This window comes from Streptomyces sp. NPDC056161 (genome assembly GCF_042268025.1).
Taxonomy (GTDB): Bacteria; Actinomycetota; Actinomycetes; order Streptomycetales; family Streptomycetaceae; genus Streptomyces.
Map to the genome: position 1 here is coordinate 1 of NZ_JBHJUV010000027.1, position 57052 is coordinate 57052.

General features: G+C 72.1%; 48 protein-coding genes, 1 tRNA gene and 3 pseudogenes (1 of these 52 cut by a window edge). 32 read left to right on the forward strand and 20 right to left on the reverse strand.

Translation table 11 applies throughout. The annotated features are described in order from the left end of the window. Positions 1 to 63 precede the first annotated feature (63 nt). Positions 64 to 699, reverse strand: a complete 636-nt coding sequence (locus ACFC09_RS24465) for a 5-formyltetrahydrofolate cyclo-ligase (protein WP_376531934.1) — start codon at positions 697 to 699, stop codon at positions 64 to 66. 79 nt (positions 700 to 778) lie between these two features. Between ACFC09_RS24465 and galU the strand changes: the two genes are divergently transcribed. The 8 genes and pseudogenes from galU to ACFC09_RS24505 all read left to right on the forward strand — a co-directional run. Continuing rightward, complete coding sequence (gene galU / locus ACFC09_RS24470; RefSeq protein WP_376531936.1) at positions 779 to 1681, forward strand: UTP--glucose-1-phosphate uridylyltransferase GalU; 903 nt, start codon at positions 779 to 781, stop codon at positions 1679 to 1681. Between the two features lie 4 nt (positions 1682 to 1685). Next, entirely contained in the window at positions 1686 to 3008 is a 1323-nt protein-coding gene (gene glp, locus ACFC09_RS24475) for a gephyrin-like molybdotransferase Glp (RefSeq protein WP_376531938.1), read from the forward strand. 245 nt (positions 3009 to 3253) lie between these two features. Beyond that, the gene (moaC, locus tag ACFC09_RS24480) at positions 3254 to 3733 is read left to right on the forward strand and encodes a cyclic pyranopterin monophosphate synthase MoaC (RefSeq protein WP_376531940.1); all 480 of its coding nucleotides are present in this window, start codon (positions 3254 to 3256) and stop codon (positions 3731 to 3733) included. Further along, on the forward strand, positions 3730 to 4386 hold the full coding sequence (locus ACFC09_RS24485; protein ID WP_376531942.1) for a molybdenum cofactor biosynthesis protein B: 657 nt from the start codon (positions 3730 to 3732) through the stop codon (positions 4384 to 4386). Before moaC ends, ACFC09_RS24485 begins: the two co-directional genes overlap by 4 nt. Positions 4387 to 4406: 20 nt before the next feature. After that, complete coding sequence (locus tag ACFC09_RS24490; RefSeq protein WP_376531944.1) at positions 4407 to 5090, forward strand: GNAT family N-acetyltransferase; 684 nt, start codon at positions 4407 to 4409, stop codon at positions 5088 to 5090. A 204-nt stretch (positions 5091 to 5294) separates the two neighbouring features. Next, positions 5295 to 6716: a gephyrin-like molybdotransferase receptor GlpR gene (gene glpR / locus ACFC09_RS24495; protein WP_376531946.1), complete on the forward strand. Its 1422-nt coding sequence runs from the start codon at positions 5295 to 5297 to the stop codon at positions 6714 to 6716. A gap of 282 nt (positions 6717 to 6998) precedes the next feature. Further along, a tRNA-Ala gene (locus ACFC09_RS24500) sits at positions 6999 to 7072 on the forward strand. A gap of 217 nt (positions 7073 to 7289) precedes the next feature. Further along, a pseudogene (locus ACFC09_RS24505) lies at positions 7290 to 7507 on the forward strand (bifunctional 5,10-methylene-tetrahydrofolate dehydrogenase/5,10-methylene-tetrahydrofolate cyclohydrolase); the annotation flags it as partial. Positions 7508 to 7584: 77 nt separating this feature from the next. Here ACFC09_RS24505 and ACFC09_RS24510 read toward each other — a convergent pair. Next, positions 7585 to 7944, reverse strand: a complete 360-nt coding sequence (locus ACFC09_RS24510) for a hypothetical protein (RefSeq protein WP_376531948.1) — start codon at positions 7942 to 7944, stop codon at positions 7585 to 7587. Further along, complete coding sequence (locus ACFC09_RS24515) at positions 7941 to 8420, reverse strand: hypothetical protein (protein ID WP_376531950.1); 480 nt, start codon at positions 8418 to 8420, stop codon at positions 7941 to 7943. The genes ACFC09_RS24510 and ACFC09_RS24515 overlap by 4 nt, the downstream gene beginning before the upstream one ends. A 158-nt stretch (positions 8421 to 8578) precedes the next feature. Here ACFC09_RS24515 and ACFC09_RS24520 point away from each other — a divergent pair. After that, positions 8579 to 9622, forward strand: a pseudogene (locus ACFC09_RS24520) (FAD-dependent oxidoreductase); the annotation flags it as partial. A 79-nt stretch (positions 9623 to 9701) separates the two neighbouring features. Here the strand turns inward: ACFC09_RS24520 and ACFC09_RS24525 are convergent. Beyond that, positions 9702 to 10616: a LysR family transcriptional regulator gene (locus tag ACFC09_RS24525; protein WP_376531952.1), complete on the reverse strand. Its 915-nt coding sequence runs from the start codon at positions 10614 to 10616 to the stop codon at positions 9702 to 9704. A 140-nt stretch (positions 10617 to 10756) separates the two neighbouring features. On the opposite strand from ACFC09_RS24525, the pseudogene ACFC09_RS24530 reads away from it, so the two are divergent. Next, positions 10757 to 11107 (forward strand): annotated as a pseudogene (locus ACFC09_RS24530) (nuclear transport factor 2 family protein); the annotation flags it as partial. A gap of 27 nt (positions 11108 to 11134) precedes the next feature. Here the strand turns inward: ACFC09_RS24530 and ACFC09_RS24535 are convergent. After that, on the reverse strand, positions 11135 to 11611 hold the full coding sequence (locus tag ACFC09_RS24535) for a GNAT family N-acetyltransferase (protein WP_376531954.1): 477 nt from the start codon (positions 11609 to 11611) through the stop codon (positions 11135 to 11137). Between the two features lie 68 nt (positions 11612 to 11679). Here ACFC09_RS24535 and ACFC09_RS24540 point away from each other — a divergent pair, with 68 nt between their 5' ends. Then, complete coding sequence (locus tag ACFC09_RS24540) at positions 11680 to 12483, forward strand: exodeoxyribonuclease III (protein WP_376531956.1); 804 nt, start codon at positions 11680 to 11682, stop codon at positions 12481 to 12483. Positions 12484 to 12602: 119 nt separating this feature from the next. Here the strand turns inward: ACFC09_RS24540 and ACFC09_RS24545 are convergent, their stop codons facing one another. After that, positions 12603 to 13223, reverse strand: a complete 621-nt coding sequence (locus tag ACFC09_RS24545) for a MerR family transcriptional regulator (RefSeq protein ID WP_376532131.1) — start codon at positions 13221 to 13223, stop codon at positions 12603 to 12605. 201 nt (positions 13224 to 13424) lie between these two features. Here ACFC09_RS24545 and ACFC09_RS24550 point away from each other — a divergent pair, with 201 nt between their 5' ends. The 4 genes from ACFC09_RS24550 to ACFC09_RS24565 all read left to right on the forward strand — a co-directional run bounded on the left by ACFC09_RS24550 (position 13425) and on the right by ACFC09_RS24565 (position 17240). After that, complete coding sequence (locus tag ACFC09_RS24550) at positions 13425 to 14930, forward strand: flavin-containing monooxygenase (protein ID WP_376531958.1); 1506 nt, start codon at positions 13425 to 13427, stop codon at positions 14928 to 14930. Further along, positions 14927 to 16033: an alpha/beta fold hydrolase gene (locus ACFC09_RS24555; protein ID WP_376531960.1), complete on the forward strand. Its 1107-nt coding sequence runs from the start codon at positions 14927 to 14929 to the stop codon at positions 16031 to 16033. Before ACFC09_RS24550 ends, ACFC09_RS24555 begins: the two co-directional genes overlap by 4 nt. Further along, positions 16030 to 16914, forward strand: a complete 885-nt coding sequence (locus ACFC09_RS24560) for an SDR family oxidoreductase (protein ID WP_376531962.1) — start codon at positions 16030 to 16032, stop codon at positions 16912 to 16914. The genes ACFC09_RS24555 and ACFC09_RS24560 overlap by 4 nt, the downstream gene beginning before the upstream one ends. Positions 16915 to 17000: 86 nt before the next feature. Continuing rightward, on the forward strand, positions 17001 to 17240 hold the full coding sequence (locus ACFC09_RS24565) for a hypothetical protein (protein ID WP_376531964.1): 240 nt from the start codon (positions 17001 to 17003) through the stop codon (positions 17238 to 17240). 219 nt (positions 17241 to 17459) lie between these two features. On the opposite strand, the gene ACFC09_RS24570 is transcribed toward ACFC09_RS24565, so the two are convergent. After that, positions 17460 to 21080, reverse strand: coding sequence for a S41 family peptidase (locus ACFC09_RS24570; RefSeq protein WP_376531966.1), 3621 nt, complete (start codon positions 21078 to 21080; stop codon positions 17460 to 17462). 193 nt (positions 21081 to 21273) lie between these two features. Between ACFC09_RS24570 and ACFC09_RS24575 the strand changes: the two genes are divergently transcribed. From ACFC09_RS24575 to ACFC09_RS24585, 3 genes are all read left to right on the forward strand, one after another. After that, the gene (locus tag ACFC09_RS24575; protein ID WP_376531968.1) at positions 21274 to 21915 is read left to right on the forward strand and encodes a TetR/AcrR family transcriptional regulator; all 642 of its coding nucleotides are present in this window, start codon (positions 21274 to 21276) and stop codon (positions 21913 to 21915) included. A gap of 227 nt (positions 21916 to 22142) precedes the next feature. Continuing rightward, the gene (locus tag ACFC09_RS24580; RefSeq protein WP_376531970.1) at positions 22143 to 24365 is read left to right on the forward strand and encodes an MMPL family transporter; all 2223 of its coding nucleotides are present in this window, start codon (positions 22143 to 22145) and stop codon (positions 24363 to 24365) included. 315 nt (positions 24366 to 24680) lie between these two features. Continuing rightward, a complete protein-coding gene (locus ACFC09_RS24585; protein ID WP_376531972.1) occupies positions 24681 to 25559 on the forward strand; it encodes an NAD(P)-dependent oxidoreductase in 879 nt (292 codons plus the stop codon). A gap of 126 nt (positions 25560 to 25685) precedes the next feature. Here ACFC09_RS24585 and ACFC09_RS24590 read toward each other — a convergent pair whose 3' ends face one another. From ACFC09_RS24590 to ACFC09_RS24610, 5 genes are all read right to left on the reverse strand, one after another. Beyond that, positions 25686 to 25961 (reverse strand): DUF1876 domain-containing protein, encoded by a 276-nt coding sequence (locus ACFC09_RS24590; RefSeq protein WP_376531974.1) that lies wholly within the window; start codon positions 25959 to 25961, stop codon positions 25686 to 25688. 133 nt (positions 25962 to 26094) lie between these two features. Next, entirely contained in the window at positions 26095 to 27252 is a 1158-nt protein-coding gene (locus ACFC09_RS24595; protein ID WP_376532133.1) for a serine hydrolase domain-containing protein, read from the reverse strand. Between the two features lie 211 nt (positions 27253 to 27463). Further along, a complete protein-coding gene (locus ACFC09_RS24600; protein WP_376531976.1) occupies positions 27464 to 28246 on the reverse strand; it encodes an energy-coupling factor ABC transporter ATP-binding protein in 783 nt (260 codons plus the stop codon). Between the two features lie 2 nt (positions 28247 to 28248). Next, positions 28249 to 29010 (reverse strand): cobalt ECF transporter T component CbiQ, encoded by a 762-nt coding sequence (gene cbiQ, locus ACFC09_RS24605; RefSeq protein ID WP_376531978.1) that lies wholly within the window; start codon positions 29008 to 29010, stop codon positions 28249 to 28251. Position 29011: 1 nt separating this feature from the next. Continuing rightward, the gene (locus ACFC09_RS24610) at positions 29012 to 30055 is read right to left on the reverse strand and encodes an energy-coupling factor ABC transporter permease (protein ID WP_376531980.1); all 1044 of its coding nucleotides are present in this window, start codon (positions 30053 to 30055) and stop codon (positions 29012 to 29014) included. A 180-nt stretch (positions 30056 to 30235) separates the two neighbouring features. Here ACFC09_RS24610 and ACFC09_RS24615 point away from each other — a divergent pair, with 180 nt between their 5' ends. Continuing rightward, entirely contained in the window at positions 30236 to 30598 is a 363-nt protein-coding gene (locus tag ACFC09_RS24615; protein ID WP_376531982.1) for an SsgA family sporulation/cell division regulator, read from the forward strand. A gap of 95 nt (positions 30599 to 30693) precedes the next feature. Here the strand turns inward: ACFC09_RS24615 and ACFC09_RS24620 are convergent, their stop codons facing one another. The 4 genes from ACFC09_RS24620 to ACFC09_RS24635 all read right to left on the reverse strand — a co-directional run bounded on the left by ACFC09_RS24620 (position 30694) and on the right by ACFC09_RS24635 (position 36899). Next, the gene (locus ACFC09_RS24620) at positions 30694 to 32367 is read right to left on the reverse strand and encodes a penicillin-binding transpeptidase domain-containing protein (protein WP_376531984.1); all 1674 of its coding nucleotides are present in this window, start codon (positions 32365 to 32367) and stop codon (positions 30694 to 30696) included. Positions 32368 to 32481: 114 nt separating this feature from the next. Continuing rightward, on the reverse strand, positions 32482 to 34104 hold the full coding sequence (locus ACFC09_RS24625; RefSeq protein WP_376531986.1) for a penicillin-binding transpeptidase domain-containing protein: 1623 nt from the start codon (positions 34102 to 34104) through the stop codon (positions 32482 to 32484). Positions 34105 to 34263: 159 nt separating this feature from the next. Further along, complete coding sequence (locus ACFC09_RS24630) at positions 34264 to 34641, reverse strand: hypothetical protein (protein ID WP_376531988.1); 378 nt, start codon at positions 34639 to 34641, stop codon at positions 34264 to 34266. 500 nt (positions 34642 to 35141) lie between these two features. After that, positions 35142 to 36899 carry a dolichyl-phosphate-mannose--protein mannosyltransferase gene (locus tag ACFC09_RS24635; protein WP_376531990.1) on the reverse strand — a complete coding sequence of 586 codons (1758 nt, stop codon included), beginning with the start codon at positions 36897 to 36899 and terminating at the stop codon, positions 35142 to 35144. Positions 36900 to 36995: 96 nt separating this feature from the next. Here ACFC09_RS24635 and rsmI point away from each other — a divergent pair, with 96 nt between their 5' ends. The 6 genes from rsmI to ACFC09_RS24665 all read left to right on the forward strand — a co-directional run bounded on the left by rsmI (position 36996) and on the right by ACFC09_RS24665 (position 43463). Next, on the forward strand, positions 36996 to 37835 hold the full coding sequence (gene rsmI / locus ACFC09_RS24640; RefSeq protein ID WP_376531992.1) for a 16S rRNA (cytidine(1402)-2'-O)-methyltransferase: 840 nt from the start codon (positions 36996 to 36998) through the stop codon (positions 37833 to 37835). A 409-nt stretch (positions 37836 to 38244) separates the two neighbouring features. Further along, positions 38245 to 38670 carry a hypothetical protein gene (locus ACFC09_RS24645; protein WP_376531993.1) on the forward strand — a complete coding sequence of 142 codons (426 nt, stop codon included), beginning with the start codon at positions 38245 to 38247 and terminating at the stop codon, positions 38668 to 38670. 238 nt (positions 38671 to 38908) lie between these two features. Further along, the gene (locus tag ACFC09_RS24650) at positions 38909 to 39796 is read left to right on the forward strand and encodes a TatD family hydrolase (protein ID WP_376531995.1); all 888 of its coding nucleotides are present in this window, start codon (positions 38909 to 38911) and stop codon (positions 39794 to 39796) included. Positions 39797 to 39920: 124 nt separating this feature from the next. After that, positions 39921 to 41378: a ubiquitin-like domain-containing protein gene (locus ACFC09_RS24655; protein WP_376531998.1), complete on the forward strand. Its 1458-nt coding sequence runs from the start codon at positions 39921 to 39923 to the stop codon at positions 41376 to 41378. Between the two features lie 160 nt (positions 41379 to 41538). After that, entirely contained in the window at positions 41539 to 42555 is a 1017-nt protein-coding gene (rsmA, locus tag ACFC09_RS24660) for a 16S rRNA (adenine(1518)-N(6)/adenine(1519)-N(6))-dimethyltransferase RsmA (RefSeq protein ID WP_376532000.1), read from the forward strand. Next, entirely contained in the window at positions 42552 to 43463 is a 912-nt protein-coding gene (locus ACFC09_RS24665) for a 4-(cytidine 5'-diphospho)-2-C-methyl-D-erythritol kinase (RefSeq protein ID WP_376532002.1), read from the forward strand. The genes rsmA and ACFC09_RS24665 overlap by 4 nt, the downstream gene beginning before the upstream one ends. 38 nt (positions 43464 to 43501) lie before the next feature. On the opposite strand, the gene ACFC09_RS24670 is transcribed toward ACFC09_RS24665, so the two are convergent. Continuing rightward, entirely contained in the window at positions 43502 to 44110 is a 609-nt protein-coding gene (locus tag ACFC09_RS24670) for a Uma2 family endonuclease (RefSeq protein ID WP_376532004.1), read from the reverse strand. A gap of 145 nt (positions 44111 to 44255) precedes the next feature. Between ACFC09_RS24670 and ACFC09_RS24675 the strand changes: the two genes are divergently transcribed. From ACFC09_RS24675 to ACFC09_RS24690, 4 genes are all read left to right on the forward strand, one after another. Then, positions 44256 to 46064, forward strand: coding sequence for an ABC-F family ATP-binding cassette domain-containing protein (locus ACFC09_RS24675; protein WP_376532006.1), 1809 nt, complete (start codon positions 44256 to 44258; stop codon positions 46062 to 46064). A gap of 436 nt (positions 46065 to 46500) precedes the next feature. Next, positions 46501 to 48357, forward strand: coding sequence for a PQQ-binding-like beta-propeller repeat protein (locus tag ACFC09_RS24680; RefSeq protein WP_376532008.1), 1857 nt, complete (start codon positions 46501 to 46503; stop codon positions 48355 to 48357). 136 nt (positions 48358 to 48493) lie between these two features. Next, positions 48494 to 50353, forward strand: a complete 1860-nt coding sequence (locus ACFC09_RS24685; RefSeq protein WP_376532010.1) for a PQQ-binding-like beta-propeller repeat protein — start codon at positions 48494 to 48496, stop codon at positions 50351 to 50353. 206 nt (positions 50354 to 50559) lie between these two features. Then, a complete protein-coding gene (locus tag ACFC09_RS24690) occupies positions 50560 to 51315 on the forward strand; it encodes a LuxR C-terminal-related transcriptional regulator (protein WP_376532012.1) in 756 nt (251 codons plus the stop codon). Positions 51316 to 51426: 111 nt separating this feature from the next. Here ACFC09_RS24690 and ACFC09_RS24695 read toward each other — a convergent pair whose 3' ends face one another. Continuing rightward, complete coding sequence (locus ACFC09_RS24695) at positions 51427 to 51759, reverse strand: hypothetical protein (RefSeq protein ID WP_376532014.1); 333 nt, start codon at positions 51757 to 51759, stop codon at positions 51427 to 51429. A 26-nt stretch (positions 51760 to 51785) separates the two neighbouring features. Beyond that, entirely contained in the window at positions 51786 to 53477 is a 1692-nt protein-coding gene (locus ACFC09_RS24700; protein WP_376532016.1) for a sodium:solute symporter family protein, read from the reverse strand. 178 nt (positions 53478 to 53655) lie between these two features. On the opposite strand from ACFC09_RS24700, the gene ACFC09_RS24705 reads away from it, so the two are divergent. The 3 genes from ACFC09_RS24705 to galK are packed head-to-tail and all read left to right on the forward strand — an operon-like array spanning position 53656 to position 56909. Further along, positions 53656 to 54771, forward strand: coding sequence for a DUF4931 domain-containing protein (locus ACFC09_RS24705; RefSeq protein WP_376532018.1), 1116 nt, complete (start codon positions 53656 to 53658; stop codon positions 54769 to 54771). Then, entirely contained in the window at positions 54768 to 55733 is a 966-nt protein-coding gene (galE, locus tag ACFC09_RS24710; RefSeq protein ID WP_376532020.1) for a UDP-glucose 4-epimerase GalE, read from the forward strand. Before ACFC09_RS24705 ends, galE begins: the two co-directional genes overlap by 4 nt. A 12-nt stretch (positions 55734 to 55745) precedes the next feature. After that, positions 55746 to 56909: a galactokinase gene (gene galK / locus ACFC09_RS24715; protein ID WP_376532135.1), complete on the forward strand. Its 1164-nt coding sequence runs from the start codon at positions 55746 to 55748 to the stop codon at positions 56907 to 56909. Between the two features lie 104 nt (positions 56910 to 57013). Here galK and ACFC09_RS24720 read toward each other — a convergent pair whose 3' ends face one another. Then, positions 57014 to 57052, reverse strand: the final stretch of a protein-coding gene (locus tag ACFC09_RS24720; RefSeq protein ID WP_376532022.1) for a GNAT family N-acetyltransferase. The gene runs 423 nt beyond the window's last position; the window shows 39 of its 462 coding nt (coding positions 424-462); its start codon lies beyond the right edge, outside the window — the gene reads right to left on this strand; its stop codon occupies positions 57014 to 57016.

The window sequence follows — 57052 nt, forward strand, 5'->3', positions numbered from 1 at the left end:
CGCGTGAGCGGGGCCCTTCCCTTGTGCCGCGGCGATCCCGGCGAAGCCCGCGGGCCGCCGCCGTCAGCCGGTCCTGAAGCGGCGCACGCCGGACGGCGTCACGACGGCGTGCACGGGCCGGTCGTGCTCCTGGGCCGGAAGGCGTTCGACGACCTCCGAGTCGTACAGGAGCACCACCAGGGCGGGGTGCGCGTCCGCGCGCTCCAGACGGGCCAGCACCCGGTCGTACGAGCCTCCGCCGCGGCCCAGCCGCATCCCGTGCGCGTCGACCGCGAGGCCGGGCAGCAGGACGACGTCGGCACCCGTCACGGCCTGCGGGCCCAGCCGGTCCCCCGCGGGTTCGCGCAGCGTCATCCGCCCGGCGTGCCGGACCTGGGTGAGGGAGCCCTCCCCGGCGTACGCGCCCCAGTCCAGGTCCTGGTCCGGCAGCAGGGCGGGCAGCAGGACCCGCACACCGCGCGCGTGCAGCGCGTCCAGCAGCGCCCGCGTCGCGGGCTCGCTCCCGACGGAGACGTACGCTGCCACCGTGCGGGCCCGCGCCAGCTCCGGCAGCTTCAGTGCCCACCCGGCCAGCGCGGCACCGGCCTCCTCGATGTCATCCGCCGTCAACCTGTTCCTCACCGTGAGGAGCTGTAGTCGCAACGTCCGCTTGTCAGGGTCGGCCGGGCGTCCTTCGTGTTCCACGGATCGTTCTCGCATCCTTCTTAATGTGCTCATATGGGAGCGAATTAACCGGAGCCCCAGTTTCCTGGCAAAGGCACCGGATAAGGTTGCGCGCATGACTCAGTCGCACCCCAGGATCAGTAAGGCTGTCATTCCCGCAGCAGGTCTTGGCACCCGGTTCCTGCCGGCCACCAAGGCCACCCCCAAGGAGATGCTGCCGGTCGTGGACAAGCCGGCGATCCAGTACGTGGTCGAGGAGGCCGTGTCGGCTGGGCTCGATGACGTCCTCATGGTCACGGGACGCAACAAGCGCCCCCTGGAGGACCACTTCGACCGCAACTACGAGCTGGAATCGGCTCTTCAGAAGAAGGGCGACGCGGCGCGGCTCGCCAAGGTCCAGGAGTCCAGCGACCTCGCGACCATGCACTACGTGCGCCAGGGCGACCCCAAGGGGCTGGGTCACGCCGTCCTGTGCGCGGCCCCGCACGTCGGGCACGAGCCCTTCGCCGTCCTGCTCGGCGACGACCTGATCGACCCGCGCGACCCCCTGCTCAAGCGCATGATCGAGGTCCAGGAGCAGCACGGCGGCAGCGTGATCGCGCTCATGGAGGTCGCGCCCGAGCAGATCCACCTCTACGGGTGCGCGGCCGTCGAGACCACCGCCGACGCCGATGTCGTCAAGGTCACCGGCCTGGTCGAGAAGCCCGACCCGGCGGACGCGCCGTCGCACTACGCGGTCATCGGCCGCTACGTCCTCGACCCGCACGTCTTCGACATACTGCGGCAGACCGAGCCGGGCCGCGGCGGCGAGATCCAGCTCACCGACGCCCTCCAGCAGCTCGCCCAGGACGAGAAGACCGGCGGCCCCGTGCACGGCGTCGTCTTCGAGGGCCGCCGCTATGACACCGGCGATCGTGGCGACTACCTGCGTGCCATTGTCAGACTCGCATGCGAACGTGAAGACCTGGGCCCGGAGTTCCGGACCTGGCTTCGCAGTTACGTAGCCGAGGAGATGTAGCGATTTGACCAGTGCCGCGCCCCGCACCGCCGACCCGGACCGCCTGTGGTCGGTGGACGACCACCTGGAGGACATCCTCACCACCGTCCGCGCCCTGGAGCCCATCGAGCTGCAACTGCTCGACGCCCTCGGCTGCGTCCTCGTCGACGACGTCATGGTGCCGGTCTCACTGCCGCCGTTCGACAACAGCTCCATGGACGGGTATGCGGTGCGGGTGACGGACGTCGCGGGCGCGAGCGAGGAGTTTCCCGCCGTCCTGGAGGTCGTCGGGGACGTCGCGGCCGGCGCTGCGGACCTGGTCCGGGTGGGTCCCGGCCAGGCCGCCCGCATCATGACCGGCGCCCCGCTGCCGCCCGGAGCCGAGGCCGTCGTCCCCGTGGAGTGGACCGACGGGGGCCTCGGCGAGGGCCCGGCGACCGGGATGCGCGCCCGTAGCCTGGCCCCCGACGGCGCCGCCGGGCACGTGCGGGTGTACCGCTCCGCCGAGCCACGCGCGCACGTGCGCGCGAAGGGCAGCGACGTACGGGCCGGTGACCGCGCCCTGGAGGCCGGCACGGTCCTCGGCCCGCCGCAGATCGGCCTGCTCGCCGCCATCGGCCGCGGCACCGTACGCGTACGCCCGCGCCCGCGCGTGGTCGTCATGTCCACCGGCAGCGAACTGATCCAGCCGGACGAGCAGCTCGACAGCGGCCAGATCTACGACTCCAACAGCTTCGCCCTCACCGCCGCCGCCCGCGACGCCGGCGCCATCGCCTACCGGGTGGGCGCCGTCGCCGACGACGCCGAGACCCTGCGCGCCACGATCGAGGACCAGCTGATCCGCGCCGACCTGCTGGTCACCACGGGCGGCGTCAGCGTCGGCGCCTACGACGTCGTCAAGGAGGCGCTGTCGGACGTCGGCGACGCGGACGAGGCGGGCGGCGGCGTCGAGTTCCGCAAGCTCGCCATGCAGCCCGGCAAGCCTCAGGGCTTCGGCACCATCGGCCCCGACCACACCCCCCTGCTGGCCCTGCCCGGCAACCCCGTCTCGTCGTACGTCTCCTTCGAGTTGTTCGTCCGCCCCGCCATCCGCACCCTGATGGGACTGGAGGACGTCCACCGGCCCCGGGTCCGGGCGACCCTCACGGCTCACGCGCCGCTCCGCTCCCCCAAGGGCCGCAGACAGTTCCTGCGGGGCACCTACGCCGACGGCGCGGTGACGCCGGTGGGCGGCGCCGAATCCCACCTGGTCGCGGCCCTGGCGCACGCCGACACACTGATCGTCCTCCCCGAGGACGTTACGTCCGTCGAACCGGGCGCCGAGGTCGAGGTGATCCTGCTCCGCTGAGCGGGTACCCGGGGCGGGGCGAGCGAGGCCCGCCACGGCCCGGCAGCGGCCCGAGAGACGCGGGGAAACCGCGGGAGCGGTCACGATGCCGCCGTGGACGACGACAACGCCGTACGGCCCGGCCGGTCCGAGCGCTCGGGCCGCGGTCCCGCTCCGCTGCGCACCGCGAGTTGGCGGTACCGTGTCGCGCACGACACATCCGTGCGCCGCACCCCGACGGACCCGACCGGAAGCCGCCACACAGCATGAGTACGCAGGACCGACTGACCCACATCGACGAGGCGGGCGCGGCCCGCATGGTCGACGTATCCGGGAAGGACGTGACGGCGCGCACCGCCCGCGCCAGTGGACGCGTCCTGGTCTCGCCCCGGGTGATCGAGCTGCTGCGCGGTGCGGGCGTCCCCAAGGGCGACGCCCTGGCCACCGCGCGCATCGCGGGCATCATGGGCGCCAAACGCACCCCGGATCTGATCCCGCTGTGCCACCCGCTGTCGGTGTCCGGTGTGAAACTGGACCTGTCGGTCGCGGACGACGCCGTCGAGATCGTCGCCACCGTCAGGACGACGGACCGTACGGGCGTCGAGATGGAGGCCCTGACCGCGGTGTCGGTGGCCGCCCTCACCGTGATCGACATGGTCAAGGCGGTCGACAAGGGAGCGGTCATCACGGACGTACGGGTGGAGGAGAAGACGGGCGGCAAGTCGGGCGACTGGAGCCGGGCATGAGCGGCGGGCCGTTCCTCGGCGGCGCGCTGACCGCTCCGTACAGCGCGCTGGTCGTCACCGCGTCCAACCGCGCCGCCGCCGGTGTCTACGAGGACCGTGGCGGGCCCCTTGTCGTCGCGGGCCTGAAACGGTTCGGGTTCGCCGTGGACGGGCCGCAGGTGGTGCCGGACGGGGATCCCGTTCAGGCGGCGCTGCGGGCGGCGGTGGAGGCCGGGTACGACGTCGTCGTCACCACCGGCGGCACCGGCATCTCGCCCACCGACCGCACGCCGGAGGCGACCCGCGAGGTGATCGACCGCGAGGTGCCGGGCATCGCGGAGGCGATCCGGGCGTTCGGACGCGAGAAGGTGCCGACCGCGGCGCTCTCGCGGGGGCTTTCCGGAGTGGCGCGCGGGACACTGATCGTCAACCTGCCCGGGTCCGGTGGCGGGGTCAAGGACGGGCTGGCCGTCCTGGAGCCGCTGCTGGTCCACGCCGTGGACCAGATCCGCGGCGGTGACCACCCCCGGCCGGACGCGGGCTCCGCGCAGCCCGCCGCGTCGTCCGAGCAGGCGGGCGAGGAGAATTCCAGACCCTCCCCCGGTGCCCGAGGGGCCGGGGTGGGAATGCCCCCGGCGGCAGCCGGGGAAGTACCCCCAGGGGGTGTGAGCTGAACAGCCCGTCCTGGCCCGCGGTGCTGACGGACGGCGAGGTCGTCCTGAGACCGATAAGGCTGCGCGACCAGCGTGTCTGGCGCGAGGTGAACCGGCGCAACCGGGACTGGCTGCGCCCGTGGGAAGCGACCATTCCGCCGCCCACGCCCAGCGGCCCGATCACCCACCGCCCGACCTACCGCCAGATGGTCCGGCATCTGCGGTCCGAGGCGAACGCGGGCCGGATGCTGCCGTTCGTCATCGAGTACCAGGGGCGGCTGGTGGGGCAGTTGACGGTCGCCGGGATCACCTGGGGATCGATGTGCTCGGCGCACATCGGTTACTGGGTGGACCAGGCGGTGGCCGGCCGGGGAGTGATGCCGACGGCCGTCGCGCTCGCGGTGGACCACTGTTTCCGCACCGTGGGTCTGCACCGCATCGAGGTCTGCATCCGCCCCGAGAACCGGCCCAGCCGCCGGGTCGTGGAGAAACTCGGCTTCCGTGAGGAGGGGCTGCGGCCGCGCTATCTCCACATCGACGGGGCCTGGCGCGACCACCTCGTCTTCGCGCTCACCGCGGAGGAGGTCCCGGAGGGGTTGCGCGGGCGCTGGGAGCGGGCGCGGTCCCGGCCGGCGACGGATACCGGGAGTGTGTCGAACGCCCAGAGCGGGCAGAGCACATCCGCCCCCTGGAATCCACAGAACGCTCCGAGGAATCCCGGCTAGCTCCGGGGAATCCCGGCTAGCGCGGAAATTGAATGTGTGTTCGAAATTGATCGGCGGATGACCGACTCGGGGTAATGAAATTCACGGGAACGGCCGTCTGCTGATCACATCGATGGCAAAAAAGCTGGAAGTATCAGCCTGATCGTGCGACACACCGGCCGAATTGGCAGATGGCCTCACGCAAACCCCTCTACCGTGTGAGGCGTGAGCAGCAGCGGCCTCATCTACGCAGTCATTGTCGGGGCCTGGGCCGCCTACTTGGTGCCGATGTGGCTCCGTAGGCAGGACGAGCTGAACGAGGCCCGTCCTACGGAACGCTTCAGTACCGCCATCCGGCTGCTGTCCGGACGGGCGGGGATGGAGCGCCGATACGCCAAGGACCTGCGGTCGCGCTCCGCCCGCGAGGGGGAGCCCGACACCGACAATGCTCCCGGCGCCGTCACCGATTCGGTGGACGTCCGGGCCTTCGCCATGCCCCGGATCCGCCGTCAGGTGCGGGCGGACGCCGAACCGGTGGCGCCGGCACGCCCCGAACGACCGCGCGAGCCCGGGTCCGTGTCGGCGTCCGCGCGTGAGTCCGGCTCCGGGCCGGTCTCCGGGCGCGACCACGCGGCGGCGTCGGCCTCCGCGTCGACCTCCGGGCGTGAGCACGGGGCGGCCCAGGCGCCCGCACGTGAGCACGGGGCGGCCCAGGCGTCCGCGCGTGAGCACGGGGCCTCCCAGGCGTCCGCGCGTGAGCACGGGGCGGTGTCGGCGTCCGGCGCCGCGATTGGTTCCCCGTCCGCCGAAGCGGCCGAGTCCCCGGCCGTGCCCGCGCAGCAGGGCGCCCCGGCGGCCCGGCACGCCCCTTCGGCGCAGGCCGCCGCGGCACGCGCCCGGCGCACCAAGGTGCTCGCGCGCCGTCGGCGCACCACGGTGCTGCTGTTCCTCGCCTTCACCCTCGGCGCGATCGTCGCCGCCGTCGGTGGGCTCGCCTTCCTCTGGGCGCCCGGTGTGCCCGCGGTCCTGCTCAGCGGATACATCGCGTACCTGCGCGCCCAGGAGCGCCGCCGGTTCGCCTACCAGATGGACCGGCGCCGGGCCGAGGTCGCGGCGCAGCGGCTCAGGGAGCGCCAGCCGCGTCGGCGTACGCCCGTGGACTCGGGCGCCACCGCCGACGAAGCGGACGAGGGACCCGAGCCGGAGGCCGACCCCGCGCTCTCCACCCTGGCCGCCGACCGGCGCGCGCTCGTCGAGCAGACCGACCACGCCGAATGGGTCGACCAGCAGCGCGAGCGCCAGCGGCGCCCCGGACACGGCGACAGCTGGGACCCGGTGCCGGTGCCGCTGCCCACGTACGTGACCGCGCCGGTCGCGCCGCGCGCCACCTCCGACGTGGACCTGGCGGCGCCCGACGCGTGGAGTTCGGCGCGGTCCAGTTCCGTGGCCCCGGAGCAGGAGGCGGAGTCCGCCGAGCCGGACGGGCCGACGGAGGAGTCGGCACAGACGGCGGAGGACAAGCCGACGGCGGGCGGACGCAGTGACGCGCGCCGGGCCGCTTCCGCCCGCCGCGCCCGCGAGCGCGGGCGCACGCCGTTGTTCGACCAGTACGAGGACGGCGAACGGCCGCGCGCGGCCAACGAGTGACGGCCGTGCGCGGTCAACGAGTGACGCCGGCCGGGCCGACGAGCGGTGGTGACGATGCCGGGATGCTCGGCAGCGTCGACGGCGGGGCACACGAGGGCTTGGGGCGCGGCAGCGTCGATGGCGGGGCGCACGGCGACGACGGTCGGGTGCGTGCGGCCGTGCGAAGCGGCGTCCGGCAGCGGCCGAAAGACCGTGTGACCAGCCGGTAACCCGGCCCCTGACCAGTCGGGGAACGGATTACCAAGCACCCCGACGGGGATGCTAAAGTTTCACTCGTTGCAAGGGCCTGTGGCGCAGTCCGGTAGCGCACCTCGTTCGCATCGAGGGGGCCAGGGGTTCGAATCCCCTCAGGTCCACGCACGACTGTTCTTGAGTTAGCTCAAGGTCGGTTGACGAGATCCCGGCGATCATGATGATCGCTCGGGATCTTTGTCGTTTCCGGGGTCTGTTCGAGGGTGTTCGGGGTGGTGGATGGCGGCGGTGGTGGTGCGCAGCTGTGTCGACGACTCGGTTTTCTCTGTTGAGCGCAGGACGGCCACCCCCGGGTTGCCGGGGGTGACGGGTGTGGTCTGTCGGTCGATCAGCGGTGAGGACGTCACACCGGGCGCGGTAGTGATCGATGCCGGGTACAACCCGGGCAACGTCGGCGACGCGTGGATTTCGCCACTGCCCGAACCCGTGTCCGCCTGATCACTCCCGTCCTCGGCGGAGTCGGGCCGATGGCCATCGCCGTCCTGCTCTCGCAGACCGTCGACGCCGCAGCACGTCAGCTCGGAGTCCCGGGACGCTGACACCACCCACATCGGCTGACCCGTCGGATCACTGTCACCGTGGACTCAAGGCCACAGGAAACGTCTTCTGTGCCGGATCAGCGGCGATCCGTGGCTCGCGGGTGCCCGGTCCCTGCGAAGGTGATCCAGCAGGTGTCGCGGGCGGTGTCCAGGAGATACCAGATGCGGCCGCCGCCGGTCACCTCGATCTGCCATTGCTCGCAGGTCTGTCCGCGGTGGATTCCGTGCGCCAGACCACCCTTGAGGCGGTGGTGCCGGGGTGTCTCCGTGGCAGGTCTGGGGGCGGTGCGCATGGTCGTCCAGGCGCGGTAGGTGTTCTCGCGGGCCTGCTGGGCGAGGCTCTCCCAGCCCTTGGCCGAGGCGGCGTCGGCGAAGCGGACCTCCCATTGGCCGTCCGGTGCCGGGGGTGCGGCGCGGTCGCCGCGACCCGCGGTCATGCGACGTCCCGCGGGTCCGGTACCGGGCCGTAGTCTTCGCTGTGGTCCCGGGTCAGTGCGGCCAGCAGTTCGGGGTCGGAGTAGACCTCGGCGGTGTGCTGCCAGGCGACGAGCAGTTGGGCGACGGACGCGCTGTTGCCGAGCGAGTCGGCGGCGCGCGTGGTGTCGACCAGTTCGACGGCGAAGGCGTGGAGATCGGGTTCGGGCAGGAAACGGACCCAGGGGAACGCGTCCGGCAGTATGTCGAGGAGCAGTTCCATGCTGCCGGGCTCCCGGCGCGCCATCGCGGCCAGTATCCGGGTGGCTGCCGACACCACCGTCTGGTCCTGTTCGGCCCGCGCCGCGGTGGTGAGGACCAGGTCCTCGCCGTCTCTACGGTGCAGGAGCAGTCTCGGCGATTCCTGGAGCCGGGCAAGCGTCTGCTTGTTCTTGTTCACCAGCTCGGAGAAGTTCACGGCTGCGTTCTCGATACCCATAACTTTGAAACTACTTCGAAACTCTCCATGGCGCCATCACCCGGAAGAGGGGCGCAGGGCAGCGGACAGGTCACGTACCTCTTGAGAATGGCCGATCGAGGGGCGAGCGGTTCCGCTGCCCTCGCTGCCGGGGAACGATCTTCGACGGAACGGGGAACGAGGCGGCGTCCTCCCCGGCTGCGCGTTCGCAGGGCGGGATGCTCGACATCCACGACTACAACGGACAACTCGCCCTCGAATCCGCCGACTTGATGGACGAGTTCCGTGGCCTCATTCTGGAGGGCCGTCAAGCGATGCGGGTCCTCGCCCCGGACGGGACCGTCCTGTTCGACAAGGCCGACGACGGCACCGGAGGACGCCCCGAGGTGCTACGCGGTGAGCTGCGACAGATCCTGTTCGACTCGCTCCCGGCCGGCACCGCCCGGTGGGGGCACAAGGTCAGCAGCACCCGTACGCTCGGCGAGGGCCGCCACGCGGTGACGTTCGCCGACGGCAGCACCGTCGTCACCGGCCTGCTGGTCGGCTCGGACGGCGCGTGGTCACGGGTCCGGCCGCTGCCCTCCGCCACCACACCCGGGTAAACCGGCAAGTCGGTCGTCGAGACCTACCTGTTCGACGCCGACACCCGGCACCCGGCCACCGCGAAAGCGGTCGGTGGCGGGTCGATGATCGCGCCCAAGCCGGGCCGGGAGATCTTCGCCCACCGGGAAAGGGGCGACACCCTGCATGCCTACGTCGAACTGTCCGAGCCGCAGGAATGGTTCGCCGCCATCGATTTCGCCGATGCCGCCGTGGCCACCGCCAGGATCGCGCAGGAGTTCGCCGGCTGGGCGCCGGAACTCACCGCGCTGATCACCGACAGCGACATCGCGCCGGTCCTGCGCCCCCTCTACGCCCTGCCGACCGGGCACCGGTGGGACCGGGTGCCGGGAGTGACCCTGCTCGGCGATGCCGCCCACCTCTTGGCCCCTAAGGGCGAAGGCGCCAACCTGGCCATGCTCGACGGCGCCGAACTCGGCAAGGCCCTCGCCGCACACCCCGACGACACCGAGGCCGCACTCACCGAATACGAGCAGGCCACGTTCTCCCGCAGCGCCGAGGTGGTCACTTTCGAAGGTTTCGAGGCGCACGGGACCGACTCCGACGACAATCCGGTCCACAGCCTGATCGCCGCGTTCACCCGGCACGAGCAGCCCAAGTAAGGCATTCGCGCAAGGTGTTCGCGCAAGGTGTTCGCCGTCGTGCGGGCCTTGGGACCAGGAGAGTCCACCAGCCATCGCGTCAGGTCCGTGTCCCGGGTCGGGTGGGGCCGGCCGGGGCGAAGGCCGTCGCCAGTTGGTCGAGCAGGGGTGCCGCGGACGGGTGCGGGGCGCGGCGGGGGGTGATCGTGTAGATGCCGCGGCTCGGGGGATCGACGAGGGCCGCCGTGGTGACGTCGGGCCGCAGCGCGCAGGTCAGGAGCCCGGGGATCAGGGCGATGGCGTGGCCGGTTGCGACCAGAGCCAGCTTGCCGGGCAAGTCGGCCGCGGTGAGGTCGACACGGGCGGTGACTCCGGCACGGGCCGCGTGCCGGCGCAGCAGGGCCGCCGAGCCGTCGTTGTCCTCGACCCCGGTCTCGTCGGCCAGGGTCCGGATGGACACGGGCCCGCGGCCGGCCCGCCGGTGACCGGCCGGCAGTACGACGACCATGTGGTCCAGCCCGAGGAACCGGCGTTCGACACGTGGGTCGTTGGGCAAGCCCGGCGGTGCGTCGGTGACGACGGCGACGTCGAGATCGCCGGCGGTCACCCGGTGGTGCAGTTGTTCGCTCAGCCCGGGGAACAGGCTCCACCGGACGGGCCCGGCCCGCTCCAGCATCCGCCGGACGGCCTCGGGGACGATCCCCGCGGCCAGAGAGGGCGTCGCGCCGACGGCCAGCGGCCGTTCGGACGCGCCGTCGCGCAGGTCGCGGGCGGCGCGCACGGCGCGGTCGGCCTCGTCGAGTGTGGCCAGGGCGTGGTGGTGGAACGCCTCGCCCGCGGGCGTCGGGCGTACACCGCGCGCGTGGCGCTCGATGAGGGACACACCGAGTTGCCGCTCCAGGCCGGCGATCTGCCGGGAGACGGCGGACTGCGTGTGGTTGAGCTCGACGGCCGCCGCCGACAGCGATCCGAGTCGGCACACGGTCACGAAGGTTCGCCACACGGTCAGTTCCATGGCGCCAGTATGTCCAGCCGGTATGCGCGTCCGGCAGGGGAGGGCTGCGAAATCTGCGCTTGTCGCAGAGTCGGAGGTGAACCACTCTGGCCCGCATGACCACAGCACACACCGTCGCCGTTCCCGGCCCGGATCCCGCCGTGGGTGAGGCCGTGCTCGTGCCGCTGCGCGCCTACGCCCGCGGGCACGCCACCGGCGACCCCGCCCATTTCCGCGACGCGTTCCTGCCCACCGCCCACGTTGAGGGAGTCCGGGACGGCGTCTTCGTCTCGTGGCGGCTGGAGGAGTACTGCGCCCTCTTCTCCGGCCGGCCCGCGCTGGACGAGGCGACCCGGTCGCGCCGCATCGACGCCGTCGACGTCCACGGCACCGTCGCGACCGCGGCCATGACGCTCCGGCACGGCGCGGACACGTTCACCGACGTCTTCCTGCTGGTGCGCGCCGACGGGTGCTGGCGCATCGCCAACAAGGTCTATCACCGGCACGGCTGAGCGGGGGCCGTCGGACGGACCGTCCGGCTACAGGGGTTTCGCGTAGCAGAGGCTGGACTCGTGGTGGCGGTAGTAGCCGAACTTGGTGCACGGTTCGTAGCCGCTGGAGGTGTACAGGGCGATGGCCTCCGGCTGTGCCGTGCCCGTCTCCAGCACCATGCGGACGCGGCCGGCCGCGCGTGCGTCCTCCTCCAGGGCGGCCAGGATGCGGCGGGCCAGGCCGCGGCCGCGCATCTGCTCGATCACGAACATGCGCTTGAGTTCGGCGTCGCCGTCCTCGTTGCCCTGGCCGTTGGCGTCCTGGCTGCGCCAGCCGCCGGTGGCCACGGGGCGGCCACCGTCGTCGTAGGCGATCAGGTAGACACCTCTCGGCGGGGTGAAGTCCAGGGCGTCCAGGACGGTGGCGTCGCCGCCGTCGCCGTAGCGGAGGTGGTACTCGGCCTGGACTTCGTCGTTGAGCTTGACGGCGTCGGGGTGGTCGAAGGGGACGCGACGTATAAGCATGCTAGGCATCGTACTTCTATGCAGAATGTGGACGTGGGCCTCGTACAGTGTGCCGGTATCGTGCCCTGGTGCTGACTGTGACCTCTGTCAATGTGAACGGGCTGCGGGCCGCCGCGAAGAAGGGATTCGTGGAGTGGCTCGCCGGGACCTCCGCGGACGTGCTCTGCCTACAGGAGGTGCGCGCCGAGCCGCAGCAGTTGCCCGAGGGCGTACGGCAGCCGGAGGGCTGGCACGTCGTGCAGGCCCCGGCCGCCGCCAAGGGGCGCGCGGGCGTCGCCCTGTACACCCGGCGGGAACCCGACCGCGTCCAGGTCGGCTTCGGCTCGGCCGAGTTCGACACGAGCGGCCGGTACGTCGAGGCCGATCTGCCCGGGGTCACCGTCGCCTCCCTCTATCTGCCCTCCGGTGAGGTGGGCACCGAGCGGCAGGACGAGAAGATCCGGTTCATGGACGAGTTCCTGGCCCATCTGAAGGCGCTGCGTGCGCGGGCCGCCGCTGGCGGGCGGGAGGTCGTCGTGTGCGGCGACTGGAACATCGCCCACCAGAACAGCGATCTCAGGAACTGGCGCGGCAACACCAAGAACTCCGGCTTCCTGCCCGAGGAGCGGGCCTGGCTGACGCAGGTCCTCGACCCGGCGGACGGCGGGTACGCCGACGTCGTGCGGGCCCTGCACCCCGACACCGAGGGGCCGTACACCTGGTGGTCGTACCGGGGGCGGGCCTTCGACAACGACAGCGGTTGGCGGATCGACTACCACGTCTCGACGCCGGGGCTCGCGGGCAAGGCCGTCAAGGGGTACGTGGAACGGGCGGCCACGCACGCCGAACGCTGGTCGGACCACGCGCCGGTGACGGTGGTCTACGACCTGTAGGCCGTCTGCGGCCTGAGGCCGTTCACGACCTGTAGGCGGGGTTCCGCGGCCGCCTGCTTCCCCGCGGCCCGCGCCCCGCCCCGCCCCGCTCCGGCCCGCCCCGCTCCGGCCCGGTGCCGTCAGTCCCGTTTGTGCAGGCGCCTGTCCAGCGCCAGGGAGAACTCCGCCTCGACCACGCTGCGGGCCAGCGGGCGCAGGCGTTCCAGGTCGTCCTCGGGGGCGTGGCGCAGCACCATCCGGGCGAACATGTCGGCCAGCGCGTCGGCGTGTTCGCGTACCCGCTTGCCCGCCGCCAGCACCTCGGCGAGCGGGATGCCCTCACGGACCAGCGCGGACGACACGTCCAGCAGGCGGCGGCTGATGTGCACGATCTCGTTGCCGTCGGTGCCCAGATAGCCCAGCTCCAGGGCGGCGGCCAGGTTCTCCGGGGTGACCTCACCCTCGAAGCGGGCGGCCAGTTCCTCGGGGGTGAGGCGGACCGGCTCCTCCTCGGTGGGGGTGTCGACGCCGAGCAGGTCGGCGACGCCGCGGCCGTGGTCGAGGGCGTCGGCCAGCTCCGCGATGCCGCTGAGCGTGTGGCCGCGCTCCAGCAGCGCCGAGATGGTGCGCAGCCGGGCCAGGTGCTGGTCGTCGTACCAGGCGATGCGGCCCTCGCGGCGGGGCGGCGGGATCAGCTTGCGTTCGCGGTAGAAGCGCAGGGTGCGCACCGTGATGCCGGCCAGCCGGGCCAGTTTCTCCATGCGGTACTCGCGGGGGCCGCCCTGACGGCCGCCGCCCTGTCCGCCGCTTCGTCCACCGTCTGCTGCCACAGGGGCAGCCTAGGGCGTACCGCCGGTAACTTTCCTTCGCCCGACCCCTACCCATCGGTACGGGGCTGTCCTACGCTCCCATCGTGCCAGTGTTCACTGGCAGAATCCGTTGCGATGCCGGGAGGCTGCGGGATGGCCCAGCACGAGCATGTACGGGTGGCGGTGATCGGGTCCGGTTTCGGCGGCCTCGGCGCGGCCGTGCGGCTGCGCCGCGAGGGGATCACCGACTTCGTCGTCCTGGAACGGGCGGACAGCGTCGGCGGTACCTGGCGGGACAACGACTATCCCGGGTGCGCCTGCGACGTACCCTCCCACCTGTACTCCTTCTCCTTCGCGCCCAACCCCGAGTGGCCGCGCGCCTTCTCCGGGCAGGAGCACATCCGCGCCTATCTGGAGCGCGTCACCGACACCTTCCGGCTGCGCCCGCACCTGCGCTTCGGCGCCGAGGTGAGGCGGATGGCCTGGGACGGCGGGAAACTGCGCTGGGAGATCGAGACCAGCAGGGGTGCGCTCAGCGCCGACGTCGTCGTCTCCGCCGCCGGGGCGCTGGCCGACCCCAGGATCCCGCGGATCCCGGGGCTCGACTCCTTCCCCGGCGAGGTCTTCCACTCCGCCCGCTGGAACCACGACTACGACCTGCGCGGCAAGCGCGTCGCCGTGGTCGGCACCGGCGCCTCCGCCATCCAGATCGTGCCGGCCGTCCAGCCGCTCGTCTCCCGGCTGACCCTCTTCCAGCGCACCCCGCCGTGGGTGCTGCCGCGCGTCGACCGGGCCATCACCGGCGCCGAGCGCTGGCTGCACCGGCACCTTCCGATCACCGCGCAGGCCCGGCGCGGACTGCTGTGGGGCATCCGGGAACTACAGGTGCAGGCGTTCACCAAGCACCCGAACGAACTCGGCCCGGTCGAGCACCTCGCCAAGCGCACCATGGCCCGCGCCGTCAAGGACCCCGCGCTGCGCGCCAAGCTCACCCCCGACTACCGGATCGGCTGCAAGCGGATCCTGCTGTCCAACTCCTACTACCCGGCCCTCGCCCAGCCGAATGTCGACGTGGTGGCGAGCGGGCTGAGCGAGGTCAGGGGCGCCACCCTGGTCGCCGCCGACGGCACCGAGGCCGAGGTCGACGCGATCGTCCTCGGGACGGGCTTCCACGTCACCGACATGCCGATCGCCGAGCGGGTCGTCGGCGCGGACGGCAGGACCCTCGCCCAGGCGTGGCAGGACGGCATGCAGGCGCTGCGCGGCGCCTCCGCGGCCGGCTTCCCCAACTGGATGACGATCATCGGGCCGAACACCGGCCTCGGGAATTCCTCCATGATCCTGGTGATCGAGTCCCAGCTGAACTACATGGCCGACTTCCTGCGTCAGCTCGACGTCCTCGGCGGCCGGGCCGCCCTCGACGCCCGCCCCGGCGCCGTGCGCGCCTGGAACGAGCGGGTCCAGGAGCGGATGCGGCGCACCGTGTGGAGCACCGGCGGCTGCACCAGCTGGTACCTGGACGCGAGCGGCCGCAACACCACCATCTGGCCCGGTACGACGACGGAGCTGCGGCGTGCCACCCGGCGGGTGGACCTCGCCGAGTACGAGGTCCTGCGGGTACCCGCCCGCGCGACGGCCCCGGTGGAGGTGGGGGCGTGAGCCGTCCGACGCACGTGACCGCGGGCCCCTACGCGCCGCCCACGCCCGCCCGCGAGCTGACGGTGGTCTCCGCCGACGGCGCGCGGCTGCACACCGAGGTGCACGGCCCCGAGGGCGCGCCGCCGGTCGTCCTCGCCCACGGCTGGACCTGCTCGACCGCCTTCTGGGCGGCCCAGATCCGGGACCTGGCGGCGGACCACCGGGTCATCGCCTACGACCAGCGGGGCCACGGGCGCAGCCCGGCGAACCCCGTCTGCTCGACCCGGGCGCTCGCCGACGACCTGGAGGCCGTGCTCGACCGGACGCTCGCGCCGGGCGAACGAGCCGTGGTCGCGGGCCACTCCATGGGCGCCATGACGGTGCTGGCGGCGGCCACGCGGCCCCGCTTCCGCGAGCACACCGCCGCCGTCCTGCTGTGCAGCACGGGCAGTTCGCGGCTGGTCGCGGAGGCACGCATCGTGCCGCTGCGCGCCGGTCGCGCACGCACCTGGATCACGGCACGCATCCTGGGCTCGCGCGCCCCGCTCGGCCCGGTCACGCCGGCGGCCCGGCGGATCCTCAAGTACGCGACGATGGGTGCCGGTTCCGCGCCGTACATGGTGGACGCGTGCGCCCGGATCGTGCACGCCTGCCCGCCCGGTGCGCGGTACGCCTGGTCGCAGGTGCTGGAAGGGCTCGATCTCGACGACGGCGTACGGGAGTTGACGGTGCCCACGGCGGTGGTCGCCGGGACCACCGACCGGCTCACGCCGCCGGTGCACGCGCGGGCCGTCGTCGCCGCGCTGCCGCACTGCGTCGGCCTGACCGAACTGCCCGGACTCGGCCACATGACGCCGGTGGAGGCGCCCGAACTGGTCACCGGCCGGATCCGGGAACTCGTCGCGACGTACCTCGACGACCCGGCGCGGTCCAAAGACGCGAAGGGCGCGAAGGGTGTGAACGGCGCGGACGGCGTGGACGGCGTGGACGGCGCTGCGGAAACGGCACGTACGGCGGACGCCAGAGGCACAGACATGGGCCCGAGCACGGGCACGGCCGCGGGTGCGGGTGCGGGTGCGGGCGCGGTGGACGGTGCGGACGTGCAGGCCAAGGAGGACGCATGAGCAGGGTCGGCCTCGAAGGGCAGGTCGCGGTCGTCACCGGCGCGGCACGCGGCGTCGGCGAGATGCTCGCCCGCAAACTGTCCGCGCGCGGTGCGAAGGTGGCGCTGGTCGGTCTGGAGCCGGACGCGCTGAAGGAGGTCTCCGGGCGGCTGCACGGCGACAGCGGCCACTGGTACGCCGACGTCACCGACCACGAGGCGATGGTCCGGGTGGCCGGTGAGGTCAAGGAGCGCTTCGGCAAGGTGGACATCGTCGTCGCCAACGCCGGTGTGGCCACCGGCGGTCCGTTCGCCGACTCCGACCCGGACGCCTGGCGGCGGGTGATCGAGGTCAACCTGATCGGCTCGGCGGTGACCGGCCGTGCCTTCCTGCCCGTGCTCGCTCAGAGCCGCGGCTATCTGCTCCAGATCGCCTCGCTCGCCGCGCTCACCCCGGCGCCGATGATGACGGCGTACTGCGCCTCCAAGGCGGGCGTGGAGGCGTACGCGCACAGCCTGCGCGCCGAGGTCGGCCACCGGGGGGTGCGGGTCGGGGTGGCGTATCTGTCCTGGACCGACACGGACATGGTGCGCGGCGCCGACCAGGACGCGACCATGCGGGAGTTGCGGCAGCGGCTGCCGTGGCCGGCCAACAGGACCTATCCGCTCGGGCCCGCGGCGGAGCGGATCGTGGCCGGGATCGAACGCCGGTCGAGCCATGTGTACGGGCAGTGGTGGCTGCGCGGGATGCAGGGCGTACGGGGCTGTCTGCCGGCGCTCGTCGGGACGGTCGGGCAGCGCGAGATGCGGCGGTTCGGACCCCGGCTCCAGGGGATGCGCATCGGGCTGGTCGGCGCGGGCGGGGAGGCCGACGAACGGGCCCGTGCTACGCACCGTGACTGATCGACATGCGCGGGGTGTCGGGCCGTGTGAATCTGGTCGGGGCCCATCGAGGCCCAACCCCCCTACCCTCACGGGAGTGAACCCACATGGGTATGAAGGACCAGTTCCAGGAGAAGGCCAAGAACCTGCGGGACCAGGCCGAGCAGAGCGCGCGTGAGAAGGCCGGCCAGCGCGGTCAGCGCGGCCAGCAGCAGTCCGGCAAGCCGCAGCCCGGCGGCAGGCCGCAGTCCGAGCGTGGCGGCCGCCAGAACCCGCGGGACACGCGGGACATGCCGGACAACGAGCGTGAGATGCACGACCGCATGGACCAGGACTACGACGCCTGACGCCTGACGCCTGACGCCACGGTCGGTCATCGGTCCGCACAGGGGCGCCCCGGACGCGGGGCGCCCTTCCCGTGCCCGTGCCCGTTCCCGTTCCCGTTCTTCTTCTCTACGTCTGTTCTCCGCGTCTGTTCTCCGCGTCCGTTCTCCGCGTCCGTGCTTCGGGCCCGTTCTTCGGGTCCGGTCCTGGTGTCCGCTCCGCGCGCGCACGGGGGCGGGCGGTCAGGCCCGGGGCGGCAGTTCGGGGCGCGAGCGGTTCGGTACCTCGCTGAGGTCGGGCGGCGTCGCCGCGGGCAGGGACCCCAGCAGTTCCAGGGCCAGCCGGATCGCGTCGTCCATCTCGACGTGCCGGCCCTCGGCCCAGTCCAGCGGGGTGCGCAGGGCCTCCACGTCCGGTGCCACCCCGTGGTTCTCCACGGACCAGCCGTACGCGTCGAACCAGGCCGCGTTCATCGGCACCGTGATCACCGTGCCGTCGCCCAGCCGGTGCCGCCCGGTGACGCCGACCACGCCGCCCCAGGTGCGCTGCCCGACCACCGGACCCAGCTTCAGCAGCCGGATCGCGGCGGTGATCATGTCGCCGTCGGACGAGGTGGCCTCGTCGGCCAGCGCCACGATCGGGCCGCGCGGCGCGTTGGAGGCGTACGACACGGGCTGGGCGTCGCGCGTCAGGTCCCAGCCGAGGATGGTCCGGGTCAGCTTCTCGACGACGAGTTCGCTGATGTGCCCGCCCGCGTTGCCGCGCACGTCCACCAGGAGCGCGGGCCGGGACACCTCCATGCGCAGATCGCGGTTGAACTGGGCCCAGCCGGAGCCGCCCATGTCCGGGATGTGCAGATAGCCGCACCGGCCGCCGCTCAACTCCCGGGTCACCTGGCGGCGTTTGGCCACCCAGTCCTGGTAGCGCAGCGGCCGCTCGTCGATCAGCGGCACCACCGCCACCCGCCGCGCCGGACCCGCCTCGTCTTCCTGGTCCGCCTCGCTTTCCTGGTCCGCCGCGCCTTTCTGGCCTGCCGCGCCCTGTCCGTCCGCCCGTCTCGTGGTGCCGGCGGTGTCCGGTGGTTCTTCGCCGGGTGGGGGATGGACGAAGGTCAGTTCCACGGTCGTCCCGCCCGCGCCCGCCAGCAGCGGGTATGGGCCCGCCACCGGGTCCACCGGCCGCCCGTCCACCTGGGTGAGCACCGCGCCCGCCCGGATGCCGGTGCCGGCCAGCGGCGAACGCGCCCGGGAGTCGGAGGAGTCGCCCGGCAGGATCCGCCGGACGGTCCAGCGGCCGTCCCGGCGGACGAAGTCGGCGCCGAGCAGGCCCTGGTAGCGCTGGAAGTGGGGCGGGCCCTCGTTGCGCCGGGCCGGGGTGACATAGGCGTGGGAGGTGCCCAGCTCGCCCAGCACCTCGCGCAGCAGATCCGCGAACTCGTCCGGGGACGCGACGCGTTCGACCAGCGGCCGGTACTGGTCGAGGACCGCGTCCCAGTCGATGCCGCACATGCCCGGGTCCCAGAAGTAGGCCCGGATGAGCCGGCCCGCCTCCTCGAAGGACTGGCGCCACTCGGCGGGCGGGTCGACCTCGTGCAGGATGCGGCGCAGGTCGATCCAGACCGTGGTGTCGGCGTCGCCGTACTCGGTCGACGGGACGGCACGCAGGTCGCCCTCGTCGACCACGACCAGCCGGGTGCCGTCGCCGCTGACCGTGAACCAGTCCAGATGGCCGACGAGTTCGGACTTCTTCGCCTTGGTGATGTGGAAGTACTCCAGGGTCGGGCGCCCGCTCGTGTCGGCCGGGTTGACGAAGGTCTCGCCCAGCGCGCCCGAGATCGGCCAGCGCAGCCAGACCAGGCCGCCGCCGGCCACCGGGTGCAGCGCGGAGTACTTGGAGGCGGTCACCGGGAACGGGGTGACCCGGCTCTCCAGGCCCTCGACCTCGACGGTGACCGCGGATCCGTCGCCGGGCCCGCCCTCGGCGGGGTCCAGGCCGCCGGCCGCCGGACGGCCGTCCGGGTTCAGGGCGAACGGGGAGGGGGTCGCGGACGACAGCGGCACCAGGTAGGGGCGGCAGCCGAGCGGGAAGGACAGGTCCCCGGTGTGCACGTCGTACACCGGGTCGAAGCCGCGCCAGGACAGGAACGCCAGGTAGCGGCCGTCCCGGGTGAACACCGGGTTCTCGTCCTCGAAGCGGCCGTTGGTCACGTCGACGATCAGCCGGTCCGGCTGTCCGGCCCCGGGCACGCGGGCCATCTTGATCTGCCGCAGCGAACGCCCGATCCCCGGGTGGGACCAGGTCAGCCAGGTCCCGTCCGGGGAGAACGCCAGGTCCTTCACCGGGCCGTTGACGGACCGGATCAACTCGGTGACCTCGCCGCTTCCGCCGGAGACCTCGCCCCCGCGGGCGCCGTCGGCCCCTCCCGCGCCGCTGGCCTGTCCGAGGCGCCCGGAGTCCGCCGCCTTCGCCGCGTCCGCCGCGGAACCCCCGGAGCCCCCGGACGCCCCAGAATCCTCAGAGCCCTCGGAGCCCTCGGAGCCCTCGGAGCCCCCAAGATCCCCGCTGCCCCCAGAGTCCCCACCACCTTCACTGCCCCCACCACCTTCGCCACCCCCACCCCCACCCCCACCCCCATCGCCCTCGGCCGCGTCGACGAGCAGCAGGCGGCCGTCGTGCGAGGCGACGGCGAGGCGTTCGCCAGACGGGTCCGACACCAGTTCCAGGACCCGGCCCAGCTCACCGGTGGCGGGCCGGCGCGGCGCGCGGTCGCCGCTGGCCCGGGGCAGGTAGGCGATCTCGATCGCGTCCTCGCCCGCCGCGTCCGTGACGTAGGCGATCCGCCCGGTCGAGCCCAGCATCTCCGGGAGCCGGACCCGTACGCCCGGGGTGTCCGCGATGGTGCGGGCCGGGCCGTCCCGGTGGGTGAGCCAGTACAGGCTGCCGCGTACGACGACGGCGCTGGCCCGGCCGGTCTCGTCGACCGATATGCCGTCCAGGTGCTGGGCGGCCGGCACCTGGTACCTGCGGCGGCCGGCCCGCGGCCCGGACAGCCGGACGTCCAGGCGGCGCGGCACGGCGTCCGGGGACAGGTCGTCGACCAGCCACAGGTCGCCCCCGCACTGGTACACCACCCGGGTTCCGTCGCTCGCGGCGTTCCGGGCGTAGAAGGCGTCGTGGTCGGAGTGGCGGCGCAGGTCGGAGCCGTCGTACGCGCAGGAGTAGAGGTTGCCGACGCCCTCGTGGTCGCAGAGGAAGGCGATCCGGCCGGCCACGAACATCGGCGAGTCCAGATGGCCGCCGATGCCGGCGAGCAGCCGCCGTCCGTGCAGCCACAGCCGGCCCATGGCACCGCCCCGGTAGCGCTTCCAGCCGGCCGGTTCATGCGGCGGTGTGCCGGTGAGCAGCAGGGTTCTGCGTTCGTCGCCGAGGTCGGCGGCCTGGATGTCGGAGACCGGGCCCCAGGGCAGTTTGCGGCCGGGGTCGCCGTCGGGGGAGACCTTGTAGGCCCAGGTGAAGTAGGAGAAGGGCTGGCTGTGGGAGGCGACGGCGAGGATGTCGGAGCGGCCGTTCGGATCGGGTGGGGTCCAGCCGCACACCCGCGTGTCGGCGCTGCCCCAGTACGTCAGCTGCCGGCCGGGTCCGCCGTCGACGCAGGCCAGGTGGATCTCGGGCACCAGACTGTGCCAGGTCGTGTAGGCGATGTGGCGGCCGTCGGGGGAGAAACGCGGATGGCCGATCTTGGTGCGGTCCACGGTGAGTCGCCACGCGCGGCCCGGGGTGCCGAGCGGGGCCAGCCACAGGTCGTCCTCGGCCACGAAGCACAGGAGGTCGCCGCTGAGGTGGGGCAGGCGCAGATAGCTCACCTCCCCATGTTTTTACGGCCGATGGGGAACGGGCAACTCAGGGCAACCCAGATCGAACCGGGAAACGGGCACCTTGTGCGCAACTCACAGGCGTGACTCAAGGCACGTACGAAACGGTTTCGTTTCGTTGAGGGGTACGCTACATTCATCACATACAAAACCGTGTCGTCCGGAGCGGGAAAGGGCGAGAGTCATGACTGAGGCATCCAAGGGCGCGGCGCTGGCCGCCCCGGTGGAGCCGGTGCTTGCATCGGGGCGTCGCAGTCGCATCACCCCCGAGCGCGAGGCCGAGTTGTACGAGGCCGTGCTCGATCTGCTCCGGGAAGTCGGCTACGACGCCCTCACCATGGACGCCGTGGCCACCCGCACCCGCTCCAGCAAGGCCACCCTCTACCGCCAGTGGGGCGGCAAGGCCGAACTGGTCGTGAAGGCCATACGGCATGGCAAGCGGGGCAGCACCGACGAGATCGACACCGGATCGCTGCGGGGCGACCTGCACGGCCTGGTGGCGACCGAGGACGACTGTGCGATGGAGCGGAACTCCGCGCTGATGCGGGGTGTCGCCATGGCCATGCACCACAACCCGGATCTGCGCGAGGCCTTCCGCAACCTGGTGGTGGATCCCGAGATCAAGGGGTTCCACTCGATGGTGCAGCGCGCCATCGACCGGGGTGAGGTCCGTCCGGACTGTCCCGCGCTGGAGTTCCTGGTGCACATGATGGTGGGCGGCTTCGCCACCCGGGCACTGCTCGACGACCAGCCGCCGACCCAGGCATTCCTCACGTCGTACCTGGACGCCGTGGTCCTCCCCGCTCTCGGCGCGCCGGTCGGCTGACCCGCCGGTCGGTTGTCCGCCTCCGCAGCCTCCCTGACCTAATCAGCCACTTCTAGCCCCCTGGCCTCCCCAGCCCTCACCTGACGTCACCGCTCACGTCGTCGGGCCGATCACACCTGCCCCCCCACGGGCCGATCACCCCTGCCTTCAGGGGCCGATCACGCCTGCCCCGCGGGTTGATCACCTCTGCCCTGAACCACCCCACGACTGATCGGGAGTACGACCTCGTGGCCACGTTCCTCTATAAACTGGGCCGGCTCGCCTTCAGGCGACGGCACTTCGTCGCCCTGATCTGGGTGGCGCTGCTGGCGCTGGCCGGTGCCGGCGCGGCGAGCGCGCCGGCGGCGGGCAACAGTTCCTTCTCCGTCCCCGGCACGGAGGCGCAGAAAGCCTTCGACCTGCTGGACCAGCGCTTCCCCGGCATGAGCGCCGACGGCGCCACGGCCCGCGTCGTCTTCAAGGCCCCGAGTGGCGGGAAGATGACCGACCGGGGCAACAAGGCCGCCGCCGAGCGGACCGTGCGGGAGTTGCGGGACGGCTCCGAGGTCGTCTCCGTCACCGACCCGTACACCGGCAAGGCCGTCAGCAAGAACGGCACGATCGCCTACGCCTCCGTGAAGTACCGGGTCTCCGGCATGGAGCTGAAGGACTCCTCGCGCGACGCCCTCGACCGGGCGGCCCAGGACGCCCGGGACGCCGGGCTGACCGTCGAGATCGGCGGTGACGCGCTCAGCGCGTCACCCGAGACGGGGTCCAGCGAGGCCATCGGCATCGTCATCGCCGCGGTCGTCCTGGTCATCACGTTCGGCTCACTGCTCGCGGCCGGACTCCCGCTGCTGACCGCGCTCATCGGCGTGGGCATCGGCGTCTCCACCATCACCGCGCTGGCCGGCGCCCTCGACCTGGGCTCGACCACCTCCATCCTGGCGATGATGATCGGCCTCGCGGTCGGTATCGACTACGCCCTGTTCATCGTCTCCCGCTACCGCGCCGAACTCGCCGAGGGCAGGGAACGCGAGGAGGCCGCCGGGCGGGCCGTCGGCACCGCGGGCTCCGCGGTGGTCTTCGCCGGACTCACCGTCGTGATCGCCCTGGTCGGCCTGTCCGTCGTCAACATCCCGATGCTGACGAAGATGGGCGTCGCCGCCGCCGGCACGGTCGCCGTCGCGGTCCTGATCGCCCTCACCATGATCCCGGCGCTGCTCGGCTACGCGGGCCGCCGGGTCAAGCCGGCCGGCCGGCGGAGCAGGCTGTTCGGCGGCGGACGCGGGACCGGGCACCCGCGCGGGGCGTCCCGGCCGAACCTGGGCACCCGCTGGGCGAGCTTCGTCGTGCGCCGCCCGGTCGCCGTCCTGCTGCTGGGCGTCGTCGGCCTCGGTGCCGCGGCCCTCCCCGCGACCTCGCTGCAACTGGGTCTGCCCGACGACGGCTCCCAGCCGACGTCGACGACCCAGCGCCGCGCCTACGACCTGCTCTCCGAGGGCTTCGGGCCCGGTTTCAACGGTCCGCTGATGGTCGTCGTCGACGCCCGTGGCAGCGACACCCCGAAGACCGTCTTCACCGACGTCGACGACGAGATCAAGGGCCTCAAGGACGTCGTCTCGGTGACCCCGCCCGCGCCCAACGAGGCCGGCGACACCGCGACCATCACCGTGATCCCGGACTCCAAGCCGTCCTCGTCGACCACCGAGGACCTGGTGCACACGATCCGTTCGACCGGCGCGGACATCAGCCGGACCACGGACGCCAAGATCCTGGTCACCGGTGCGACGGCGATGAACATCGACGTCTCGCAGAAGCTGAACGACGCCCTGCTGCCCTATCTGGCCCTGGTCGTCGGCCTGGCGTTCCTGCTGCTGATCGTGGTCTTCCGCTCCGTCCTGGTTCCGCTGAAGGCGGCCCTCGGCTTCCTGCTGAGCGTGCTGGCGGCCCTGGGCGCCGTCGTCGCGGTCTTCCAGTGGGGCTGGCTGTCCGGCCTGCTGGGCGTCGAGGAGACCGGCCCGGTCATGTCGATGATGCCGATCTTCATGGTCGGTGTGGTCTTCGGCCTCGCCATGGACTACGAGGTGTTCCTGGTGACCCGGATGCGGGAGGCGTACGTCCACGGGGAGAGGCCCACCCAGGCCGTGGTGACCGGCTTCCGGCACGGCGCCCGGGTCGTCACCGCCGCCGCCGTGATCATGATCGCCGTCTTCTCCGGCTTCATCGGCTCCAGCGAGTCGATGGTGAAGATGATCGGCTTCGGCCTCGCGGCCGCCGTCTTCTTCGACGCGTTCATCGTGCGCATGGCGATCGTGCCGGCGGTGCTCGCGCTGCTCGGCCGGCGGGCCTGGTGGCTGCCCCGGTGGCTGGACCGGCTGCTGCCCGACGTGGACGTCGAGGGCGAGGGGCTGCGCGCCCGGGACGAGGACCGGCCCAAGGACGAGGACCGCGAGCTGGTGGGCGCCTGACGCGCACCGCTCGCCGAGAGCCGGCCGGTGAGGGCACCGTGGGGACGGCGTAGCCCTCACCGGCCTCCTTGTCGCGTACGTCCGCCTGGCGGCACGCGGGTGGACGTACGCGAACGCACCCCCTGACCACGGACCGACGGGTCCCGTCCCGCCGGGACGAACAGGACTAACGGGATGAACGGGGCGTACGGGGGGAAAGGTCGGCCGCGTCGGCCGCCGATGCCGGGATGACCGCGATCTGACCGAGAAGGCCGCCTAAGATCGCCGCGGCGAGGGGAATCCGCGAGCAGGACATCCGAGAACAGGAACCGACGCATGACCGAGAAACTCACCGTGAGCGTCCTGGGCACCGGCATCATGGGTGCCGCGATGACCCGCAACATCGCCCGCGCCGGGCACACCGTCCGCGCCTGGAACCGCACCGCCGACAAGGCTCTGCCGCTGGCCGCCGACGGGGTGCAGGTCGCCGCCGACCCGGCCGCGGCCGTACGGGACGCCGATGTCGTGCTGACCATGCTCTACGACGGTGACGCCGTCCTTGAGGTCATGCGCGAGGCGGCGCCCGCGCTGCGCTCCGGCACGGTCTGGGCGCAGTCGACCACGGCCGGTCTCGACTCCGTCGCCGAACTCGCCGGATTCGCCCGCGAGCACGGCCTCGTCTTCTACGACGCCCCCGTCCTCGGCACCCGCCAGCCCGCCGAGTCCGGGCAGCTCACCGTGCTGGCCGCCGGGCCCGAGGAACACCGGAAGACGGTCACGCCCGTCTTCGACGCGGTCGGCGTGCGGACCGTGTGGACCGGTGAGGACGGGGCCGCGGCCGGCGCGACCCGGCTGAAGCTCGTCGCCAACAGCTGGGTCCTCGCGGTCACCGCGGCGGGCGGCGAGGTCCTCGCCCTCTCCCAGGCCCTCGGCGTCGACCCGCAGAGCTTCTTCGACCTGATCGCCGGGGGGCCGCTCGACATGGGGTACCTGCGGGCCAAGGCGGGGCTGGTCCTTGAGGGCCGGCTGAGCCCGGCGCAGTTCGCGGTGAGCACCGCCGGGAAGGACGCGCGGCTGATCGTGGAGGCGGGGGAGCGGGGGCATGTGCGTCTCGACGTGGCCGCCGCCACCGCCGCGCGTCTCGCCCGCGCGGCGGCGCAGGGGCATGGCGACGAGGACATGGCCGCCGCGTATTTCGCGAGCTTCGCGGAGTAGTTTCGGCGGTGGTCGCGCAGTTCCCCGCGCCCCTGCGGGAGTCCGCGGGTTCGCCGTGGTCGAGCGCGCGGTTCCCCGCGCCCCTGTGGGGCGCCTCATGTGGGGCGTCCCTTCGGGGCTGTGGGGTCAGACGTTGATCGGGTGTGAGGTGCGGCCGGACATCGCGTCGATTTCTCCGTGTGCCTTGGACAGCAGATTCATCGCGACTTCGTTGAGGGCGCGGGCGCCCGCTATCTCCTCGCCGACCCGTGGCTGGTTGGAGTCGGTGCGGTGCCGGCTCGCCCGGCCGTGCCCCCGGATCTCCGTGCCGTCGGGCAGCCGCACCAGCGCCACCGCCCGCGTGTGCTGATCGTCCTCCTCGAACTCCATCTCGACATGCCAACCCACTGTGGTGTGCATCATGACGACCACCTCCGGAATCCCTGATTCCAGGGTGCGCCCACCCCACCGCGACGTCACCCCCACGCTCCCGCGGACGCACACCCCGCCCCGGCACGACGGCGCACAGCGCACCCCCACCCGCCCGACGGAGCGCTCACGTCCGCGTGAGAGCCACCCGTACCGCCGCCACCAGGGCCTGCGCCCGGGGATCGGCCGTCACGCTCTGCCGGAAGCCGTTGGTCACGTAGCCGAAGGCGATGCCCGACTCCGGGTCGGCGAAGCCCAGCGCCCCGCCCCGGCCCGGGTGCCCGAAGGACGCGGGGGACAGCAGCGGCGAGGCCGTGCCGTGCAGCATGTAGCCGAGGCCGAACCGGGTGTTCACGACCAGGACGCGGTCGGGCCCGGCGGACCGCTCCCCGCGGGCCAGCTCCATGGTGCGCGGGGTGAACAGCCGTCGGCCGCCGTCCACTTCGCCGATCAGCGACGCGTAGCAGCGGGCCAGTCCGTCGGCGGTGGCGATGCCGTTGGAGGCGGGCAGGGCGGCGGCCCGGTAAGCGGGGGCGTTCTCGTCGGGCAGCGGGGTGATCGCGGCGAAGGCGCGTCGGGTCAGCGAGCCGGAGTCGGCGTAGGCCGCGGCGACGGACCGCCTCGGCCGGGTCCGCAGTCCACCGGCCGTCTCGGGGGCCTCGACGGGGCCGACCCGGCCCACGCGCGCCGCCTGCACGTCCGGCAGCCCGAGCCACAGGTCCGCGCCGACCGGCCCGGCGATCTCGGCGGCCAGCCACGCGCCGATCGGCCGGCCCGTGACGCGCCGTACCAGTTCGCCGGTGAGCCAGCCGTAGGTCTGCGCGTGGTAGCCGTGGTCCGTGCCCGGCTCCCACACCGGCGCCTGGGCCGCGACGGCCGCCGCGCCGGTCTCGGGATCGGCCGCCTCCCGCGGGGTGAGCGGCCGGTCGAGCACCGGGACGCCGGCGCGGTGCGCGAGCAGGTGCCGCACCAGGGTCCGTTCCTTGCCGGCGGCCTTGAACTCGGGCCAGTACGCGCCCACCGGGGCGTCCAGGTCCAGCTCGCCGCGCTGGTGGAGGAGGAGCAGTACGGCCGCGGCGACGCCCTTCGTCGCGGAGCGCACGATCTGCGCGGTGCCGCGCTCCCAGGGCGCCGAGCCCTCCCCGCCGTCCACGTCCCTGGCGCCGCCCCACAGGTCCACGACCCGGTGCCCGTCCCGGTACACGGCCACCGCCGCGCCCCGGTCGCCCAGCCGGTCGAAGTTCCGCTGGAACGCCTCCCTGACCGGCTCGAAGCCCTCGGCCACGGTGCCGCTGACGTCTGTTGCGCCGACGTCTGTTGCGCCGACGTCCGTTGTTGCGCCGACGTCCGTGCCGTTGCCGCCGTCCACGCCCGTACTTCCCTTCGGCTTGCCTTCGACAGTGGGTGGAACACCCGCTGTCAGCCTGCGATTCCTTCGTTTCGCGGGCCGAGGGGGATCGTTACATCGACGTTGCCGTGGGCCGGCGGCGGGCCCGTCACAGCCGGGCGGAGCGCCCGTTCACCGATCGCGGGTCGAAGCCGAAGGGCAGTTCCAGGCGGTGGGCCCGCATCAGCGCGTCGTCGGACAGCAGGTCGCCGGTCGGCCCGTCCGCCGCGATCACACCGTCGCTGAGGACCAGCGCGCGCGGGCACAGCTCCAGCGCGTAGGGCAGGTCGTGCGTGACCATCAGGACGGTGACGTCCAGGGTGCGCAGGATGTCGGCCAGTTCCCGGCGGGAGGCCGGGTCGAGGTTGGAGGAGGGTTCGTCCAGGACCAGGATCTCCGGCTCCATCGCCAGCACGGTCGCGACGGCCACCCGGCGCCGCTGGCCGAACGAGAGGTGGTGCGGCGGCCGGTCCGCGAAGTCCTGCATGCCCACCCGCTCCAGGGCCGTGCGCACCCGCTCCGCCAGCGCCTCCCCCCGCACCCCGGCGGCGGCCGGCCCGAACGCCACGTCCTCCCGCACGGTCGGCATGAACAACTGGTCGTCCGGGTCCTGGAAGACGATGCCGACCTTCTGCCGGATCTCGGCCATGTGCGCGCGGCCGACCGGCAGCCCGGCCACGGTCACCGTCCCGGTCCCGCCGCTCAGGATGCCGTTGAGGTGCAGGACGAGGGTGGTCTTGCCGGCGCCGTTCGGACCGAGCAGCGCGACCCGTTCGCCGCGGTCGATGCGGAAGTCCACGCCGAACAGGGCCTGGTGGCCGTCGGGGTAGGCGAAGGCGAGGCCGGAGACCGCCAGGGACACGGGGATCGAGTCGATGCTCGCAGGGTCCATGCTCACAGGGTCCATCCCAGCAGACAGACGACGAGGGCGGCGACGGGGAGGGCCAGGGCGTGCGACCACTGGGCCCGGGACGCGGTCACCTCGTCGATGACCGGCATGGAACCGGCGTAGCCGCGGCTCACCATGGCGAGGTGGACGCGTTCGCCGCGCTCGTAGGTGCGGATGAACAGCGCGCCGGCGGACTTGGCGAGCACGCCCCAGTGGCGCACCCCGCGCGCCTCGAAGCCCCGCGACTCGCGGGCGATCCGCATGCGGCGCATCTCGTCGGCGATGACATCGCCGTAGCGGATCATGAACGACGCGATCTGCACCAGCAGGGGCGGCAGCTTCAGCCGCTGGAGTCCGAGCAGGAGTGCGCGCAGTTCGGTGGTGGCGGCCAGCAGCACCGAGGCGGCGACGCCGAGGGTGCCCTTGGCGAGGACGTTCCAGGCGCCCCACAGGCCGTTGACGCTCAGCGACAGGCCGAGGACGTCGACCCGTTCGCCCTGCGCCACGAACGGCATGAGCACCGCGAACGCCACGAACGGCACTTCGATCAGCAGGCGCTTGAACAGGAAACCGGCGGGTACCCGGGCGTGACAGGCCACGCCCGCGAGCAGCACCGCGTACGCCCCGAAGGCCCACACGGCCTCCCGCGGCGTGGAGACCACGACGACGACGAAGGTGAAGGCGGCGGCGAGTTTGGTGTGCGGCGGCAGCGCGTGCACGGGTGAGTGTCCGTGCCGGTACAGCCGGTGGGAGTGTCCGGCCCCCATGTCAGAGGTCCGTGCCCGCGGGGGAGACCTCCTGGGTGCGGCGCCTGCGCAGCGCCCAGAACACCGCGCTGCCCGCGACGACCGTGACGCCGACGCCGATCACCCCCGCGAGTCCGCCGGAGAGGCGGGCGTCGGAGACGTCCTTGACGCCGTAGTCGGCGAGCGGCGAGTCGGCCGAGGCGTGCTCCTCGGCCTTCTGGTCGATCCCGTGGTCGTGGGCGACCTTCTCCAGGCCGTCTGGGTCGGCGGAGGCGTAGAAGCTGACGAACCCGGCGAGGACGAGGGAGGCGACGAGCCCGGTGATCCACAGGGCGCGGCGCGAGGTCCTGGCGGCGGCCGGCGCGGGCGCGGCCGGGGCGTCGACCAGTTCCCCGTCCACCCGCAGCTTCAGCTCCTGCCGCAGGCCGCGGGCGCCGTGCACCAGGTCCGGCCGTACGGCGATGACGGCGCCGACGGTGAGCGCGGTGATCGCGGCCTCGCCGATGCCGATCAGCACATGGACGCCGATCATCGCGGTGGCGACCTTGCCGATGGCCACGTCGGTGGTGCCGCCGATCGCGTAGATCAGCGTGAAGGCGACGGCGGCGGCGGGCACCGACAGCAGCGCGGCGACGAAGGAGGCCGCGGTGACCGACCGCCTGCTCCGCGGGAGCACCGTGAGCAGGCCGCGGAAGAGGGCGTACGACACCACGGTGGTCACGACCGCCATGTCGGTGATGTTCACGCCCAGCGCGGTCAGACCGCCGTCGGCGAACAGGATGCCCTGCATCAGCAGGACCACGGACACACAGAGCACTCCGGTGAAGGGGCCGACGAGGATCGCGGCGAGCGCGCCGCCCAGCAGGTGGCCGCTGGTCCCGGCGGCGACCGGGAAGTTCAGCATCTGCACCGCGAAGATGAACGCCGCCACGAGACCGGCCAGCGGCGCGGTCTTCTCTTCCAGCTCGTGCCGCGCGCCGCGCAGGCTCACGGCGATGGCGCCGGCGGCGATCACTCCGGTGACGGCGGAGGTAGGGGCGTCGATGAATCCGTCAGGTACATGCACAGCCCGATTTTAGGGGCTTGTTGCGAACGGATTGCAAGAGCGAGGTTGTCGTTTTTTGCACAGGTGAGATCGACCACCTCCCAATGAGCACAATCGTGGAAATATGCGACATTGAGAAGGAGAGTGGAAGACACCGATGCCCAGTTTCCGTATAGGTGACGCAGCGTTAGGGGCCGTCCGATGTCTGTAGTCGAACAGTACGCACGAGCCCATATCGTCACGGACGAGGACCCTCGCGCCGACCCCGCGTCCGTACCCGTCGTCCTGCGCTACGACCCCGAGACCGACCCGCGGTCGGTGCGCGTCGGCCTGCCGGGACCGCTGCCCGGACCGCACGACTGGACGCTCCCGCGCACCCTGCTCGAACAGGGCCTGCGGGCGCCCGTCGAGAGCGGTGACGTCCGGGTGTGGCCGTGCGGCCGGGTCCAGGCCGTGGTGGAGTTCCACTCCGCGGGCGGCGTCTCGGTGGTCCAGTTCGAGACGAAGGCCCTGCTGCGGTTCCTGCGTCGTACGTACATGGCTGCCGCGCCCGTGGCGCGGTGAGCACCCGGCCGCGGTGAGCACCCGGCCGCGGCGTCGCCCGGGGGCGGTCACCGCCCCCTCGGCGGCCCGCCGCGGCCGACCGCACGCGCGCCCGCTCAGCCGCCCGCCCGCAGCAGGGCCGCCACGATCGGGCCCGCCGTGTCACCGCCGTGGCCACCCGACTGGACGACGCCAGCCGCCGCCAGATCCCCGCGGTACGCGGTGAACCAGCCGTTGGGCTTCTTCTGTCCGTCCACCTCCGCGGAGCCCGTCTTGGCGCCGTAATCGGGGCCGAGACCGGACATCGCCTGCGCCGCCGTGCCGTACGCGGCGGTGTACTGCATCAGCTCGCGCAGCTGGGAGAGGGTGCCCGCGGACATCGTGCGGGAGGCGGTGGCCAGCTTGCGGTCGTCCACGGACGGGGAGACCAGATACGGCTGGTGGAAGCTGCCCGCCTGCACCGTCGCGGCCACCGACGCCATGTTGAGCGGGTTCATGCGCACCCCGCCCTGCCCGATCAGCGAGGCCGCCATCTGGGCCGCCGACTGCACCGGCACCGAGCCGTCGAAGGTCGGGACACCGATCGCCCAGTTGTTCATGGACAGGCCGAAGACCTGCTCGGCCTGCTTGGTCAGGTCGTCGTTCTTCAGCTTCCCGGCCTGGCTGATGAAGGCCGTGTTGCAGGAGCGCGCGAAACTCGCCTTGAACGTGCCGCCCTTGATCTCGAAGTCGTCGTCGTTGTGGAACTTCCAGCCGCCGTAGGTGAACGTCTTCGGGCAGGGGTGCGGCTTGTCCGCGGCGGCCAGGCCCTTCTCGATGAGCAGCGACGACGTGATGACCTTCATCGTGGAGCCCGGGGCCAGCGAGCCCTGGAGGGCCGCGTTGAAGCCGTGGCTGGTGTTGGCCACCGCGAGGATCTCACCGGTCGAGGGGCGCATCACCACGACCGAGGCGTGGTCCGACTTGGCGACCTGCCGTTCGGCGAGATCCTGAAGGCCGGGGCTCAACGTCGTCTTCACCGTGCCCGGCGTGCCCTGGCTCAGCTCCAGCAGCGTCTTGTCGGACAGCTTGGCCTTCTTCGAGGCATCGCCGCGCACCACCCGCAGCTCCACGCCGGCCTTGCCGCCCGCCAGCTTGCCGTACTTCTCGCGCAGCCCGTCCAGCACCGTGCCCAGCGACGGGTACGCGGCCGTGGTCAGCTTCCCGCCGTTGCGGTCGAGCGCCGTCACCGGCGGCGTGCCGGACGCACCGGTGACCAGCTTGTCGCCGTCCGCCAGATCGGGGTGCAGGACGGCGGCGTGCCAGCCGACCAGCGGCATGCCGTCGGACTCGGCGCGCACCACGGTGAGCGCGCTGTCGTACGCCAGCGGCTTGCTGATTCCCTGATAGGAGACCGTGGCCCGCACGGAGAAGGGCACCTTGGCGCCGGCCGCGGTGCCGGGGGTGATCTTGACGTCCTTGAGGTGGGCGTCCTTCGTGTAGCCGGTGAGCAGCGCGGTGGCGGCGCTCGCGTCGTCCGTGGCGGCGCCCGCCTGCGGGGCCCGGCCCTGCTGCCAGGCGGTCAGGAAGCGGGTGGCGGCGGTCCGCACCTCGGTGGCGGTCAGCGGGCCGGTCTTCACCGCCTTGTGGTCCGCCGCCGATGCCGCCCGGTCGCCGTCGTCGGCCGCGGCGCCGCCCCCGTAGAGCGCGTAGCCGCCGACCCCGGCGCCGATGACGACCACGGCGGCCATGCCGCCGAGCACGACCGGTCCGGCCTTCCGTCGCTCGGCGACGCGCCTTCTCTTGCCCACTGCCTCAGTTCCTCCGCGAAATCTCCAGGGCCCCGTCGCCCTCGTCGCCCTCGTGCTCCTCAACGATGGCAAACGACGGAAACCACCCTAGAGTCCCGTCCTGTACGGGTGACTTCAGCCACCCGCCCGTAGCACAGCTGCGACAATCGGCCCGGCCGCGTCGACGCCGTGGCCGGCGTCCTGGGCCATCGCCGCCGCCGCGACGTCGTTGCGGTAACCGGTGAACCAACTGTTGGACTTGGACTGCCCGTCGACCTCCGCGGAACCGGTCTTCGCGCCGATGCTGCCACCGAGGCCGGCCATCACACCGGACGCGGTGCCGCTGGTCGCGGTGCGGTTCATCATCGCCCGCAACTGCTGGACGGTGCCCGCGGACAGCCCGCGCGCCCGCGCGGCCTCGCGGCCGTCGAGAGAGAGCGGCACGATCACCGGCTGGTGGAAGGCGCCCGTCATCGCGGTCGCCGTCACCGACGCCATGTTCAGCGGGCTCATCTGGACCTGGCCCTGCCCGATGAGGGCGGCCGCCTTGTCCGGGCCCTCGGTGGCGGGCACCGAGCCGTCGAAGGACGGGATGCCGGTCTGCCAGTTGTCCCGGCCGAGGCCGAAGCGGTCCTCGGCCTCCCGGGTGAGCGAGTCCGTCTTCAGGTCGTCCGTGTACTTGATGAAGGCCGTGTTGCAGGAGCGGGCGAAGCTCTCGGAGAGCGTCGCGTTCAGGTTCGGGGCCAGGTCCTTCAGGTTGTGGAAGGTCTGGCCCTCCCACATCGCGTCCGGGGTGCACGGCGCGGGCCCGTTCGCGGTGGTGATGCCGTTGTCGATGAGCGTGGCCGCGGTGATGATCTTCATGGTGGAGCCGGGGGCCAACTGGCCGAGGAAGGCCGCGTTGAAGCCGTCCGCGCGGTGGTTGGCGACCGCCAGCACCTCACCGGTGGACGGCTGCACCGCCACCACCGACGACTCGTCGTAGGTGCGCACCGCCTTCTCCGCCGCGGCCTGGACACCCGCGCTCAGCGTCGTTTGCAGCCGGCCCGGCTTGCCCTTGGCGAGGGTGAGCAGCGTGGTGTCGGCGGCACCGCCGTCCTGGTGCCGGATCATCAGCTCCACTCCGGGGCTGCCGCCCGCCTTCGCGCCGTACTTCTCGCGCAGTACGTCCAGGAGGGGACCCAGGGACGGGTACGCGTCCTTCGCCAGTACCTTCCCGTTCCGGTCCACGGCGTCGATCGGCGGGCTCGCGGACTCCTCGGTCACGAGCGTGTCGCCGGCCTTCAGGTCGGGGTGGACGACGGAGGGCCGCCAGTCGACCAGCGGGCGGTGCGTGGTCCGGCCGCGGACGACCGTCAACTCGCTCTTGTAGTCGAGCGGCGCGGACTTCCCGCCGTAGGCCACCGTCGCCTTGACCGTGAAGGGCACCGTGGCACCGGTCGCCGTCCCGGGCGTGATGTGCACCTTGGTGATGTCCGCGCCCTGCGCGTACGCCGTCAGCAGCGGCCCGGCGGTACCGGCGTCGTTCGTGTACGAGGCCGCCGCCGCCGCGTCGCCCCGCTCCCAGGCGGCGAAGAACTTCTGTGTGGTCTCCCGGACCTCGGCGGCGTCGGGCGGGCCGGTGCGCACGGCCTCGGAACCGCTGCCCGACCCGCCGCCATTCAGCGCGGAGACGAAGTTGTACGTCCCGTAACCGGCACCGCCCACCAGCACGGCGCACACGCCACCGACGATGCCTATCTTGGCCCCCTTGCGCATACCGCGCACCCCTCCCCGTGCCCCCGTGCATGACCCACGTACTCTAGGTGCGGCAGGCCACTGATGTGGGAGATGTTGTCGGATGGTGTCCGAACAGTGATCGCACACCGCCCCGCGCAAGCCTCGTGCCGGTGAACCGTCCGGCCACAAGGCAGGGGATCACTTCGACCGTTTCTGCTGATTCTGCTGCGCGGCGTTCCTGCCCGTCCAGCGCGTACCGGGAGCAGCCTGCTGTCTGGCGGCTTTCCTGGACCCTTCCGCCGTCTGCGTTTGTGCGAGCAGCTTCTTGGTGTAATGCCCGATCTGTTCCATGAGGCGTGATTTGCCGGATCTGGAGTTGTGGTGGAAGTACGAACTCTTCTCAGACGTCTGAGCGGTGGTCGGCTCGGCCGTCTGAGCGGTGGTCGGCTCGGCGGGCGCTTGAGGGCCGGTCTCGGTGTTTATCTTCGGGGAGTCCCAGAGCGTCGGACTGTCCGGCCGATCTTCTCCAAGTGCGGGGACCGATCGAGGATTCTGACTGGCTTGCGGGTCGGTCACGATCCTGACGTCCGGGGATTCCGAGGGCATCGGACTGTCCCGCCGAGTGCCTCCAGGCACGGGGACCTGTCGGGGATTCATGAAGGAATTCGGGTCGTTCATCAGCGCCATCCCCGTGGGGCTCAACGGCGATGCCGTACCGGGCTGCTGAGGAAGAGGATCTGAGGTGTTGGGCGTCGGCTGTTGGCTTCGCTCGTGAACGTCGCCTGCCGCTGCCCCACTTGGTCTTGTCGTGCCTTCGCCATCCATGGGAGCTCCTTCCGGTGACTTCCGTTGCCAGGAGGAAACGTAGGCGTCGGCCTGCCGGTTCACCAGAGGGTGAGGGCGGCCTCGCGTGCGGAGCGATGCCCCTGCCGGGCGTTTTCGGGCTGTCCGTGGGCTTCTTCGGGCTTCTGCGGCCGTCCGACAGGGACCGGCGGGGACCGGCGGCGATCACTGACGTCCGACAACGACCGTGGGGGCGCGGCCGTCGGCCACGCCCCCACGCTACGTACGCCCAGCTAGACCCACGTATCCAGCCACATCCGCGACCGCCACTCGTCTATCGGGATCGCCGTCCCCGTGTACAGCGGCCAGAAGTAGATGAAGTTCCAGGCGATCAGCAGGACCAGGATGCCCGCGCTCGACGCGCCGAACAGGCGGCGGGTGTCGCTGGAGCCCGGTGGGCCGATGATCGCGCCGATCATCATGGCCACCGCCAGGCACAGGAACGGCACGAAGACGACCGCGTAGAAGAGGAAGATCGTGCGCTCCTGGTACATGAACCAGGGCAGGTAGCCGGCGGCGATGCCGCACGCGATGGCGCCCGCGCGCCAGTCGCGGCGGAACAGCCAGCGCCACAGGACGTACAGGACGGCGAAGCAGGCCGCCCACCACAGCAGCGGGGTGCCGAGCGCCAGGACCTCGCGGGCGCACTTCCCGCCCGCGTCGGCCGGGCAGCCGTCCGTACCGGGGGACGGCGACTCGTAGAAGTACGAGACCGGGCGGCCCAGCACCAGCCAGCTCCACGGGTTGGACTGGTAGGTGTGCGGGGACGACAGGTTGACGTGGAACTCGTACACCTCGAACTCGTAGTGCCACAGGCTGCGCGCCCAGTCCGGCAGGAAGGTCCAGTGGCCGCCCTTGCCGGCGGTCGCCGCCCAGTCGCGGAAGTAGCCGCCCGAGCCGTTCGAGGGGGAGAGGATCCAGCCGAGCCAGGAGAGCACGTACACGCCGATCGCCACCGGAACCGTGGCCAGGAACGTGAGGCCGGTGTCGTACTTGAGGACCGCCACGTAGGGGCTGCGGGCCCCGGCCACCTTCCGCGCGCCCACGTCCCACAGCAGCGCCAGCACACAGAACGCGGCCAGGACGTAGAGGCCGTTCCACTTGGTGCCGAAGGCGAGTCCGAGCAGCACGCCGGCCGCCCAGCGCCAGGGGCGCAGGCCCAGGCGCAGCGTGTCGCCGGTGTGCGCGTCCGGGCGGACGCGGCCGTCGGCGTCGGCGGGCAGCGCCGCCGCGAGTCTCGCCCGTGTCCGGTCCCGGTCCACGACCAGGCAGCCGAAGGCCGCGAGGACGAAGAACATCAGCACGCCGTCCAGCAGCGAGGTGCGGCTCATCACGAAGTGCAGGCCGTCCACCGCCATCAGCGCGCCCGCCAGACAGCCGAGGAAGGTCGAGCGGAAGATCCGCCGGCCGATGCGGCACAGCAGCAGCACACTGAGCGTGCCGAGCAGCGCGGTCATGAACCGCCAGCCGAACGGGTTGAAGCCGAAGATCAGCTCGCCGAGCCCGATGACGTACTTGCCGACCGGCGGGTGCACGACGTACGCCGCGTCCGCGGGGATGCCCAGATGCCCGCCCGACTGGAGGATCTGGTCGTTGGCGCTCTTGTCCCAGTTGACCTCGAAACCGCGGTGGACGAGCGCCCAGGCGTCCTTGGCGTAGTACGTCTCGTCGAATATCACCGCCTTCGGGCTGCCCAGGTGCCAGAACCGCATGAGGCCCGCCATCAGCGTCACCAGCAGCGGGCCGATCCAGCCCGACCAGCGGGTGACGCGCTCGGCCAGGGCCGGCGGCATCCCCAGGGCGTGCCACAGGCGCGGGCTGGGCTCGGCGAACGGCGGCACCAGGCGGTCGCGGACGTCGCCGAGGCCGTGGTCGGTCCCGGCCGGGTCCGTCCGATAGCCGAAGTGGCGCAGTCGCCGCAGCCACGACGGCCGCTGGTCGTGCGGGGCCTGGCCCTGCCGGGTGTCCATGGAGGACGCGGTACTGGTCACCGCGCCATCGTAGGGAACCCTTCTGTGTGAGTCCCGCGCCTGGGCGGTACCGATCCGGACGAGCCTGCCTCCGACCGCCCCTGGGAGGATGGTCGGGTGACTGGAACCCTTGTCTTGGCTGGCACCCCCATCGGCGACGTCGCGGACGCCCCGCCGCGGCTCGCGACGGAACTGGCGGACGCGGACGTCGTGGCCGCCGAGGACACCCGGCGGCTGCGCCGGCTGACCCAGGCGCTGGGCGTCACCCCCAAGGGGCGCGTCGTCTCCTACTTCGAGGGCAACGAGTCGGCCCGCACGCCCGAGCTGGTCGCGGAGCTGCTGGGCGGCGCGCGGGTGCTGCTGGTCACGGACGCCGGGATGCCGTCGGTCTCCGACCCCGGATACCGGCTGGTCGCCGCGTCCGTCGAGCGGGACATCCGGGTCACCGCGGTCCCCGGGCCGTCCGCCGTGCTCACCGCGCTCGCGCTGTCCGGGCTGCCCGTCGACCGGTTCTGCTTCGAGGGGTTCCTGCCGCGCAAGGCGGGCGAGCGGCTGTCACGGCTGCGGGAGGCCGCGGCGGAGCGGCGCACCCTGGTGTACTTCGAGGCGCCGCACCGCCTCGACGCCACCCTCGCCGCGATGGCCGAGGTGTTCGGCGGCGAGCGGCGGGCCGCGGTCTGCCGGGAGCTGACCAAGACGTACGAGGAGGTACGGCGCGGCCCGCTCGCCGAGCTGGCCGCGTGGGCGGCCGAGGGGGTACGGGGCGAGATCACCGTCGTCGTCGAGGGCGCCCCGGAACCCGGCCCCGAGGATCTCGGCGCAGACGAACTCGTGCGCCGGGTCCGGGCGCGGGAGGAGGCGGGGGAGCGGCGCAAGGAGGCGATCGCGGCGGTGGCGGTCGAGGCGGGTGTGCCCAAGCGGGAGGTGTTCGACGCGGTGGTGGCGGCTAAGCGGTAGCGCTCCGCTGGGTTTGGCGGGGGACTGGGGGCGCCGGTGGGAGGCGTCGGGTGGGGAGTGGGGCGGAGGTCGGTCGGGTGCGGGTGGGTTGTGGCTCGGCGCTCCCCCAAGATCTCGGCTTCGCTCGAACAGGGGGGACCCCCAATTCCCCGCGCCCCTTGCGGGGCGCGTGGCCCCATGGGTGGGCAAAGGGGGCTCGTGCAAGGCAAAGCCCGCGCCCGCCCGCCGGGACCGCCAGGGCAAGGGAAGTCCAAATCGGCTCCAACACTCGACAGGCCCCGGTGCATTCGCTCCGGCACGGGAGTCCACTGGGTCGAGGGGGCGGACCCGTCCCCCGTCCCCGTTGGGATTCCGGGGGGAGTCCCGTACGCAGGGGGCGCTTGTCCAGCGGACAAGAGGAGCAGCTGGCATGAGTGAGATCGCAGGGCAGACCGGCCTCCGCGGTGCGGCCACAGCCGTCGTTCACGAGTCGTATTCCTTCGCCTGCATGCGCTGCGGGCACGGCTGGGAGCAGTCGTACGAGATAGAGCACCACACGGATGCCGGCGGTGCCCAGTTCGTCATATACGTGACGAACGGGCGGATCGTTCCGTCGCCCCTGAGCCGGCCCGCGTGCCAGAACTGCGACGGACAGGTGGTGCGGATCATGCGGGCCGGGCAGGTCGCGTCGGTGCGCGGCGCGGCGGCGTACGGGAACGCGCACCGCACGCCGCCGGCCGGACCCGTCGAGGTCCCGCAGGTGCCGACGGCGCCGCTGGCGGCCGACCGGGAGCCGGCGCACCGCCACTGGCACCTGGCCGATCTCCTCCACCCGTTCCAGCGCAAGGCGGGCTGACCCGGATCCGCCGCGGAGGCGGGCGGGCCGGCAGGGTTCCTGGCCGGGGCGGACCGGCCCGGCACCCGTGCGCGGCGGGCGACTCGGTTCCCGTGCGCGGCGGGCGACACCGTTTCCCGTGCGCGGCGGGCTGACCTGGCGCCCGCCGCCCGCCCGAGGCGGGCCGTCCCGTTCCCGTGCGCGGTGGGCCGTCCCGCTCGCCGGTCGGCGCGGTGGGCCGCGTCCGTAGGATCAGGACATGTCTTCGAACGCCGACACCGCCGACAAGAACGCGGCGCCCCCGCTCCCGGAACCCCTCCGGGTGCCGGTCGCCGATTCCCACACGCATCTCGACATGCAGTCCGGCACCGTCGAGGAGGGGCTCGCCAAGGCCGCGTCGGTGGGGGTGACGACCGTCGTCCAGGTCGGCTGCGACATCAAGGGCTCCCAGTGGGCCGCGGCGACCGCGGCGGCCCACGACCGCGTCCACGCGACCGTCGCCCTGCACCCCAACGAGGCGCCGCGGATCGTCCACGGTGACCCCGACGGCTGGTCCCGGCAGGGCGCGCGCGTGCCCGGCGGGGACGCCGCCCTGGACGAGGCGCTCGCCGAGATCGACCGGCTGGCCGGACTGCCCGAGGTGAAGGGCGTCGGGGAGACCGGACTCGACCACTTCCGCACCGGGCCCGAGGGCATGGCGGCCCAGGAGAGGTCCTTCCGGGCCCACATCGAGATCGCCAAGCGGCACGGCAAGACGCTGGTCATCCACGACCGGGACGCGCACGCCGACGTGCTGCGCGTCCTCAAGGAGGAGGGCGCCCCCGAGCGCACCGTCTTCCACTGCTACTCGGGCGACGCCGCGATGGCCGAAGTGTGCGCCCGCGAGGGCTACTTCATGTCCTTCGCCGGCAACGTCACCTTCAAGAACGCCCAGAACCTGCGCGACGCCCTCGCCGCCGCCCCGCTGGAACTGGTCCTGGTGGAGACGGACGCGCCGTTCCTGACCCCGGCGCCGTACCGCGGACGGCCCAATGCGCCGTATCTGGTTCCGGTGACGGTGCGCGCCATGGCCGCCGTGCGCGGCATCGACGAGGACGCGCTGGCGACGGCCCTGGGGGCGAACACCGCCCGCGCCTTCGCCTACTGATCCCGGGCGGTCGCGAGACGACTTTTCCCAACTGTCTGCTGTTGTGTCGTTTTGGAGGATGACGGGTGCTCCGCTAGGTTCTGGGGGCCTTTTGCACCCTTCTGGCCCTCTGGAGCGTGTCGGTGTGAGCAATCCGCAGTACGAGACGTACGGGACTGATGGGATGTACGGGCCGTACGGAACGTACATTCCCGGCCCCGGACCGGCCCCGACGGCGGGGTACGGCACGGGCCCGGACCCGACGGCGGGCTACGACATGTGGGAGACGCCCGTCATGGGCGGGGGGTACCGCGACACCTACCGGCCCGCCTACGAACAGCGGCTGCTGCCCCGGCAGGCTTCCGGCGAGTCCCGGCTCGGTCAGGGACTGCGTGAGCCGGGTCTGCGCGAGTCCGGTCTGCGTGAGCCGGGTCTGCGCGAGTCCGGTCTGCGCCCCCGGTCGGACCGGCGCGCCGCGCGCCGGCGGCGGGAGCGCAACGCCCGGCGCTCGGAGTCCGCCATGCGCCGACTGGTGCCGCAGGCGCTGGTCGTCGCGTTCCTCGCCGGTGGCACCACCGCGTTCGTCGCGAAGGACAAGGCGGTCGAACTGAGCGTCGACGGCAAGGCGCGCACCCTGCACACCTTCGCCGACGACGTGCGCGAACTGCTCGCCGAGGAGGACCTGCCGGTGGGCGCGCACGACCGGGTCACGCCCGGCCGGGACGCCGAGCTGGAAAGCGGCGACCAGGTCACCGTGGACCACGGACGTCCCGTGCGGCTCACGCTCGACGGCCGACGGCACGAGGTGTGGACGACGGCCCGCACGGTGGAGGGCATGCTCGGCCGGCTCGGGGTGCGTGCGGAGGGCGCGTACCTGTCGGTGCCGGGCTCCCGGCCCATCGGCCGCTCCGGTCTCACCCTCGACGTACGCACCGAACGCGCGGTGACGGTCATCGCGGACGGCCGTGCCCGCGTCGTCCGCACCAACGCGGCGACCGTCCGCGAGGCGGTCCAGGGAGCCGGCGTCACCCTGCGGGGTCAGGACACCACGTCCGTGCCGCTCGGCAGTTTCCCGCGGGACGGCCAGACGGTGACCGTGCTGCGGGTGACCGGCGCCAAGGAGGTCCGCGAGGAACTGATCCCGTTCCAGGTGAGCCGGACGGAGGACCCCTCGCTGTTCCGGGGCATCGAGGTGGTCGACAGCGCCGGGCAGCCCGGTGTGCGACGCGTCACGTACCTCATGCGGACCGTCAACGGGGTGCGGCAGAAGCCCCGCCGGGAGCGGGCCGAGGTGGTCCGCGAACCGCGCACCCAGCTCGTACGGGTGGGCGTCAAGCCGCCGCCGCCCTCCGTCGAGGGCGCCGAGGGCCTGAACTGGCAGGGCCTCGCGGCCTGCGAGTCAGGTGGTCGCCCCACGGCCGTGGACCCCTCGGGGACGTACGGCGGCCTCTACCAGTTCGACACCCGCACCTGGCACGGCCTCGGCGGCAAGGGACGCCCGCAGGACGCCTCACCGGCGGAGCAGACCTACCGGGCGAAGAAGCTGTACCTACGGCACGGATCGAGCCCTTGGCCGCACTGCGGGATGCGCTTGCACAGCTGAGCACCCGGCCGGTGGCCCGTCGTGGTCCGTGGACCCATCCGGCCGGTGGCCCGTCGTGGTCCATGGATCCACCCGGCCGGTGGCCCGTCGTGGTCCGTGGCTCTCGGGTCTCCCCGGGCCGTGGGCCGAGGCGGTGGCGGTCGCCCCGTACCCTTGTGCCGTGAGCAGCCCCCTCCCCGACGCCCTCCTCGGCCCGGCCGACATCCGTGAGCTGGCGGCAGCGCTGGGCGTGCGCCCGACCAAGCAGCGCGGCCAGAACTTCGTGATCGACGCGAACACGGTCCGCCGGATCGTCCGCACCGCCGGGGTCCGCCCCGACGACGTGGTCGTCGAGGTCGGTCCGGGGCTCGGCTCCCTCACCCTCGCCCTGCTGGAGGCGGTCGGCCGGGTCACCGCCGTCGAGATCGACGACGTGCTGGCCGCCGCCCTGCCCGCGACGATCGCGGCCCGTATGCCCGAGCGCGCCGACCGGTTCGCGCTGGTCCACTCCGACGCGATGGCGGTCGGCGCACTGCCCGGCCCGGCCCCGACGGCGCTGGTCGCGAACCTGCCGTACAACGTGGCCGTGCCGGTGCTGCTGCACATGCTCGAAACCTTCCCCAGCATCGAACGGACGCTGGTGATGGTGCAGTCGGAGGTCGCGGACCGGCTGGCCGCCGCGCCCGGCTCCAAGGTGTACGGCGTGCCGTCCGTGAAGGCGAACTGGTACGCCGAGGTGAAGCGGGCCGGGGCCATCGGGCGCACGGTGTTCTGGCCCGCGCCGAACGTGGACAGCGGGCTGGTCTCGCTGGTCCGGCGGGCCGAGCCGGTCCGGACGACGGCCTCCCGGACCCAGGTCTTCGCGGTCGTCGACGCCGCGTTCGCGCAACGCAGGAAGACGCTGCGGGCGGCGCTGGCCGGCTGGGCGGGCTCGGCCGCCGCGGCCGAGGCGGCGCTGGTCGCCGCCGGTGTCCCGCCGCAGGCGCGCGGCGAGTCGCTGACGGTGGAGGAGTTCGCCCGGATCGCCGAGCACGGCACACCGGCCGGGCACGGCACACCGGCCGGGCACGCCGAGCAGGCCGGGCACGCCGAGCCCGCCGTGCGTGACGGGCACACCGACCAACCGGACCGGCCCCGGCAACACCAGGATCAGCAGCAGCACCGGCAGCAGTCGGAGTACAAGGAGACCGCCCCATGACGGAGACGGCGACGGAGACGGTGACGGTACGCGTCCCGGCCAAGGTCAACGTCCAGCTCGCCGTGGGCGCCGCCAGGCCCGACGGCTTCCACGACCTCGCCAACGTCTTCCTCGCGGTCGGCCTCTACGACGAGGTCACGGTGACCGCCGCGGACGAACTGCGGGTCACCTGCGCGGGCCCGGACGCCGGTCAGGTCCCGCTCGACCGCACCAACCTCGCGGCCCGCGCCGCCCTGGCCCTCGCCGGACGCCACGGCATCGAGGCGGCCGTGCACCTCCACATCGCCAAGGACATCCCGGTCGCCGGGGGCATGGCGGGCGGCAGCGCGGACGGGGCGGGCGCGCTGCTGGCCTGCGACACGCTGTGGGGTACGGGCGCCTCCCGTGCCGAACTCCTCGACATCTGCGCCGGGTTGGGCAGTGACGTACCGTTCAGCCTGATCGGCGGGGCGGCCCTCGGCACCGGGCGCGGTGAGAAGCTGACGGCTCTGGAGGTCGGCGGGACCTTCCACTGGGTGTTCGCGATGGCCGACCGGGGGCTGTCGACTCCGGCGGTCTTCCGGGAGTTCGACCGGCTCGCCGAGGGCCGTGCCATCCCCGCGCCGGTCGCCTCGCAACCGCTGCTCGACGCCCTGGCCAAGGGCGATCCGGAGGCGCTGGCCGCCGCCGTCTCCAACGACCTCCAGCCGGCCGCGCTGTCCCTCTTCCCCGAGCTGGCGGACACGCTGGCGGCGGGCCGCGCGGCCGGAGCCCTCGCGGCGCTGGTCTCCGGGTCGGGCCCGACGACGGCGTTCCTGGCGGGCGACGCCGGGTCGGCGGAGAGGGTGGCGGGGGTGCTGCGGGCGTCCGGGACGTGCCGGACGGTGCGTACGGCGGCGGGGCCGGCGGCCGGGGCGACGGTGATCTGAGCAGGCGCCTCGCCAGCTCGGAGTTCGTCCTCCCCCGCTCAGAGTTCGTCGATCGCCGTGAGGTCGATGTCGATGGGGTAGGGCTTGTCGACCTTGATGCGGTCGCGGTGCATGCCCATGTGCACGTACGCCTTGGTGAGCGGGTCGAGTTCGTAGACGTGGACGACGGGCCTGCCGCTCGTCCCGCTCGCCTCGACCCGCCAGAAGTTCTGGATACCGGCGGCGGCGTACTTCTGCGGCTTGGTGGTGCGGTCACGGGACTCGGAATCGGGGGAGACGACTTCGACGGCCAGGAGCACAACGTCGGCCTGGTAGCTCGTCTGTTCCGGACCGGTGATCGCGTCGGCCCGGATCACGCTCACATCGGGTTCCGGGCCGTTGCGCCTGTCGAGGACCACGGTCATCTCCCGGCTGACCCTCAGCTCAGCGGGCAGACCGCTGCTGCGCAGGCCGAAGACGAGCAAGTCGACCATGTTGCCGTGGAAGCGGCGCTGCGGACTCACGAAAATCAGGCTCCCGTCGATCAGCTCGGTGTGCGGCGGGAGATCCGGCAGCGTGAACAGGTCGTCCACGGTGTAGCCGTCCTGCGGTGGCACCGGCCACTGGACGTGGTGCTCTACGGACTCGGCGGTCATGGTTCCTCCCATGGACGGGATTCTGCTGCCTGCCCCCAACGGTAGCGGCCGTTTCCCGATCATGTCATCACAAAGAGTGACCACCCCCGCGCGCCCCGCCCCCGCACCCGCAGGCCCTACGCTTGAAGGCTGATCGATCCCCGCGCACAGGAGTGAAATGGCCGTCAACCTGGTCAATGTCGAGAACGTCAGCAAGGTGTACGGCACGCGTGCGCTGCTGGACGGCGTCTCGCTCGGAGTGTCCGAGGGGGACCGGATCGGGGTCGTCGGACGCAACGGCGACGGCAAGACCACCCTCGTCCGGATGCTCGCGAAGCTGGAGGAGGCCGACAGCGGGCGGGTCACCCACTCCGGCGGGCTGCGGCTCGGCGTGCTCACCCAGCACGACTCGCTCGACCCGGCGGCCACCGTGCGCCACGAGGTCATCGGGGACAAGGCCGACCACGAGTGGGCGGGCGACGCCCGGATCAGGGACGTACTCACCGGCCTGTTCGGCGGCCTCGACCTGCCGGGCTTCCCGGCCGGCCTGGACACCGTCATCGGCCCGCTCTCCGGTGGCGAGCGGCGCCGGATCGCGCTCGCCAAGCTGCTCATCGAGGAGCAGGAACTGCTCGTCCTCGACGAGCCCACCAACCACCTCGACGTGGAGGGCATCGCCTGGCTGGCCCGGCACCTCCAGGAACGGCGTTCGGCGCTGGTCTGCGTGACCCACGACCGCTGGTTCCTGGACCAGGTCTGCACCCGCATGTGGGACGTGCAGCGCGGCACCGTCTACGAGTACGAGGGCGGCTACTCCGACTACGTCTTCGCCCGCGCCGAACGCGAGCGCATCGCCGCCACCGAGGAGGTCAAGCGGCAGAACCTGATCCGCAAGGAGCTGGCCTGGCTGCGCCGCGGCGCCCCCGCCCGTACCTCCAAGCCGCGGTTCCGGGTCGAGGCCGCCAACGAGCTGATCCAGGACGTGCCGCCGCCCCGGGACAGCAGCGAACTGATGAAGTTCGCCTCCTCGCGGCTCGGCAGGACCGTCTTCGACCTGGAGGACGTGAGCGTCCAGGCCGGCCCCAAGATGCTGCTCAAGCACGTCACGTGGCAGCTCGGCCCCGGCGACCGCATCGGCCTGGTCGGGGTCAACGGCGCCGGGAAGACCACCCTGCTGCGGGCCATGGCCGACGCGGCGCGCACCGCGGGGGAGGCGCAGCCGGTCGCCGGGCGGGTCGTCGTCGGCAAGACCGTCAAGCTCGCCTACCTCTCCCAGGAGGTCGCCGAACTCGACCCCGCCCTGCGGGTGCTGGAGGCCGTGCAGCAGGTGCGTGAGCGGGTCGACCTCGGCAAGGGCCGCGAGATGACCGCGGGGCAGCTGTGCGAGACGTTCGGGTTCAACAAGGAGAAGCAGTGGACGCCGGTGGGCGACCTGTCGGGCGGTGAGCGGCGGCGGCTGCAACTGCTGCGGCTGCTCATGGACGAGCCCAACGTCCTCTTCCTCGACGAGCCCACCAACGACCTGGACATCGAGACCCTGACCCAGCTGGAGGACGTGCTCGACGGCTGGCCCGGCTCGATGATCGTCATCTCGCACGACCGGTTCTTCGTCGAGCGCACCACCGACCGGGTGTTCGCGCTGCTCGGCGACGCCACGCTGCGGATGCTGCCGCGCGGCATCGACGAGTACCTGGAGCGGCGCCGGAGCATGGCGCAGGCCGAGTCCGCCTCGGCCGCCGCCGTGGCGCCCAAGCCCGTGACGACGGAGCGGAGCGCCGCCGACCAGCGGGCCGCGAAGAAGGAACTCCAGCGGATCGAGCGCCAGTTGGACAAGATCTCGGAGAAGGAGGCCAAGCTGCACGCGCAGCTCGCCGAGCACGCCACCGACTTCGCGAAGGTGGCCGAACTCGACGGGCAGTTGCGTGGGGTGGCGGGGGAACGCGAGGAACTGGAGCTGCGCTGGCTGGAACTCGCCGAGGACGCCTGACCGCGACGCGGGCGCACGGCCGGTACGCCGGCCGGTTCCCGGCTCATTTCCCCGCCCCTTCCGGCCCGTTCCCCGCTCTGCCCGCGGCCCGGTCCGCCCCGGTCCGTTCCGGTCCGCTCCCTGGTCGCTCCCTGGTCCGTTCCGGTGCGTTCCCCGGTTGCGCGCGGGTCGGCCGGGAGCCGTCGTATGCCGCCGTACGCGCCGGAGCACGGCCCTCGCGAGCGCCGCGTGCAGGGGGCGTACAGGGGGCGTGCAGGCTCGTAACGGCGGCATCACGGGCCGGTCCACCCTTGGGAACAGCGCCGACTCGGGTTCCTTCGGCGGCCGGATCCTGGTGGTAGAAAGGGCCGACTGAGAACCACCCGAGAGCGGCCTTGGGCCCATGGTGAGCCTCAGGGCGTGGCTAAAAGTCAGTGAACGAGGGGGAGCAGCGCTGATGACCCAGCCGCCCGACCAGCCGCCGCACGGCGGCTTCGGACCACCGCAGGGCCGACCGCCGCAGGACGGAGACCCCGGGGCCCCGCAGACCCCGCCCGCCCAGCCGCCGTCCCCGCCGCACCAGCAACCGGAACCCGGCTCCCCACCACAACCCGGCCCCTACGCGCAACCCGGCCCCTACGCCCAACCGGGCCCTTACGGACACACTGGCCCTGATGTCCGGCCCGGCCCTTATGCCCAACCGGGCCCCTACGCCCAGCCCGGCGGCCCGTACGGACACCCCCAGCAGCCGGGGCCGTACATCCAGCAGTCGGGACCGTACGCCCAGCAACCGGGGCCGTACGCCCAGCAACCCGCTCACGGCTACCCGTACCAGCCGCCGCAGTTCCCCGGCGGCGCACCCGGCACCCCGCCCCCCGTCGGCTCCGCCCGGCGGAAGCCCGCGCTGATCGTCGGCGGCGCGGTGGCGGCGCTCCTCGTCATCGGCGGTGTGGTGTACGCGGTCGGCGGCGACGGCGGGAACGAGCCCGCGGCCCAGCGGTCCGACGACGCCAAGCCCTCCGCCTCCGCCTCCGCCCCCGCCGCCCCGGTCGACCCCGGCGACGGCAGCGGTGACGGCGGCGCGGACCCGGAGAACCTCAACGAGGGCCGGGGGCCCGGCGAGGCCAGGGTGCTCTGGTACAAGTCGGCGCCCGACGCGCCCGCCTCCGGCGCCGGCGCCCCCGGCATGTGGATCACCGGCAGGACCGCGGCGAAGGCCGCGTACCGGCAGGTCTTCGGCTACGACGTGGCCGACGGCAGGCCCAGTTGGGACCCGATCACCTTCCCGCAGAAGATCTGCGCGGTGACCCCGCAGAAGTCGGCCGACGACAAGGTCGTCGTGGCGTACATGAGCGGTTCGAGCGACCGCGCCGAGTGCAACCGGCTCCAGGTGATCGACCTGGACACCGGGGCGAAGGGCTGGCAGGGCAAGGTCGCCGACGGCGCGCTGTTCGACAGCACCGCCTCCGTCGAACTGACCCTCGTCGGCAAGACGCTGATGGTGGGTCGTTCGCAGTCCGGTACGGCGTACGACCTGGACAGCGGCCGGAAGCTGTACGACAGGACGAGGTACGGCGACGCCTGCTTCCCGACCGCGTTCGCGGGCGGTGCCGGCCGGCTGATCTCGGTGGCCTCCTGCGATGCCACCGGCAGCAACGAGCACCAGGAGATTCAGGAACTCGACCCGGCCACCGGCAAGGTCAAGTGGACCAGGCCGGTCAAGAAGGGCTGGAAGGTAGCGCGCGTCTACTCCCTCGACCCGCTCGTCGTCTACCTGACCAACGAGGACGAGCGGGCCTGGAACATCACCGTCTTCACCGCCGGCGGCGACTTCCGCTCGGAGGTCGGGGTCGACGAGAAGTTCGCCCCGCGGTGCGGCCTGGGGATCGTCTCGCGCGACCTCCAGGGCTGCACGGGTGTCGCCGCCGACGCGGACACTCTCTATCTGCCCACCGACGTCGCCGGCGGACCCAACGAGATCGTCGCGATCGGACTCGCCGACGGCAAGGAGAAGTGGCGCGTCAAGTCCCCGGCGGACGAGTCGATGATGCCGCTCAGGGCCGGGGGCGGGCGGCTCGTCGCGTACGTCGAGCCGTCGTACGACGCGGGCGGGCAGGTCGTGTCCGTGCCGACGGCGGGCACCGACCACCGGACGACCAAGCTGCTCCAGAACCCGCACGGCACCGCGAACATCGAGGGCAGCTTCTTCGACAGTTCCGTCGACTGGGCCGACGGGCGGTTCTACATCTCCTCCAACCGGTTGACCGGCAAGGACGACGCGCCGGAGAAGCTGATGCTTGCCTTCGGCAAGTGAGCCCGGTTTCGCCGTCCCGGCCCCGGTCTCCCTCGCCGTCCCGGTTTCCGCCTCCGCCTTCGTCTCCGTCTTCCTCTCCGCCTCCGCCTCCGCCCCACACCGCCGTATTCGAGCGCTCCTCCGAGGTGCACCCGTCATGACGCAGCCGCCGCCCCCGCCCAACCAGCCGCCGCAGCAGGGCGGTTTCGGCCCGCCCCAGCGGCCCGCGGCACCTCCGCCGCCACCGGCCGCGCCACCGGCATCCCCGCCGCCCGCACCACAGGGCCCACCCCAGCCGCCGCCCCAGACACCGCCGCAGCCCGGCTACGGCTATCCGGCCCAGCCACCCGGCCCCGGCGACCCCGGCCGGCAGCCCAATCCGTACGCCCAGCCCAATCCGTACGCCCAGCCCAACCCGTATGCGCAGCCAGGTCCCTACTCCCAGACCACCCCGTACCCCCAGCCGAACGCGTACCCCCAGCAACCCGGTTACGGCCCCCCGGGCCAGTCCGCCGTGCCCACACAGCCGCAGCCGCAGCCGCAGTACGGATCGCCCGGCGGCCCGCGCAAGTCCAGGGCGCCGCTGGTCATCATCGTGTCGGCGGTCGTCGCCATCGCGCTGATCGTCGGCGGCGGTCTGCTGTACGCGAAGTCGTCCGGTGACGACGCCGGAAAGAAGGACGACACGGCCGGTTCCAGCGGCGGCACCGGCGGCAAGGGCGCCGAGGACGGCGGCACCGGGGGCACCGGCGGCAAGGAGAAGGCGCCCGCGGACACCGCCTCCAAGGTCCTCTTCCAGGTCCCGCTGCCCACCGCCGACGACACGGTCGTCACCTCCGGCTCCTGGCTCACCGACAAGGTGTACGCCAAGACCGGCATCGCCGAGATCGTCGGCCACGACCCCGCGAAGGGCACCGAGCTGTGGACGGTCAGGCTGCCCGGCCCGGTGTGCTCCGTCACCGAGCACATCACCTCGGACGACAGGACCGCGGTCGTCTTCCAGCCGGGGATGCCGGCGAAGAACTCCTCCAAGGGGTGCAGCCAGGTCGCTGTGATCGACCTCGACGCGGGAACCAGGCTCTGGACCAAGACGGTCAAGTCCGGCGACAAGCTGATCAACTTCGATAACGTCACCATCGCCCGGAACACGGTCGCCGTGGGCAGCACCGGCGGCGGCGCCGCCTTCGACATGTCCTCCGGAAAGCTGCTCTGGCAGCCGCGGCCGGCCGACACCTGCTACGACGCCGGATACGGCGGCGGCGACAGCCTGGTCTCGGTCCGCAAGTGCGGCAGCTACGGCAACCGCCGGCTGCACATCCAGACCCTCGAACCGACGTCCGGGAAGGTGCTCTCCGAGTACCAGATGACCGCGGGCATCGAGTACGCGTCGATCGTCTCGACCGACCCGCTGGTGGTGGCCGCCGACGTCGGCGACAGCGCGGGCGACGGCAGTGGCGTCTCCGACTACTTCTCCCTCGACGGCCGGACCGGCAGGCTGCGCGCCAGGATCTCCGCGCCGGGCGACTCCTACGCGGGCCGCTGCGACGGCGCCGCCCGGATCGAGTACTGCCGGCAGATCGTCGTCGGCGGCGACCGGCTGTACGTGCCGACCGAGCAGCACGACGGCGGCGGTCCGCGCAACCGGACCAACGAGATCGTCGCCTTCGACCTGGCCACCGGCGAACAGACCGGCCAGCGCGCGGACGCCGGGGACGGCTACACGATCAGCCCGCTGCGCATGGACGGCGGCAACCTGCTCGCGTACGAGCGCCCGCCGTACGACAAGGGCGGTCGGATCGTCAGCATCGACGGCAACTCCTTCAAGGAGACCGAACTGCTGGAGAACCCGGCCACCCGGGCGGTGCGTGACGCGGAGACCCGGCTGTCACCGGAGTACGCGGAGATCCGCTACGGGCGGGGCCGCCTGTACCTGTCGGCGGTGTTCGCCCACAAGGCGTCCGCCACGTACGGCAAGGAGTATCTGGTGGTCGCGTTCGGCGCGGGAACCGGCGGCTGAACGGTCCCGCTCGTCACCGTCGGATGCCAGAAAAGCAAGAGATTCCTCCGATCCGGGGCACTTCTCATCTGTAGGGGCAGCGGAACGTCGAACAAGCGTGTAGCTTCCGGGGGCATGAAGGACGAGGTGCCGGGGGGCCCTCTGTCCATGTGGACCGGTGGGCATCCATAGTGGGGGCTCCGTAGGGGGGACTGGGGGGTTGCTCCATGGGAGTGCGGCTCATCGTCGTCGACGACCATCGACTGCTCGCGGAGGCACTGGCCTCGGCACTGAAGCTGCGCGGGCACCGGGTGCTCGCCGCGGCGGCGCCGTCCGTGGGCGCGGCGGATCTGGTGATCAGCCGCGCGCCCGAGGTGTGCCTGCTGGGTACGGCGGCACCGGCCGAGCCGGGGACCTTCGACCCGGTGGTGAAGATCAAGCGGGAGCGCCCGCAGGTCGCGGTGGTGGTCCTGGGTCCGGTGCCGTCCCCGCGCGGGATCGCCGCGGCGTTCGCGTCCGGTGCGTCCGGGTACGTGCGGCACGACGAGCGGATCGAGGGGGTCGAGCGGGCCATCATGAAGGCCAGGACCGGCGAGGCGGCCGTCGCTCCGCAACTGCTCCAGGGCGCCTTCGGTGAGCTGCTGAATCCCGCCGCCCAGCCGGACGACGAGGGCCAGCGGCTGTTGCAGATGCTCACCCCACGCGAGGTGGAGGTCCTGGTCCGGGTCGCGGACGGCGAGGACACCCGGTTGATCGCCGCCGGGATGGGCATCGCCCCGTCGACCGCCCGGACGCACGTCCAGCGGGTACTCATGAAACTGGGCGTGGGCTCCCGGCTGGAGGCGGCGGCCCTGGCCGCCCGCACCGGCCTGCTGGACCGGGCAGGCCCACTGCCCGACGGCACGTCGCACGCACCGCACGCACCGCACGCCGGGCAGGGGCCGCACGCGGGGCATGGCCCGGAGCCGCAGTCCGAGTTATAGCGGCTCCCACCCAAGGCGTCACCTCCGGAGGCATCAGCACCGGACGTACCAGCCCCGGACGCACCAGCCCCGGACGCACCAGCCCCGGCCGTACCACCGCCGGAGGCGTCGTCACTCAGGCCCGGTGGTGCCCTGCTCCGTCTCGGCGGGGACCGGCGGCGTGGTCGGGCGGAGTTTCAGCCAGGCCAGGAAGAACAGGCCGAGGATCAGCATCCCGATGCCGGTCCACAGGTTGATGTTGACGCCCTGCGCCTTGTCGATGGCGGACTGCGAGTCGGTGATGCCGACGATCGTGACGATGACGCCGTAGAGGACGAACAGGCCGCCGATGATGCGGCGCAGGTCGAAGATGCGGGCGGCGGTCGCCGACTTCTGTTCCAGTTCGGTGACCTCCCGCTGGAGGTCCCGCTCGGAGAATCCGGACTGCCCGGAGTGCTCGGTCATGGTTGCTCGACTCCCTTCGGTGGCCGTCAGAACGAGAACGGGATGTAGCAGGCGGCGGCCAGGACCACGGCGCCCCAGCCCAGGAGGGCCGGCCGGCGGTACCAGGCGTCGTCGCCGGCGGCGGGGGCCTCGGTCATCCCGGGGGACCTGGTGCCGTAGACCAGTCCCTGCAACTGGTCGGCCGGCTTCGGCTTGGTGAACAGCGACACCGCGACCATGACGACGGCACCGGCGACGAAGCCCGCGATGGCGGAGACGAAGTTGGCGCCCTGGTCGGAGGGGATGCTGATGATGTCCTTCTTGTACATCACGAAGTAGTTGACCATCGCGGTCACGGTGCCGGCGAGCAGGCCCCAGAAGCCGGACTTCGCGGACGCGCGCTTCCAGAACATGCCCACGATGAAGACCACGAACATCGGCACGTTGAAGAAGGAGAACAGCGTCTGGAGATAGCTCATGATGTTCGAGAACGAGGACGCCAGGAACGCGGTGCCGATCGACGCGAGCACGCCGACCGCGGTGATCAGCCGGCCGAAGCGGACGTAGTACGCGTCCTCCCGGCCCTTGATCACGTACTTGGCCCAGATGTCGTTCGTGAACACCGTGTTGAACGACGAGACGTTGGCCGCCATACCGGCCATGAACGCGGCCAGCAGGCCGGTCACCGCGATGCCGAGTACGCCGTTGGGCAGCAGTTCCTGCATCAGGTAGGGGATGGCGTCGTTGTACTGGAGCCCGGAGGACGAGGTGCCGATGTTCGGCACCAGCGCGGCGGCCACCAGGCCCGGGATCATCACCAGGAAGACGATGAAGATCTTCGGGTACGCGGCGATCAGCGGGGTGCGCTGGGCGGCCGAGAGGTTCTTCGCGGACAGGGCGCGCTGCACCTCGGCGAAGTTGGTCGTCCAGTAGCCGAAGGACAGGACGAAGCCGAGGCCGAGGACGATGGTCAGCCAGTTGGCGCCGAGCGGGTTGACGTGCCCGATGCCGGTGCCGCCCCACGCGGTGGTGAAGTTGTCCCCGTGGGCCGCGGTGAGCTTGTCGGTCAGCCCGCCCCAGCCGCCGACCTTCTTCAGGCCGAGGATGGTGATCGGGATGAGGGCGGCCAGGATCACGAAGAACTGAAGGACCTCGTTGTAGATCGCGGAGGACAGCCCGCCGAGGGTGATGTAGGCCAGCACGAAGAGGCCGGCGACCACGATCGCCACCCACTGCGGCCAGCCGAGGAGGGCCTCTACGACGATCGCCAGGGCGTAGAGGTTCACACCGGCGATCAGAATGGCGGCGAACGCGAACAGGATCGAACTCAGCAGGTGGGCGGGCCGGTCGAAGCGCAGCAGCAGGAACTCGGGGACCGAGCGGACCTTGCTGCCGTAGTAGAACGGCATCATCACCAGGCCGAGGAAGACCATGGCCGGGATGGCGCCGATCCAGTACCAGTGGACGGTGTAGGCACCGTACTGGGCGCTGTTGGCGGCCATGCCGAGGATCTCGGTGGCGGCGAGGTTGGCGGAGATGAAGGCGAGGCCGGTGATCCAGGCGGGCAGTGAGCGCCCGGAGAGGAAGAAGTCGAGGCTGGTCCTGACCGACCGGCGTGCGGCGAAGCCGATGCCCAGCACGACGACGAAGTAGATCGCCAGGATCGTGTAGTCGAGCCAGTTGGTGGGAAGCCGCAGCTCTGCTGCCAGATATGTGGGGGTTTGTGTGGGGGTGTGCATGAGTACTCGCTTCGTTGCGCGAACTGATACGTAGCGGAACCTATGCCTCGGTATTCAGTTGTTGAAGACTTCTGGTGGTGTTCTTTGTTTGATTGTGATCGTCCAGGCTGTTGTCGAGTTGTGATCTGTTATGTTTGATTGTGTTGACTGATTGGATGCGGGCATAGAGGAGTCCGGCGTGAAGAAGACCTCGACCCGGCTGGCCGACGGTCGTGAGCTGATCTACTACGACCAGCGGGACGACACGGTGCGCGACGCGGTGGACCACCGGCCGCTCGACGCGACCGCGACGACCTCCGAGATCCGCCGCGACCCACTGCTCGGCGACGCCGTCGCCGTCGCCTCGCACCGGCAGGGCCGCACCTACCACCCGCCGGCCGACCAGTGCCCGCTGTGCCCCACGCGCGAGGGCCGGCTCAGCGAGATCCCGGACTCCTCCTACGACGTCGTCGTCTTCGAGAACCGCTTCCCGTCGCTGGCCGGCGACTCGGGCCGGTGCGAGGTGGTCTGCTTCACCTCCGACCACGACGCCTCCTTCGCGGACCTGACCGAGGAACAGACCCGGCTGGTCCTGGACGCGTGGACCGACCGGACCTTGGAACTGTCCCATCTCCCCTCCGTGGAACAGGTGTTCTGCTTCGAGAACCGCGGCGAGGAGATCGGCGTCACGCTCGGCCACCCGCACGGCCAGATCTACGCCTACCCCTTCACCACCCCGCGCACCGCGCTGATGCTGCGTTCACTGGCAACCCACAAGGAAGCGACCGGCGGCGAGAACCTCTTCGACGCCGTCCTGGCGCGCGAACTCGCCGGCGAACGGGTCGTCCTGGAGGGGGAACACTGGGTGGCCTTCGTGCCGTACGCTGCGCACTGGCCGTACGAGATCCATCTGTACCCGAAGCGCCGGGTGCCCGATCTGCTGGGACTCGACGAGGCCGCGCGCTCAGAATTCCCCAAGGTTTATCTGGAACTCTTGAGGCGCTTCGACCGGATCTTCGACGAGCGGACGGGAGGGGAGCGGACCGTGGGCGAGAACTCCGCGGGCGGCAACCCCACGGGCGGGCCCGCCACGCCCTACATCGCGGCCTGGCACCAGGCCCCGTTCGGCGCGCTGGACGAGTTCGACGGTGTGACGCGCGACGACTTCGCGCTTCACCTGGAGCTTTTCACCATTCGCCGGACTTCGGGCAAGCTGAAGTTCCTCGCGGGTTCCGAGTCGGGCATGAGCGTGTTCATCAACGACGTGCCGCCGGAGCGCGCGGCCGAGCGACTGCGAGAGGTAGCGAGTCAATGAGCAAGTATCTGGTCACCGGCGGTGCGGGCTATGTCGGCAGCGTGGTGGCCCAGCACCTGCTGGAGGCCGGTCACGAGGTCACCGTCCTCGACAACCTCTCCACCGGTTTCCGCGAGGGCGTCCCCGCCGACGCGGCCTTCGTCGAGGGCGACATCCGCGACGCCGCCAAGTGGCTCGACTCCTCCTACGACGCCGTGCTGCACTTCGCCGCCTCCTCCCAGGTCGGCGAGTCGGTCACGAAGCCCGAGAAGTACTGGGACAACAACGTCGGCGGCACCATGGCGCTGCTCGGCGCCATGCGCGACGCGGGCGTGCGCCGGCTGGTCTTCTCCTCCACGGCGGCGACCTACGGCGAGCCCGAGCAGGTCCCGATCGTGGAGAGCGCCCCCACCCGGCCCACCAACCCCTACGGCGCCACCAAGCTCGCCGTCGACCACATGATCACGAGCGAGGCGACGGCGCACGGCCTCGCCGCGGTCTCCCTGCGCTACTTCAACGTGGCCGGCGCGTACGGCGCGTACGGCGAGCGCCACGACCCCGAGTCGCACCTGATCCCCCTCGTGCTCCAGGTCGCCCAGGGCCGGCGCGAGGCCATCTCCGTCTACGGCGACGACTACCCGACGCCCGACGGCACCTGCGTCCGCGACTACATCCACGTCGCCGACCTGGCCGAGGCCCATCTGCTGGCGCTGCGGTCCGCCGCCCCCGGCGAGCACCTGATCTGCAATCTCGGCAACGGCAACGGCTTCTCGGTCCGCGAGGTGGTCGAGACCGTCCGCCAGGTCACCGGCCACCCCATTCCCGAGGTCGTCGCCCCCCGCCGCGGCGGCGACCCGGCGGTCCTGGTGGCCTCGGCCGCCACGGCCCGCGAAAAGCTCGGCTGGCGGCCGTCCCGCGCGGACCTCGCGGGCATCGTCGCGGACGCGTGGGAGTTCGCCCAGCACATCTCCAGGGGGCAGTAGATGGAGTCAGCAGTGGGGGCACAGCAGGTCCGGGAGGACTTCGCCCGACTGTACGGAGCCGAACCCGAGGGAATCTGGTCCGCGCCGGGCCGGGTCAACCTGATCGGCGAGCACACCGACTACAACGACGGCTTCGTCATGCCGTTCGCACTGCCGCACGTCACGACGGCCGCCGTGACCCGCCGCACGGACGGCGTGCTGCGGCTGCACTCGGCGGACATCGACGGCGGCACGGGCCCCGCCGTGGAACTCCGGCTCGACGCGCTGGCCCCGCAGGCCGACCGGACCTGGACGGCGTACCCCGCGGGCGTGGTCTGGGCGCTGCGCGAGGCGGGCCACCCGGTGACCGGCGCCGACATCCACCTGTCCTCGACGGTCCCCACGGGCGCCGGCCTGTCGTCGTCGGCCGCACTGGAGGTCGTGGTCGCGCTGGCCCTCAACGACCTCTACGAACTCGGCCTGCAACGCTGGCAGTTGGCCCGCCTGTGCCAGCGCGCCGAGAACGTCTACGTCGGCGCGCCCACCGGCATCATGGACCAGACCGCGTCCGCGTGCTGCGAGCCGGGCCACGCCCTGTTCCTCGACACCCGCGACCTCTCCCAGCGGCAGATCCCCTTCGACCTGGCCGCCGAGGGCATGCGCCTGCTGGTCGTCGACACCCGGGTCAAGCACGCCCACAGCGACGGCGAGTACGGCAAACGCCGGGCCGGCTGCGAGAAGGGCGCGGCCCTGCTGGGCGTGGACGCCCTGCGGGACGTGCCCTACGACGGTCTCGACGCCGCGCTCGCCCGGCTCGGCGACGACGAGGAGGTGCGCCGCCTGGTGCGCCACATCGTCACCGAGGACCAGCGGGTGGAGCGGGTCGTGTCCCTGCTGGAGTCCGGCGACACCCGCGCCATCGGCCCGGTCCTGACCGAGGGCCACGCGTCCCTGCGGGACGACTTCCGCATCTCCTGCCCCGAACTCGACCTGGTGGTCGACACGGCGCTGGAGGCGGGCGCGCTGGGCGCGCGGATGACCGGCGGCGGCTTCGGCGGCTCGGCGATCGTCCTCGCCGAGGAGTCCGGCGTCGAAGCGATCACCAAGGCGGTTCAGGCGGCGTTCGGGACGGCGGGCTTCACCGCGCCGCGCACCTTCGAGGCGGTGCCCTCGGCGGGAGCGCGCAGGCTGAGCTGACCGCGGGCCGGCGGCACCGGGCACTCTCCCCGGTGCCGCCCGCCCGTACGTCGTACCGCCCGGAGAGCCTTGCGGCGCATCCGGCCGGCGACCACGAAGTTCCCCTAGGCCGGGACCAACGCCTTCGTCAGCGTGTACTCCGT

Excerpts from the sequence above, each read along its gene's own strand:
- ACFC09_RS24465 (WP_376531934.1), bottom strand. The coding sequence starts at position 699 with ATGCGAGAACGATCCGTGGAACACGAAGGACGCCCGGCCGACCCTGAC.
- galU (WP_376531936.1), top strand. The coding sequence starts at position 779 with ATGACTCAGTCGCACCCCAGGATCAGTAAGGCTGTCATTCCCGCAGCA.
- moaC (WP_376531940.1), top strand. The coding sequence starts at position 3,254 with ATGAGTACGCAGGACCGACTGACCCACATCGACGAGGCGGGCGCGGCC.
- ACFC09_RS24485 (WP_376531942.1), top strand. The coding sequence starts at position 3,730 with ATGAGCGGCGGGCCGTTCCTCGGCGGCGCGCTGACCGCTCCGTACAGC.
- ACFC09_RS24510 (WP_376531948.1), bottom strand. The coding sequence starts at position 7,944 with ATGACCGCGGGTCGCGGCGACCGCGCCGCACCCCCGGCACCGGACGGC.
- ACFC09_RS24515 (WP_376531950.1), bottom strand. The coding sequence starts at position 8,420 with ATGGGTATCGAGAACGCAGCCGTGAACTTCTCCGAGCTGGTGAACAAG.
- ACFC09_RS24525 (WP_376531952.1), bottom strand. The coding sequence starts at position 10,616 with ATGGAACTGACCGTGTGGCGAACCTTCGTGACCGTGTGCCGACTCGGA.
- ACFC09_RS24535 (WP_376531954.1), bottom strand. The coding sequence starts at position 11,611 with ATGCTTATACGTCGCGTCCCCTTCGACCACCCCGACGCCGTCAAGCTC.
- ACFC09_RS24545 (WP_376532131.1), bottom strand. The coding sequence starts at position 13,223 with ATGGAGAAACTGGCCCGGCTGGCCGGCATCACGGTGCGCACCCTGCGC.
- ACFC09_RS24550 (WP_376531958.1), top strand. The coding sequence starts at position 13,425 with ATGGCCCAGCACGAGCATGTACGGGTGGCGGTGATCGGGTCCGGTTTC.
- ACFC09_RS24560 (WP_376531962.1), top strand. The coding sequence starts at position 16,030 with ATGAGCAGGGTCGGCCTCGAAGGGCAGGTCGCGGTCGTCACCGGCGCG.
- ACFC09_RS24565 (WP_376531964.1), top strand. The coding sequence starts at position 17,001 with ATGGGTATGAAGGACCAGTTCCAGGAGAAGGCCAAGAACCTGCGGGAC.
- ACFC09_RS24575 (WP_376531968.1), top strand. The coding sequence starts at position 21,274 with ATGACTGAGGCATCCAAGGGCGCGGCGCTGGCCGCCCCGGTGGAGCCG.
- ACFC09_RS24585 (WP_376531972.1), top strand. The coding sequence starts at position 24,681 with ATGACCGAGAAACTCACCGTGAGCGTCCTGGGCACCGGCATCATGGGT.
- ACFC09_RS24590 (WP_376531974.1), bottom strand. The coding sequence starts at position 25,961 with ATGATGCACACCACAGTGGGTTGGCATGTCGAGATGGAGTTCGAGGAG.
- ACFC09_RS24600 (WP_376531976.1), bottom strand. The coding sequence starts at position 28,246 with ATGGACCCTGCGAGCATCGACTCGATCCCCGTGTCCCTGGCGGTCTCC.
- cbiQ (WP_376531978.1), bottom strand. The coding sequence starts at position 29,010 with ATGGGGGCCGGACACTCCCACCGGCTGTACCGGCACGGACACTCACCC.
- ACFC09_RS24615 (WP_376531982.1), top strand. The coding sequence starts at position 30,236 with ATGTCTGTAGTCGAACAGTACGCACGAGCCCATATCGTCACGGACGAG.
- ACFC09_RS24625 (WP_376531986.1), bottom strand. The coding sequence starts at position 34,104 with ATGCGCAAGGGGGCCAAGATAGGCATCGTCGGTGGCGTGTGCGCCGTG.
- ACFC09_RS24645 (WP_376531993.1), top strand. The coding sequence starts at position 38,245 with ATGAGTGAGATCGCAGGGCAGACCGGCCTCCGCGGTGCGGCCACAGCC.
- ACFC09_RS24650 (WP_376531995.1), top strand. The coding sequence starts at position 38,909 with ATGTCTTCGAACGCCGACACCGCCGACAAGAACGCGGCGCCCCCGCTC.
- ACFC09_RS24665 (WP_376532002.1), top strand. The coding sequence starts at position 42,552 with ATGACGGAGACGGCGACGGAGACGGTGACGGTACGCGTCCCGGCCAAG.
- ACFC09_RS24670 (WP_376532004.1), bottom strand. The coding sequence starts at position 44,110 with ATGGGAGGAACCATGACCGCCGAGTCCGTAGAGCACCACGTCCAGTGG.
- ACFC09_RS24675 (WP_376532006.1), top strand. The coding sequence starts at position 44,256 with ATGGCCGTCAACCTGGTCAATGTCGAGAACGTCAGCAAGGTGTACGGC.
- ACFC09_RS24680 (WP_376532008.1), top strand. The coding sequence starts at position 46,501 with ATGACCCAGCCGCCCGACCAGCCGCCGCACGGCGGCTTCGGACCACCG.
- ACFC09_RS24685 (WP_376532010.1), top strand. The coding sequence starts at position 48,494 with ATGACGCAGCCGCCGCCCCCGCCCAACCAGCCGCCGCAGCAGGGCGGT.
- ACFC09_RS24690 (WP_376532012.1), top strand. The coding sequence starts at position 50,560 with ATGGGAGTGCGGCTCATCGTCGTCGACGACCATCGACTGCTCGCGGAG.
- ACFC09_RS24695 (WP_376532014.1), bottom strand. The coding sequence starts at position 51,759 with ATGACCGAGCACTCCGGGCAGTCCGGATTCTCCGAGCGGGACCTCCAG.
- ACFC09_RS24700 (WP_376532016.1), bottom strand. The coding sequence starts at position 53,477 with ATGCACACCCCCACACAAACCCCCACATATCTGGCAGCAGAGCTGCGG.
- galE (WP_376532020.1), top strand. The coding sequence starts at position 54,768 with ATGAGCAAGTATCTGGTCACCGGCGGTGCGGGCTATGTCGGCAGCGTG.